We start from the raw sequence: 57,093 nt of genomic DNA, 5'->3' as shown, positions 1-57,093 counted from the left end.
GCGTCCCTCAACGCGGCCGGCGCGGCTGCCGCGCGCGGCGGAGCCCGTCCGACCTCGATCGTATGCGCCCGACGCACACAGGTGTCAACCGCACGGAGAAACCTCTCAACGTCGCTCCATCACGCGGGACATGGTTGACGAGAAGCGAGATGTACTGCTCAATTAGTCGCATGATTGCCGAGCAGCGCCTGGTCACCCGTGATCACATCGACTTCGGTCGGGTGTGGTCCGCGGCGTGTTGCGCCTGACGCGGCAGTAGGCCCTCCGACCGGCCCTTTCCCTCCCTCGGTGACCCCGTTGCGGGCCGGATTCCGTCTTCGCGGCACCGTCGTGCGCCTGCCCCGAGCATGCGCCGAGTCCGTTGTGACAAGGGTCCGCGAGATCTGATCCGCGCCGCCGTCCCATCCCGCCCGAGGCCCGTGCCCCGGCGTCATCACACCCCGCTCACCATCCGGTTCCCAGCCCCCTGAAGCGCTGTCGCACCCCGGCCGTGCCGAGGGCTGCTCCGCCGCGCCCGAGCGCTGCCCCGCAGCGCGGCGGCCAGAGGATTTGAGAGAAGGCGATCTCCCGTGCCCGTGGAGTTCCTTGGCATCGCCGCCGACGGCGACGGCTCCGAAACGGCCCCGCGCCCCGACACCTCCGTGCGAGTGCGCCGCAGAACGGGGCGGCGCGTCGCCGCCGCCCTCGCGCTGCTGCCCGTACTCGCGCTGACCGCCTGCGGCTCCGGCGACGCCCCCGGGGCCGAGCCGGCGGGCGGCCGGTCGGCCGACGACCCGGTCGCCGACGTGCGCGAGGTGGCGTCCGTCGCGGCCCTGCTGCCCGCCGAGGTCCGCGAGGCGGGCACGCTGCGGATCGGCAGCTCCGTCGGAGCCCCGCCCGGCGCCTACTACCCGAACGGCTCGGACAAGCCGCCCGAGGGCCAGGACATCGACATCGCGGACGCGGCGGCCAAGGTCCTCGGCGTGCGGCTGGAGCGGCAGGACGCCTCCTTCGAGACGATCCTGCCCGCCCTCGGCAGCGGCAAGTACGACCTGGGCACCGGAAACTTCGGCGTCACCACCGAACGCCTGAAGACGATCGACTTCGTCACCTACATCAACGACGGCCAGGGCTTCGCGGTGAAGAAGGGCGGCACCGCGCTCACGAAGAAGGTCACCGACCTCACCCGGCTCTGCGGACTGACCATCGGCACCGGGGCCGGCACCACCTTCGAGGCGACCCTCACCGCACGGAAGGGCGTGTGCGCCAAGGCGGGGAAGAAGCCGTACGACGTGAAGGTCTACTCCGAGAACGGGGCCACCCTCACCGCGCTCCAGCAGGGCCGGATCGACGTGATCATGTCGACCATCAACGGCCTGCGCCACCAGGCGGCGCAGCCCGCCTCGCAGACCACCTTCCTCGGCGAGTACCACCGACTCGACGTCGGCTTCGCCTTCAAGAAGGGCTCCCCCCTCACCGAGGCGTTCCAGGCCGCCGTCAACGAGCTGATCCGCACCGGCGCCTACGCCCGGATCCTCAAGAAGTGGGGCACCTCCGCCTCCGCGACCGACACCTCGCGCATCAACCCGCCCGAGCACACGTGACGAGTGAGCGCAGCGCCCTCAAGGTCGTCCCCGCCCGCCACTACGCCCGCTGGGCGGCTGCCGTCGCCGTGGCCGTGCTGGTCGCCCAGTTCGCGCACGGGCTGGCCACCAACCCGGTCTGGGAATGGGGCGTCTTCAGCGAGTACGTCCTGTCCCAGACGATCGTGGACGCGGTGTGGGTGACCCTCCAGCTCACCTCCTACGCCACCGTCCTGGGCTTCGCCCTGGGCACCGTACTGGCCTTCATGCGGCTGTCGAGCAGCCCGCTGCTCCAGACCGTCGCCTGGACCTACATCTGGATCTTCCGGTCCATTCCGATGATCGTCCAGCTGGTGTTCTGGTTCAACCTCAGCGCCCTGTACGAGAGGCTGGGCGTCGGCATCCCGTTCGGCCCGGTGTTCTGGTCCGTCGACAGCAACAGCCTGATCGGCACCATGGGAGCCGCCATCATCGGGCTGACGCTGCACCAGGCCGCCTACGCCGCCGAGATCGTCCGGGGCGGCGTCGTCGCCGTCGACCACGGACAGCTGGAGGCCGCCGCGGCGCTGGGCATCCCCCGGCTCCGGCAGATCCGCCGGATCGTGCTGCCGCAGGCCATGCGCGCCATCCTGCCCACGGCCGGCAGCGAGATCATCAGCCTCCTCAAGGGCACCTCGGTGGTCTATGTGATGGCCATCGGCGAGCTGTTCTACCAAGTACAGGTGATCTACGGCCGCAACGGCCGGGTGATCCCGCTGCTGCTGGTCGCCACCGCCTGGTACGTGGTCCTCACCTCCCTGCTGTCGATCGCCCAGTACTACGTCGAGCGGTACTTCGCCCGCGGGGCCGACCGCACCCCGCCGCCCACCCCGATCCAGCGCGCCCGCCGCTTCGTACGCACCCTGCGCACCGCGGCCTCCCGGCGCGACCAGCCCGTCATCCCCCGGAAGAGCATGGGAGACAGCCGATGAGCGACCCGACGCCGGCCGCCGCCGAGGTGATGGTGGACGTCCACGGCGTGCACAAGAGCTTCGGCGCGCTTCAGGTGCTGCGCGGTGTCGATCTGCGGGTCCGCACCGGCGAGGTCACCGTGATCCTCGGCCCGTCCGGCTCCGGGAAATCCACCCTGCTGCGCACCATCAACCATCTGGAGAAGGTCAACCGGGGCTGGATCAGCATCGACGGCGAACTCATCGGCTACCGCCGCTCCGGCGACAAGCTGCACGAGCTGAAGGAGAAGGACGTACTGAAGCAGCGCACCCACATCGGGTTCGTCTTCCAGAACTTCAACCTCTTCCCGCATCTGACCGTGCTGGAGAACCTCGTCGAGGCCCCCGTCTCCGCGCTGCGCCGCCGCCGCAGGGAAGCGGAGGAGACCGCCCGCCGGCTGCTGGAGCGGGTCGGGCTCGCCGACAAGACCGACGTCTATCCGCGCCAGCTCTCCGGGGGCCAGCAGCAGCGCGTGGCCATCGCCCGCGCACTCGCCCTCGAACCGAAGGTGCTGCTGTTCGACGAGCCCACCTCGGCGCTCGACCCGGAACTGGTCGGCGAAGTCCTCGACGTCATCAAGGACTTGGCCCACACCGGAACCACCATGATCGTCGTGACCCATGAGATCGGCTTCGCCCGCGAGGTCGCCGACACCGTGGTGTTCATGGACGGCGGTCTCGTCGTCGAACAGGGCCCGCCCGCGGCCGTACTGGACGATCCGCAGCACGAGCGCACCCGCGCCTTCCTCTCCAAGGCCCTCTGACCCGCACCCTCCCCTCTCCACAGGCAAGGAGCGCGACCATGTCCGCCTCGACCGTCCGCCACACCACCGCAGCCGTGCTGGCACTGACCGCAGCCCTCGTCCTCGCCGCGTGCGGCAACCCCTCCGAGGGCGGCACGACCGGGGCGGCTGCCTCCACCAAGGGCACCGGCACCAGAATCAACACGAGCCCCGACCAGAACCGTGTCACCACCGACAAGGTCGACTCCATCGCCGCCAAGCTCCCCGAGCGGATCCGCAAGAGAGGCACCCTGGAGATCGTCGGCTCCTCCGGCTCCGACGCGCCCCTGACCTTCCACGCCAGCGACAACAAGACCGTCATCGGCGTCGAGCCCGACATCGCCCATCTGGTCGCCGATGTGCTCGGCCTCGAACCGCGCATGAACTCGGTCTCCTGGGAGAACATCTTCGTCGGCCTCGACAGCGCCAAGTACGACGTCGGCTTCAGCAACATCACCGACACCGAGGAGCGCAAGGAGAAGTACGACTTCGCCACCTACCGCAAGGACAACCTGGGCTTCGCGGCGAAGAAGGGCAGCGGACTGAAGATCGCCGGGCCCAAGGACGTGGCCGGCCGGACCATCGCCGTGAGCAGCGGAACCAATCAGGAGAAGCTGCTGGTCGAGTGGAGCGCGGAGGCCGTGAAGGCCGGTCTGAAGCCGGTGGACATCAAGTACTACCAGAGCGAGAGCGACACCTACCTCGCCCTCCAGTCCGGCCGGATCGACCTCTTCCTCGGCCCCCACCCGACCGCCGCCCACCAGGCGGCCACCACGGGCAGGAGCGAGGTCGTCGGCACCTACTCCGGGGCGGGCGCCACCCTCCAGGGCCTCATCGCGGCCACCACCAAGAAGGACAGCGGCCTGGTCGAGCCGCTCGCCGACGCGCTCAACGAGGTCATCCGCAACGGCGCGTACGCCAAGGTGCTCAAGCGCTGGGGCCTGTCCGACGAGGCCGTCTCCCGGTCCGAGATCAACCCGCCCGGACTGCCCAAGGGCGGCCAGTAGCACCCATTCGGGGACACGGGAGACCGCTCCGCCGGCGGTCTCGACCCGTGACCCCCGCCCCACCCCCCCATGCTCCCTAAGGATCCCCATGGCCACCGTCCTGTCCGTCTCCGGAAGTCCCTCCGCCGCCTCCCGCACCGCCCGTCTGCTGCGCCATCTGGACCGCCGGCTCACCGCCCAGGGCCACGAGGTGATCCCCCTGGACGTCCGCACCATCCCCGCCGATGCGCTGTTCGGCGCCGACTTCCGCCACCCGGCGATCGTCGGGGCGGCCGAACTGTTCGACCGCGCCGAGGGAGTCGTCATCGGCACGCCCATCTACAAGGCCGCCTACTCGGGGGTGCTCAAGTCCCTGCTGGACCTGTTGCCGCAGCACGCCCTGGCGGGCAAGACGGTCCTGCCGCTGGCGACCGGCGGGAGTCCGGCGCACATCCTGGCGATCGACTACGCCCTGCGCCCGGTCCTCAGCTCCATGGGCGCGGGGCACATCGTCCAGGGCTGGTTCACGCTCGACAAGGACATCGCGGTGGGCGACGACGGCACCGTCACCGTCGCCCGCGGCGCGGCCGAGGCCCTCGAACAGGTCGTCGACCGGTTCTCCGCCGCCCTCGACAGCCGTACGGCCCGTCTCGCGGCCGCCGGATGAGCGCCGCAGCCGCAGCCGCAGCCGCAGCCGCAGCCGACGCAGACGCCGACGCCGACGACCGCGCACGAGCGGGCGAAGACGACCGAAAGGCGTGAGTCTCCATGAGCCTCACCTTCCACTGGTTCCTGCCCACCAACGGCGACAGCCGCCACGTCGTCGGGGGCGGCCACGGCACCCCGGTCACCGCCACCGGCGGTGACCGGCCGCCGAGCGTCGGATACCTCGCACAGATCGCCCGCGCCGCCGAGGACCTCGGCTTCACCGGCGTACTGACCCCCACCGGCGCCTGGTGCGAGGACGCCTGGCTGACCACCGCCATGGTCAGCCAGCACACCGAGCGGCTGAAGTTCCTTGTCGCCTTCAGACCCGGCTTCCTCTCGCCCACCCTGGCCGCCCAGATGGCGTCCACCTTCCAGCGGCAGACCGGCGGCCGGCTCCTGCTCAACGTCGTCACGGGCGGGGAGAGCCCCGAACAGCGCACCCACGGCGACTTCCTCGACAAGGACGGCCGCTACGCCCGCACGGGCGAGTTCCTCCACATCGTCCGCGCGCTGTGGGACGGCGGGACCGTGGATCTGGCGGGCGAGCACCTGAGGGTCGAGGGCGCGCGGCTCACCCGGCTGCCCGACCCCGTCCCGGAGATCTACTTCGGCGGCTCCTCGCCCGCCGCGGCGGTGGTCGCCGCCCGCCACGCGGACGTCTATCTCACCTGGGGCGAGCCGCCCGCCGCCGTGGCCGGGAAGATCGCCCGCATCCGGGCGCTCACGGAGAAGGAGGGACGGAGCATCCGCTTCGGCATCCGCCTCCATGTCATCACCCGCGACACCTCAGCACAGGCCTGGGCCGAGGCCCGGCGGCTGCTCGACGGCTTCGACCCCGCGACCGTCGCCGCCGTACAGGCCGGGCTGGCCCGCAGCGAGTCCGAGGGCCAGCAGCGCATGCTCGCCCTGCACGGCGGCGGCCGGGAAGGGCTGGAGATCCACCCGAATCTGTGGGCCGGCATCGGCCTGGTGCGCGGCGGGGCCGGCACGGCACTGGTCGGCAGCCACACCGAGGTCGCCGAACGGATCACCGAGTACCACCGGCTCGGCATCGACGAGTTCGTGCTCTCCGGCTACCCCCACCTGGAGGAGGCCTACTGGTTCGGCGAGAACGTCCTGCCGCGCCTCACCGCCAAGGCCTCATAGCGGGTTCCCCGGCCCGCCGCCGGGCCCTCCCCGCACTCCGTGCGCACCAGGCCCCGGCGATCACATACGACCGACCAGGAAGGCACCCATCCCGTGTCCGCACTTCCCCCTCTTCACCTCGCCGTGGCGCTGGACGGCGCGGGCTGGCACCCGGCCGCGTGGCGCGAGCCGACCGCCCGGCCGGGCGAACTGTTCACCGCAGGCCACTGGGCCGGCCTCGTGGCCGAGGCCGAACGCGGCCTGCTCGACTTCGTCACCATCGAGGACTCCCTCGGACCGCAGTCCTCGCACCCCACGGACCCCGACGACCGCACCGACCAGGTGCGCGGCCGGCTGGACGCGGTGCTCGTCGCCGCCCGTGTCGCACCGCTGACCCGCAACATCGGGCTGGTGCCGACCGTGGTCGCCACCCACACCGAGCCCTTCCACCTCTCCAAGGCGATCGCCACCCTGGATTACGTCAGCACCGGCCGCGCGGGACTGCGGATCCAGGTGACGCCGAGGCCCAACGAGGCCGCGCACTTCGGCCGCCGTACGATCCCCTCCCTCGGCGCGGAGGACGTCGGCGACGCCGAGGAGTGGGACACCCCCGCCGCGCGGGAGCTGGTGGACCGCCTCTTCGGAGAGGCCCGCGACTATGTCGAGGTGGTGCGCCGGCTGTGGGACAGCTGGGAGGACGACGCGGAGATCCGCGACGCCGCCACCGAGCGCTTCATCGACCGCGGCAAACTGCACTACATCGACTTCGAGGGCCCCCACTTCAGCGTCAAGGGCCCTTCCATCACCCCCCGCCCGCCGCAGGGACAGCCCGTCGTCACCGCGCTCGCGCACCAGAGCGTCCCGTACCGACTGGTCGGCGGCTCGGCCGACATCGGCTACATCACCCCGTACGACAACGACCAGGCCCGCGCCGCGGTCGCCGAGATCCGCGCCGCCCAGGACGCGGCGGGACGGGCACGGGAGCCGCTGCACATCTTCGGCGACCTGGTGGTCTTCCTGGACGGCGACCGCGCGGCAGCCGAGGACCGCAAGGCACGGCTGGACGGCCTCGCGGGCGAGGTCTGGAGCAGCGACGCCCAGGTGTTCACGGGGACGCCCGCGGAACTCGCGGATCTGCTGCTGGAGCGGCGCGAGGCCGGTCTGAGCGGCTTCCGGCTGCGCCCCGGGGTGATCGGCCACGACCTGGAGGGGATCACCCGGGGGCTCGTGCCCGAACTGCGCCGCCGGGACGCCTTCCGGCACGCCTACGAGGCGGACACCCTGCGCGGGCTGCTCGGACTCGCCCGCCCCGCCAACCGCTACACCGCTGTCTGAAGCGGGAGGAGTCGACAGAACATGAGCGAGAACCCGACCACGGGCGCGTCGGCCACGGGCAGGCCCCTGAAGCAGATCCATCTCGCGGCCCACTTCCCCGGCGTCAACAACACCACCGTGTGGAGCGACCCGAGGGCCGGCAGCCACATCGACTTCAGCTCCTTCGCGCACTTCGCGCGGACCGCCGAACGCGCCAAGTTCGACTTCCTGTTCCTCGCCGAGGGACTGCGCCTGCGCGAACAGGGCGGACAGATCTACGACCTGGACGTGGTGGGGCGGCCCGACACCTTCACCGTCCTCGCCGCGCTCGCCGCCGTCACGGAACGGCTCGGTCTGACCGGCACCATCAACTCCACCTTCAACGAGCCCTACGAGGTGGCCCGCCAGTTCGCCAGCCTGGACCATCTCTCGGGCGGACGCGCCGCCTGGAACGTCGTCACCTCCTGGGACGCCTTCACCGGCGAGAACTTCCGGCGCGGCGGCTTCCTCCCGCAGGAGCAGCGGTACTCCAGGGCGCAGGAGTTCCTGACCACCGCCACCGAGCTGTTCGACTCCTGGCGCGGCGACGAGATCGTCGCCGATCAGCGGTCCGGCGTCTTCCTCGGGGACGCGCGGGCCGGGGAGTTCGCCCACCGGGGGGAGCACTTCGACATCGCGGGCCGCTTCAACGTGCCGCGCGGTCCGCAGGGCCGACCGGTGATCTTCCAGGCCGGGGACTCCGAGGCCGGCCGCGAGTTCGCCGCGTCGAGCGCCGACGCCATCTTCAGCAGGCACGACACCCTGGAGGCGGGCCGGGAGTTCTACGCCGACGTCAAGGGGCGCCTGGCCCGCCACGGCCGCGACCACGACCAGCTGCTCATCATGCCGGCGGCGACCTTCGCGCTCGGCGACACCGACGCCGAGGCGCGGGAGATCGCGCACGAGGTACGGCGCAGCCAGGTCAGCGGCCGGACCGCGATCAAGTACCTCGAACACGTCTGGAACCGGGATCTGTCCGGCTACGACCCGGACGGCCCGCTCCCGGACATCGACCCGGACCCCGGCGAGAACACCATCGCCCGGGGCCGGGCCAGCGTACGGATGTTCCGCGACCCGGTCGCCGTCGCCCGGCAGTGGCGCGAGCGCGCCGCCGCGGAGAAGCTGTCGATCCGCGAGCTGGTCATCGAGACCACCGGCCGGCAGAGCTTCATCGGCTCCCCGGCCACCGTCGCCGAGGCGATCGACACCCTCGTCCAGGCGGACGCCGCCGACGGCTTCATCCTGGTCCCGCACCTCACCCCCGGCGGCCTGGACGAGTTCGCCGACACCGTCGTCCCCCTGCTCCAGGAACGCGGGGTGTTCCGCCACGAATACACCGGCACCACACTCCGCGACCATCTCGGCCTGGCCCACCCCGACGCCCGCCCCGACGCCCGCGCCGAGCCGGAACCCCCGCGGGCGGCGTCATGAGATTCCTGGCCATCACCCTCATCGTGCACGCCCCCGATCCGGTGACCGGCGTCCAGAAGACGACCCGCGAGCGCTTCCGTGAAGTCGTGGACAACGCGCTGCTCGCCGAGGAGCTGGGATTCGACGGCTTCGGCGTCGGCGAACGCCACGAGCGGCCCTTCATCTCCTCCTCGCCCCCCGTCGTCCTCAGCCACCTCGCCGCGCTCACCTCCCGGATCCGGCTGTTCACCGCCGTCACCACCCTCAGCCTGCTCGATCCGGTGCGCGCGTACGAGGACTACGCGACCCTCGACCATCTGTCCGACGGCCGGCTCGACCTGATCATCGGCAAGGGCAACGGAACCGCTCAGCGCGAGCTGTTCCAGGTCACACCCGAGGACCAGTGGGACCGCAACTCCGAGGGCTACGAACTCCTCCGCCGTATCTGGCGGCAGGACAGGGTCAGCGCCTCCCCGCGCTTCCGCCCCGGGCTCACGGACGCCGAGGTCTGGCCGAGACCCTTTCAGCAGCCCGTCCGCGTCTGGCACGGCAGCGCGACGAGCCCGGACTCCGCCGACCTCGCCGCCCGCCACGGAGACCCGCTCTTCTCGGCCAATGTCACCCATCCGATAGAGCCGTACGCCGAACTGGTCCGCCACTACCGGGAGCGGTGGGAGCAGTACGGCCACGACCCGGCGCTGGCCGTCGTCGGCGCGGGAACGGCCGGCTACTTCGCCGCCCGCACCTCGCAGGAGGCGGTCGCCGCGTACCGGCCGGTCTTCGAGGGCCAGCTCGCCCTCCAGAGACGCCTGGGCATCGAACCGGTCTTCGCCACGCTGGAGGACTTCGTGGAGCGCAGCTCGGCGCTGATCGGCAGCCCCCAGCAGATCGTCGACAAGGTCCACCGCTACCACGAGCGGCTCGGACACAGCGTGCTCCATCTGCACGCCGACGCGTCCGGTCTCGGCGAGGCCCAGCACCGTGCCTCGCTCGAACTCTTCCAGTCCGACATCGCCCCGCCGCTGCGGCGGGGCATCCCCGACCCGCCCTTCGACTGGGCCCCGGTCCTCCCGGGACCCGGACCCGGGCCCGGGGACGCGCTGTAGCTAGCCGTCGACGCCCGGCGCGTCGACGAAGACGCCGCCGATCTCGGCCAGCCGCTGGACCGCGTACGCCGGGTCGATCAACGACTCGGGGGTGTGGATGCCCGGCGGGACGGCCTCGCCGCGCAGGCCGAGCAGCCGTTCGACGCCGAGCGCCATGCCGAGCGCCGTCAGGGGGCGCTGCCCCGCCGGGTGGACGAGGTAACGGCCGGTGCTGAACGGCGCGCCCGCCGAATCCGTTCCGTCGAGGTCGATCCGGACCTCGACGGGAGCGGGTTCGCCGCCGCGCCGGCCCGTGGACGCGCCGAGGGCGAAGTCGAAGCGGACGTTCGGCGCGCCCGTAGCGAGGGCGAGGCTCGTCACATCGAGGACGGCGATGCTCTGCCCGGGGTGGAGGGTGCCGTCGAGAGCGGGGACATCCGCTCGGGCCTCGGGGCCGTTCACCCAGGTGAAGACGGAGTCGCGGCGCACCAGTCCCGCCGTGGTGGCGGTGGACCAGCGCTCCAGGTCCGCCGCTCCCGCAGGCCCGCCGGTGTCCCGCTCGTCCAGCACGGCACCGATCCGGACGGTGTCGACCCGCCCGAACTCCCGGGCCGAGTCCAGTGCCGCGAGGGTGACACTGCCGGCGCACCAGTGGCTGGCCAGCAGGATCGGCGAGGCGCTCGCCCGCTGGGCCCCCGCGACGACCTCCGGCGCTATCTCCACCAGGCCGCTGGAGACGCTGAGATACGGCAGCCCCCGCCGCTGCGCGTAGCGCAGCCCGTGCAGGCGCTCGTCCCACAGCGCGGCGACCACCGCCGAGTGGTCGCTCCCGGCCGGCAGGCCGAGATCATCGCGCCGCAGATCGACGGTGACGGCTGTCGCGGTGCCCAGTTCGCCGGCCACCCGCCGGGCGCGGCCGAGGTCACGGCCCGCGATCGTCAGCGGCAGCGTCGGGTGCCATCGGCGCAGAAGGGCGGCGGTTCCCGCGCCGGCCTGGCCCGAACCGCCCAGGATCAGTACTGATTTCGGCTCTCCCACGGTGGGTTCCTCTCGCTTCCATCAAGTTACATTTTGTAGCCTACGTTTTGTAGCATAGCGTGGGGGTGCGACGCGAGGGAGGACCATGGCCACCACATCGACCCGGCTGTCCAAGCCGGCACGGCGGGAGCAACTGCTCGACACCGCCGTGGCGATCGTGCGCGCGCAGGGCGCGGACGGACTCACACTGGTCACCCTCGCGGAGGCCGCCGGGGTGAGCAGACCGATCGTGTACGACCACTTCGGCACCCGTCCCGGCCTGCTGCTCGCGCTCCACCGGCGGCTCGACGAACGCCACCGGGCCGCCGTCACCCGGGCGCTGGAGGCCACCGCGACCACCGCCCGCGAGGTCGCCCACGCCATCAGCACCGCTTACTTCGCCTGCGCCACCGACATGCCGGAACTCGCCTCCGTCTCCGCCGCGCTGAAGGGCGATCCGGAGATGGAGGCGGTCCAGCACGAGATCCTCGACAGCTACGCGACCGTGATGACCACGGCCCTCGCCCCGTACTCCGGCCTCCCGGCCGAAGCCCTCCGGCTGCGCTGCGCCGGGATCCTGGGCGCGGCCGGGGCGATCGCCGGCGAACTGAACCGGGGCCGTGTCACCGCCGCCGCCGCCATCACCGCGCTGACCGACGTGATCGTGGGCGCCCTCGCCACCGGGACCGACCGCTAGACCGGCCCGGCCCGGCCCGGCCAGGCCAGGCGGCCGTCAGGGGCGGCGGTGCACCGAGACGGCGTACTCCCCGCCGGTGTAGGGGGCGCGGGACCAGGTCGCGTATCTGGCTTCGAGGACGAGCCCCGCCGCACGGCAGTGGGCGTCGTAGTCGCGCAGGGTGTACCCCCGGTCGAGGGAGAACCCCGCGACAAGACGGCCCTCGGGCCGGACATGGCGCGCGACCCCGGCGACCAGGGCCTGTTCCGTTCCCGGCGGGGTGAACAGGGGGACATTGCCCGCCATCACCACGACGTCGAAGGAGACCCCCAGATCCAGGCCGGCCAGATCCCGCCGGTGCCAGGTGATCCCCGGCGCCAGCCGCCGGGCGGTGGCGAGCATCGACTCGTCGATGTCCACGCCGGTCACGGCGATCTCGTGCCGGGCCAGCTCGACGGCGACCCGGCCGGTGCCGCAGCCCGCGTCGAGGACGGTCCGGGGAGCGAAGGCGCGCACGAACGCGGCCTCGCCGTGGACGTCGCCGCCCTCGGAGGCGATGCGGTCGAACCGGGCCTGGTACTCGTCGCCGTTCCACGTCATGGGGTCACCCTCGCACAGGTGCCGCCCGGCCCTGGATCGCCCCGGGCGGCGGCCGGGCCGCAGGGGTTTGGCGGACCGGACGAAGGGATCGCCGATTCCCATGTCGGAACCTGCCCGGTCCCGCGCCATCGGTCACACTGCGTGTTGTGACGGATGCGCGAAGGGGGCGAACCGTGAACGCGGAGGGCCCCCCGCCCGGCCCGGCGGCGGAGTCGGCCGCGCTGGGCGCGGAGCAGCTGCGTGTGCTGCGGAGAGTGGGCCGGGAGTGGGGCAGGGGGATGGCGGCTCCCGAGGTGTGGCGCCGGGCCCTGCCGGTGGATCCGGATCTCGGGAGGTTCCCGCCCGTGGCGCGGCTGCGGTCCGCGGGCGCGGGCCGGATGGTGCGCGTCTCCGCCCTGGGGCCGCGCGCGGCAGGGGAGGGGGACGGTACGGAGGAGGTGCCGACGGGCGCGGGGGTACGGATCCGGCGTGTTCTGCTGGGGGTGCCGCTCAAGAGCTCCGCGGTCGTGACCGAGCGGATGCGCAAGCTGCTGGCGCTGCCCGTGCTCTCCGCCGACGCGGTCTCCTCGGTCGCCTACGGCCCGGAGGCGATGCTCGCGGTCCTGGTCCTGGCCGGTACGGCGGGGCTCGCGTACTCGCTCCCGGTCGCCGGGGCGATCGTGTTCCTCATGTTCGCGGTCGGGCTGTCGTACCGTCAGACGATCCGGGCCTATCCGCACGGCGGCGGCTCGTACATCGTCGCGAGCGACAATCTGGGCCGGACGCCCGGACTGGTGGCCGCCGCCGGGCTGATGACCGACTACATCCTCACCGTGGCCGTGTCGATCGCCTCGGGGATCGCGGCGATCACCTCGGCACTCCCCTCGCCGGCCCCCGCGACGGTGCCCCTGGGCGTCGGGGCGATCCTGCTTCTCCTGGCGGGGAATCTGCGCGGAGTCCGCCAGGCGGGAACGCTGTTCGCCGCCCCGACCTACGCTTTCGTCGCCGCCATGTTCGCGCTGATCGGCTTCGGTCTGGCGGACGCCGCCGACCGGGGATTCGAACCGGGGCCGGCCGCGGTGCCGGCGGTCACCGAGACCGTCGGGCTGCTGCTCATCATGCGGGCGTTCTCCTCCGGTGCCACGGCGATGACCGGAATCGAGGCGATCTCCAACGCGGTACCGGCGTTCAAACCCGTCGAATGGCGCAACGCCCGCACCACCCTGACATGGATGGTGGGGCTGCTCATCGCGATGTTCGCGGGAATCGTCGTACTCATCCACCTCGCCCAAGTGGTGCCCAGCGCGCAGGAGACCGCACTCTCCCAGCTCGCCCGTCTGAGCTTCGGCACGGGGTGGGGGTACGTCTTCGTCCAGGCGGCCACCGCCGCGGTACTGCTGCTGGCCGCGAACACCGCGTACAACGACTTCCCCCGGGTCCTGTCCCTGCTGGCGCGCGACGGCTACGCCCCACGGGTCTTTCTGCGCCTGGGCGACCGCCTCGCCCACAGCAACGGGATCCTCCTGCTCTCACTGGCCGCCGCGCTGGTCTTCGTGGCGTTCGACGGTCTGACCGGGGCGCTGATCCCGCTGTACGCCGTCGGAGTCTTCCTCGCCTTCACGCTCTCGCAGGCGGGGATGGTCGTCCACTGGTGGCGGCTGCGCGACCGCCACTGGCGCAAGAGCCTGTTCTTCAACGCCACCGGCGGTCTGCTGTCAGCCGTGGTCTTCATCACCGCGGGCATCAGCAAGTTCACCTCCGGGGCATGGGTGGCCATCGTCGCCGTCGCCCTGTTCCTCGTGGTCACCACCCGGATCCGCCGCCATTACGAGGCCGCCCGCGAAGCCCTGCGGCTCCACCCGCATCTGATCGAACTGCCCGCGCACAGCCCGGAGGGGCCGTCGCCGTCGCCGGAGCGGCGGCTGCCCCGAGTCGTCGGAGGGCGTACGGCGACAGCGGCCGGGAACGGGGAGGACGAGGAGCTTCCGGAAGAGATCCAGCACCTCTCGGTCGTCGCCCTCGCGAGCCTCGACCTCGCCGCCATGCGCACTCTCGCCTACGCGGCCTCGCTCCAGCAGCCGGTCCTCGCCCTGCACATCAGCCTCACCGAGGAGGAGGCCCGGCGCTTTCGCGACTACTGGACCCTCTGGGGCGACCATCTGCCCCTGGAGATCGTCGTCTCCCCCTACCGGGCCGTCGTCGCCCCGCTCGTCCACTGCATCGAGGGACTCCACCGGCAGCACCCCGGCCTCACCCTGACCGTGATCCTCCCGGAGATCGTCACCAGCCGGAGAAGTCATCAATTCCTCCACAGCCGCACCGCTTCCCGCCTGCGCCGCGCTCTGCGCCCCCTCCCCAAGATCGTCATCACCACCGTGCCCTTCCATCTGCAGCCCGGCCGCCCACTCCCGTCGGTTACCTCTGAGTGAGAGGTATTATGGGAGATATGTCAGATATGGGGCTGGTGCGAGAGTGGGGCGACCTGCTGACCGGCGTCAACCGACTGGTGCGCCGCGGTCTGCGCGGCGCTCAGACCGGCCCGCCGATCCCGGTGGCCCAGGCCGAGCTGCTGCGGCTGGTGCAGCTGAACCCCGGCATCCGGGTGTCGGCCGCGGCCGAGGAGCTGCGCCTCGCGGGGAACTCCGTGTCGACCCTGGTCCGGCAGTTGACCGGGCTGGGGCTCATGGCCCGGGAACCGGACCCCCGGGACGCCCGTGCGGCTCTGCTGCGCATCACGCCCGCGGCGGCCGAACGGCTGCGGGAGTGGGACGACCGCCGGGCCGCCCTCTACCGGGAACAGTGGCGGCGGCTCTCCGCCGAGGACCGAACCGCCCTGGCGGCTTCCGTGCCGGCGTTGCGCAGACTCGCCGCGCAGCTCCAGGAGCACACGCGCACGTATGCAGGGAAGTGACCCGGCCATGACCGACAGCGTCGTCGAATGCACCGGACTCGTCTACCGCTTCGGCACCACACGCGCGGTGGACGGAGTGGACTTCTCGGTCGCCGGAGGCGAGGTGTTCGGTCTGCTCGGCCCCAATGGCGCCGGCAAGACCACCACGATCAGGGCGATCACCACACTGCTCCCCGTCCGGGCCGGCATGATCCGGGTCTTCGGGCACGACGCGGCCAAGGAGAAGATCGCTGTACGGAGACTGCTCGGCTATGTCCCCCAGCAGCTCTCCGCCGACGCCGCCCTCACCGGGCGCGAGAACGTCACCCTCTTCGCCCGGGTGTACGACGTACCGCGCGGGGAACGCGCGCGCCGGGTCGACCGGGCGCTCGACGCCGTCGGTCTCGCCGAAGCGGCGGGCCGGATGGCGGGCACCTACTCCGGAGGGATGGTCCGCCGGCTGGAACTCGCCCAGGCCCTGGTCAGCTCGCCCCGGCTGCTGATCCTGGACGAACCGACCATCGGTCTCGACCCGATCGCCCGCACCACCGTCTGGGAGCGTCTCGGCGAGGTGCGGTCCGCCACGGGGATGACCGTTCTCGTCACCACCCACTCCATGGACGAGGCCGACCGCTACTGCGACCGGCTCGCCCTCATGCACCGGGGGAGGATCCGCGCGCTCGGCACCCCGGCGGGCCTCACGTCACAGCTCGACCGCCGGACTCCGGGGGCCCGCCCGGCCACGCTGGAGGACGTCTTCCGCCACTACGCGGGCAGCGGCCTCGACGACGACCGCACGGGAGGCGAATTCCACGATGTGCGCAGCACCCGCCGTACGGCGTCCCGCCTCGGCTGAACCGGCCCCTCTGCCCGTCGAGCCCTTCAGGGCGCACAGCGGCTGGGCCGTACTGCCCTCCCGGGTGGCCGCGCTGTGCACGGTGGAACTCCAGAAGCTCCGCCACGACCGGACCGAGCTGTACACCAGGGCGATCCAGCCCGCGCTCTGGCTGCTCATCTTCGGCGAGACCTTCACCAGGATCGGCGCGATCCCCACCGGAAACGTGCCCTACCTCGACTTCCTCGCCCCGGGGATCATCGCCCAGTCCGCCATGTTCATCGCCATCTTCTACGGCATCCAGATCATCTGGGAGCGGGACGCGGGGGTGCTCAGCAAACTCCTCGTCACCCCCACTCCCCGGGCCGCGCTGGTCACCGGCAAGGCGTTCGCCGCCGGGGTGAAGGCGCTGATCCAGGCCGTGGTCGTGATCCTGATCGCCGCCGCACTGGGCGTCGCGCTCACCTGGAACCCCCTGCGGCTCGCGGGGGTGGCGCTGGCGGTGGTGCTGGGGTCGGCGTTCTTCGCCTGCCTCTCGATGAGCATCGCCGGCGTCGTGCTCACCCGGGACCGGCTGATGGGCATCGGCCAGGCGATCACCATCCCCCTGTTCTTCGCCTCCAACGCCCTCTACCCGGTCGCGCTGATGCCCGGCTGGCTCCAGGCGATCAGCCGGGCCAACCCCCTGAGTTACGAGGTCGACGCCCTCCGGGGCCTGCTCATCGGCACCCCGGCGCATCTGCCGCTCGACTTCGGCGTGCTCGGTCTCGCGGCGCTGGCGGGCATCGTCTGCGCCTCCGCGCTGATGGGCCGCCTCGCCCGCTGAGCACCCGGGCCGAGGCTCCCGTTCAGGACGGCGGCCGGGGTTCGCCGGCCGCCTTCTCGGCGGAGCGCACCCGGGCGGCGAACTCCTTCGCGGGCATGCGTTCCAGTGTGCCGCCGTGGCGCTCGGCGAGGTCGTCGCCGGGCTCGGGGGAGGACTCGTGCAGCTCCACGATGAGCAAGGAGGCACCTTCGTCGACACGGCTGCTCAGCACGATCAGACCGGCCCCGCCCTCCAGCGCCTGCCGGTTCTCCGCCGCGCCGCCGAGGGCGGCACCCGCCGCCGTGCCCAGGAACACGCCCATCGGCCCGCCCAACAGCCCGAGCAGCCCGCCCACGAGCCCGCCGCCCGCCGTCGCTCTCCCGGCGCCCCGGACATGACTCTCCGGCACATCGAGCAGCCCTTCGGCCGACCGCTCCACGAGCGCCGCCTGCCGCAGCCCCGGAAGCCCGAGCGCCTCCTCGTAGGCGGACCGGCCCGCGTCCCGGTCGGTGAACGAGATCAGCAGCATCTGGTGGCTGTCCGCCATGGCGCGTTTCCCTCTGTGACATACCGGGGTGCTCTCCCCGGCCCTCCCAGTGGAACCCCTGTCCGGGCTCCCCGCCACAGGGAACGGAGCGCCCGGCCGGAGCCGTCGTGGCGCGAGTGCGCACGGCCGCACTCCTTTCCGCCGCTGGGTGTACACGGAAGCCGTTGGGCCCTGTTCCCCTGCTTGGTAACGTCGTTGGCATGGAGTTACGGACTCTTGAATACTTCGTCGCGGTCGCGGAAGAGGGATCCTTCACCAAGGCCGCCGCTCGCTGTCACGTCGTCCAGCCCGCCATCAGCCAGCAGATCCAGGGCCTGGAGAAGGAGCTGGGCGAGCCCCTGTTCGAACGTCTGCACCGGCGGGTCGTCCTCACGCGCGGCGGTATCGCCCTGCTGCCGCACGCCCGTGCCTGTCTGGCCGCCGCGGCGGCGGCCGTGGTGGAGTTCGAGGACCGGTCCGGTCTCCTCGGCGGGTCTCTCACACTCGGCACGGTCGGCGGTCTCGAAGGCACCTGCATCCCCCATCTGCTGGGGGAGTACTACCGCCGCCACCCCGGTGTGGCCGTGGACCTCGTCGGAGCGTCGAGCCCGTCGCTGCTGGCGGGGGTGCGTGACGGAAGCCTGGACGCGGCGGTCATGTCGGCCCCCAGGGAGGACCTGTCCAAGGTCATCGGGACCCGTGTCCTCCTGCGGGACTGGATCGTCGCGGCCGTGCCCGCCGGGAGCCGATCGGCGGACCGGCCGATGACGCTCGACGAGGTGTCCGAGACCCCCATCATCACGTACGGCACCGACAGCGGTGTCCGGGGATTCATCAGCGACGCCTTCGCCGCGGAAGGGCTGCGGTTCGACGTCGCCTACGCGACGAACAATGTGGCGCTCCAGCTCGCGCTGGTCGCGGAGAACGTCGGAATCGCCCTGGCCCCGTACTCCAGCCCGGTGCTGTTGGCCAGTGAGAAGGTCACCGTGATTCCGCTGGCTCCTCCCATATCGTTCCACAAGGTCTTCGTCTGGCGGTTGGAGCGGAATCTGAACGCGCCGCTGAAGGCTTTCCTCGACATGTGGACGGAACTGGCAGCGTGACGGTGCCCGGGCCCGGACCCGCACGGTCCGGACCCGGGCACCGGCACGTCATCGCGCGCGCTGCGGGGACCAGTACCGCCGGACGAGGGGCTTGTCCGGCTTGCCCACGACGGTGCGCGGTACGGATTCCACCTCGCGCACCGCGCCGTGGAGGCCCAGTTCGCGCAGGAGGGCCTCGACCTGGGCGACCGCCGCGCCGGACGCGGAGTCGGGCGCGGCCCGCACGACGACGAGGACGTCCGGTGCGTAGACCTCCGGGTCGGCGGTCAGACTGACGGAGTCGGCTGCCGCCGGGCACCGCTCGGTGATCAGGGCGTCGAGGACGGGGGCGGGGAGGGGGCCGTTCGCGGACTTGATGGCGTCGGTCGTCCGGCCCAGGATGCGGTACGAGCCGTCCGGGGCGCGCTGGGCGATGTCGCCGGTCCAGAACTCCCCGGCCCGGAAGGTGGCGGCGTTGGCCTCGTCGTCGTGGAGATAGCCCTCGCTGGTGCAGTCGGAGGACAGCACCAGGACGCCCAGATCGGGTCCGGAGTCCTCGCCGAGGGGCGCGAGACGGGCCCGTACACCTCTGACCGGGACCATGCCCGCCTCGCTCTGCACGGTGTCGGCCATGTTCCCGAGGCCGAGACCGAACTCGGTCGAGCCGTAGACCTGTCTGATCCGGATGCCCAGGGTCTCCGCTGCGGACCTCATCAGCGCGGGGCTGACATAAGCGCCCCCGCACAGCGGCCGGCGCAGGGCGGGCAGCTCGGTCGGCGCCGAGGCGCCCGCCCTGACCAGGTCCTCGTAGTGGTTGGGGAGCGCGCTCATCATGGTGACGCCGAGCCGCGAGAGCTGTTCGAGCAGCTCGGCGGGGGGCGTCCGGGGATCGGCCAGGATCAGCCGGGCGCCGGCCAGCAGGGCGGCGAAGACATGCAGATCGGTGGCGTGGGCCACGTCCAGGGTGTGACGGCAGAAGACGACGTCGGACTCCCTCATGCCGATGTCGGCCACCCAGCGCAGACGTTCGCGCACGAACGGCCCCTGCTTCCAGGAGACCAGCTTGGGCAGCTTGGTCGAACCGGAGGTCCACAGCCGGCGGAAGACACGGTCCGCGTGGCCCGTCGCCAGCGGCGGTTCGGCAGGAGTCCCGGTGACCGGGAGGGCGGCGAGATCGACGCGCGGCGGGGCCTGCTCCCCGGCCCCGGGGTGCCGGGAGCCGACCCAGAGCACCGGTTCGGTGAGGGTGAGCACACGGGCGACGGCGGCATGGTCGAAATCCGCCAGTACGGGCACGTAATCGGCGCGCAGGGCGGCCACCGCGAGGATGAACGCGACATAGTCGGGGGTGTTGGGCAGCCCGTGGCAGACCACGGTGTCCCCGGGGCGCACCCCCAGGGCCCGCAGCCCCGCGCCCATGCGCTCGGTGCGGTCGATCAGCTGTGCGTAGGTGAGGCCTCGGCCGTCGACGGTTTCCAACGCCGGTGCTTCGGGTCGGCCGGCGGCGATGCCTCGGACGGTCTCGAACAGCATGGGGCGTTCCCTTCCCTCTCTGGTGACCCGGGGTTCGGTGGGTCAGGGCAGCAGCAGATCTCTGGTCGTGGTGGTCATGAGGGTGGCCGCGGCGTCCGCTCCGACGCGCCGCTCCAGCTCTCGCAGCCAGGGGGCGACGGCCTTGGCCGGCCGCGGATGGCCGGTGTGTCCCATGTCCCCGCCGAAGACCAGCAGCGGGAGCGGATATCCGGCGGTCAGCCCGAGGCTGGAGTCCTCGGGAGGGCAGAGCCGGTCGGGAACGATGCCCAGTTCGCAGTGGGCGTCGAGGGCGCGGAGCGCGTCGGCCGTCTCCTCCCGCCAGCGCAGGAAGGCCAGCCTGGGGTGGTTGACCAGCAGCCGCCGTACCCCGCGCCGCCGGGCCTCGGTGAAGATCACCAGCGTCTCGGCGGCACTGAGATGGCCGCTGGCCAGCACCAGGTCATGGGCTGCCACGGCGTCGAGGACGTCGTGCCACTCCGGGCGCAGCCGCCCGCCGTCGGCCACGTCGACGGGGCGCAGCCCGACCTTCCGGAGGTCGGTGAGTTCCGGAGCGGAGGCCACCGCGGCCCGGTGGGTACGGGAGGAGAGGGTGGGCAGCCACACGATCCGGCCGCCGAGCCCCGCGGTGACCTCGACCGCGTCGGGGCTGGCCCCGCCGACACAGCTGTTGAGCACCACCCCGCCGTACACACCCTCCCCGGCCGCCGCGGCCCTTTCGGCCGTGCTGCCCTCGTGGGCCTTGAGGACCACGGTGGTGAATCCCTCGGCCCGCATCGCCGCGACCGTCTCGCGGTCGTCGCCGTGCCGGGGCAGCAGACTGGGGGAGGAGTGCACATGCAGGTCGGTCATTCCGCGCGCCCAGTCGGGCAGCGCCGGTGAGTCGCTCATCCGGTGCCTTCGGTTCTTCCGGCTCTTTCGGTTTTGACGGCTCCGGTCCGGGACGGGCTCCCGGTGCCGGGGCTCCCAGCCTGTCCGACGGGCAGCCACGGCGCGCGCGCCCGTTCGTAGGCGCTGATGCTCGGGCCGAGGCTCAGGGCGAGGTCGAGGAGTTCGAGACCGTTGACCAGCCGGTGATGGGCCGAATCGTCGAGCCGGAACGGCGCGCCGGTCACACCGGCGGCCGGGCAGCCGAGCGTCCGGCCGACGACGTCGATCGTGATCTCGGCGTACGGATCCCGGGTGGTGGCGCGGAGGAGGGAGTCGGCGACGTCCGCGCTCACCTGCGCGGGGACGAGACCGGCGTTGGGCAGATTGTTGCGGAAGATGTCGCCGAACCCGGGGGCGACGACGGCGGTGAACCCGAAGTCGCGCAGCGCCCACGCCGCGTGTTCGCGGGAGGAGCCGCAGCCGAAGTTGGGCCCGGCGACCAGGATGGTGGCCCCTCGGCGCTCGGGCCGGTTGGTGATGAAGGAGGGGTCCTGTCGCCACTGCGAGAAGAGCCCCTCCCCGTAGCCGGTACGGGTGGTCTTCTTGAGCCAGGCGGCCGGGATGATCTGGTCCGTGTCGACATCGGCCCTGGCCAGGGGCAGGCCCCGGCCGGTCAGCGCGGTGAGCGGTTTCATCGAACACTCCTGACGGGGCGGCGGCGGCCGCTCAGACGAGGTCGTCGGCGGCGGCCAGACGCCCGGCCAGGGCGGTGGCCGCCGCGGTCTCGGGCGAGACGAGGTGGGTACGCGCGCCGGGGCCCTGGCGGCCCTCGAAGTTGCGGTTCGAGGTGGAGGCGCAGCGCAGACCGGGCGCGACGGTGTCCCCGTTGATGCCGACGCACATGGAGCACCCCGGCGAGCGCCACTCGAAGCCGGCGGCCGTGAAGACCCGGTCGAGTCCCTCCGCCTCCGCCTGCCGTTTGACCAGCGCGGAGCCCGGCACGACCAGCGCCCGTACCGAGGGGGCGATCCGGCGGCCCCGGAGGACCTCCGCCGCCGCGCGGAGATCCTCCATGCGGCTGTTGGTGCAGGAACCGATGAACACGATGTCGATGGGGATGTCGCGCATGGCCGTGCCCGGTGTCAGCCCCATGTACTCCAGCGCGCGCTCGGCGGCGTTCCGCTCGGCCGGGTCCGCCATGCCCGAGGGGTCGGGCACCGCCGCGTCGACCGAGGTGGTCTGCCCGGGGTTGGTGCCCCAGCTCACCTGCGGGGCGATCGCCGACACATCGACGGTGACCTCCCGGTCGAAGTCGGCGTCCTCGTCGCTCCGCAGCGTCCGCCAGTGGTCCAGGGCCCGCTCCCACAGACGTCCCCGGGGCGAGCGCTCCCGCCCTTCGAGATAGCGGAAGGTGGTGTCGTCCGGCGCGATCAGCCCGCTCCGCGCACCGGCCTCGACCGCCATGTTGCAGACGGTCATCCGGCCCTCCATCGAGAGCGCCCGGATCGCCGCGCCCCGGAACTCGACGAGCGTCCCGACCCCGGCCCGGGTGCCCGCGCGGGCGATGACCGCGAGCACCAGGTCCTTCGCCGTGACTCCCGGGCGGACGGCCCCCTCGACCGTGACCGCCATCGTGCGCGGTCTCGCCGTACGCAGCGTCTGGGTGGCCAGTACATGCTCGACCTCGCTCGTGCCGATGCCGAACGCGATCGCCCCGAACGCCCCGTGCGTCGCCGTGTGGCTGTCGCCGCACACGATGGTCATACCGGGCTGGGTCAGACCCATCTGCGGGCCGATGACATGGACGATCCCCTGCCCCGGGGAGCCGAGGGGATGGAGCTCGATGCCGGCCTCGCGGCAGTTCCCGGCCTGGAGCAGCAACTGCCGGGCCCCGCCCGCGTCGACGGCCGGCGCGCCGCCGCCGTCGATCAGGGTCGGTACCTGGTGGTCGGCGGTGGCCACACAGAGATCGGGACGCCGGACCACGCGTCCGGCGCTCCTCAGCGCCTCGAACGCCTGGGGCGAGCTGACCTCGTGGAGCAGATGCAGATCGATGTAGATCAGATCGGCCTCGCCCGGCTCGACGAGGTGTCGCTCCCAGATTCTGTCGACCAATGTGGTGCGGTTCATGACCGTTCCTCACTCTCCGAGGGGTACGCCCGCGCTCCTGCCGCCGGGGCGGCTCAGGGGGCGACCCAGCCCGCGTAGGTCGCGAAGCGCCAGTCCTTGGCCAGGCAGTCGACCTCCGCGAAACCGGCGTCCCGGAGCCACTCCAGCTGGGTGGCGAGATCGATCGGAATGTCGAACTTCATCCGCTCCCGGCCCGCCTCCCACTCCGCCTCGGGCGTGCCGGAGCGGACCACATGGGCCTCGTGCATCCGGTCGTACATCGCCTCCAGCCACGGCCGCGCGCCCAGCAACTGCTCGACATGGACGAACACCCCGCCCGGGTTGAGGCTCTCCCGGATCCGTCCGAACAGCCGCCGCTTCCCCTCGTGGGGCAGATGATGAATGGCGAGACCGGAGACGATCGCGTCGAACCGCCCCGGCGGCAGCGGGTCCTCCAGATCTCCGACCAGCACCTTGACCCGCTGCTCCGACGCGAACCGCCCGCGCGCCTGGGAGAGCATCAGCTCGGACCGGTCCATCAGCGTCAGCTCGGCGTCGGGGAGCCTCTCCAGCAGCCGGGCGCTGAGCAGCCCGGTGCCCGCCCCCAGATCGAGGATGCGCGGTCGCTCGTCGACCGTCATCACCACGGTCTGGACCGCGCTGTCGTACAGGAGGTCGAAGGACGGGATCAGCTGACGGCGCAGTGAGTCGAAGGTGCTCGGGTCCCACAGGTCGTTTCCCCGAACAGTGAAGTTCTGCGACACGGTGTCTTCCGTTTCTTCGGAGGGTCAGGCGAGATGGGCGCGGTTCAGGGCGGCGAAGGCCGCCCGGAGGGCCGCGGTCTCCGGGTCCGGGGCCATGCCGACGCCCCAGTGCCGGCTGCGGACGGGCTGCTCCCGGTCCTTGAGGGCGATCCAGGCCTCCAGATGGACCACAGCCCGCCCGTCGGGGCGGCCGGGCGTCCGGTCCTGGACGTGGTTCACCACCCGCAGCTGCGCGCCGAGGGCGGACAGCGCGTCGGTGAAGGCGTCGAGCGGGGTGGCTCCCGGGGCCACCAGTTCCGTCTTGTCACCGTGGAGAGTGACGGTGAAGAGATGCGTACCGCCCCGGCCGCCGGCCGGCCCGTGGTGGCGGAGGAGAGCGAGCGGCCCGTCCGGGGCGATGTACGCGTCGTGGAACATCTCCCACAGCCGGCCGGGGGAGACCTCTCCGCCCGCCCGCTCGGTGAACGCCTGCACCAGTCGCGAGAACTCCGTCCGCAGCCCCGGCGGCAGATCCACGGAGTGCTCCGACTTCAGCACATGGGCCGTGCCGCCCTTCCCCGACTGGGAGTTGACCCGGACCACCGCCCGGTAGTCCCGTCCCACGTCCTTGGGGTCGATCGGCAGATACGGCACCTGCCAGGGAGTCTCCGCCGCCGTCCCGTCCCGGGGCGGCACGGCGGCGGCGGCCTGGGCCGCCAGCCCCTTGCTGATGGCGTCCTGGTGGCCTCCCGAGAAGGCCGTGAACACCAGCTCACCTGCGTAGGGATGACGCTCGTGCACCGGCAGCCCGGTGCACTGCTCCATCGTGCGGCGGATGCCGTCGATGTCGGAGAAGTCGAGCTGGGGGTCGACACCCCGGCTGAAAAGATTCATGCCCAGGGTCACCAGGCACACATTGCCGGTGCGCTCCCCGTTCCCGAAGAGACACCCCTCGACACGGTCCGCCCCGGCCAGCTGCCCGAGTTCGGCCGCCGCCACCGCCGTACCCCGGTCGTTGTGGGGATGCAGGGAGAGGATCACCGAGTCCCGCCGCTCCAGATGACGGCTCATCCACTCGACCGAGTCCGCGTACACATTCGGCGTGGCCATCTCCACCGTGGCCGGCAGGCACACCGTGGCCGGGCGCTCGGGAGTGGGCTGCCAGATGTCCATCACCTCGTTGCACACCTCCGCGGCGAACCCCAGCTCGGTGCCGGTGTACGACTCCGGCGAGTACTGGAGGCGGAGATCGGCCGAGGACCGCTCGGCGTGCGCCGCGACCCGGCGCGCCGCCGAGGTCGCCAGGGCCTTGACGCCCGCACGGTCCTGCCGGAACACCACCCGCCGTTGCAGCGAGGAGGTGGGGTTGTAGATGTGGACCGTCGCCTTCGGCGCGCCGGCGACGGCCGCGAAGGTGAGGTCGATCAGCTCCGGACGGCAGGGGGACAGCACCTGGATGCGTACGTCCTCGGGCACCGCACCCTCGTCGATGATCGACCGGATGAACGCGAGATCGGTCCGGCTGGCCGCGGGGAACCCGACCTCGATCTCCTTGAAGCCCATGCGCACCAGCAGCTCGAAGACACGTCTCTTGCGGGCGGGCGACATGGGATCGGCGAGTGCCTGGTTCCCGTCGCGCAGATCCACGGCGCACCACAGGGGAGCGCTGGTGGCGACGGCTTCGGGCCAGGTCCGGTCGGGCAGTGAGATCGGCTCGACCTCGTCGAAGTAGGGCCGGTACCGGTGAGCGGGCATCCCGCTGGCGCGCTGGGTGTTCCAGCCGGCCGGCGGCCGGGCCAGGGCGGTGACCGGGGAAGGAGGAGGAAGGGGAAGAGAGACGACCTGCCGAGGTTTCATGGAAGCTCCTTGTCGTGCTGACGGGCGCTCCGGCTGAGCTGTCGGGAGAAAACGGCATGGCGAATTTCCCGACAGCGAAAGGGAATGAGGGGCTGGGGCTTGTCCGCGTTGCTGCCCCGGTCGACCGAGACCGCCCTTGTAGGGCTTGCCGACAAGTCTCCCGCCCCGGCGGCCGTCGGACCAATACAGAGAGCTGCTGGCACCGATCACGGAGACTGATGTGTGGGACCGGCCCGGCGGCGGCCCCGAGGACACGGCCCGCGAGGGCGGGTGCGGTCAGTCGGTGACGAGGTCGTCCGGGGCGGAGCGGGCGAGTTCGGCGAGTGTGGCGAGGGCGCGGGAGAGCACATCGGCCCGGGGCGAGGCCAGCCCGATCCGGATCGCGTTGGGGGCGCGGTGGCGGCCGACGGTGAAGGCGGCGGCCGGGGCGACGCCGATGCCGTGGCGGGCGGCGGCGGCGACGAAGGTGTCGGCGCGCCAGGGGCGGGGCAGCTCCCACCAGCAGTGGAAGGAGCGCGGGTCGCCGTGTATGGCGAACTCGCCCAGCAGCTCGGCGGCGATGCCCTGGCGGACGGTGGCCTCCCGCTGCTTGGCGCGTACCAGCGTGCGTACGACACCGTCGCGCTGCCACCGTGTGGCGGCCTCCAGGGCGAAGCGCATCGGCGCGCAGCCGCCCGAGCGCAGTGACGCGGCGACGGGTCCGGCGACGGCGGCGGGGGTCACCGCGAACCCGAGCGTCAGCCCGGGGGCGATGCGCTTGGACAGGCTGTCGACCAGGACGGTCCGCTCGGGGGCGAACGCCGCGAGCGGCGGGATCTCGTCGCGGAGGAAGGCCCAGACGGTGTCCTCGACGGCGTGGATCCCCAGCCGCCGCAGCACCTCGGCCAGCGCCCGCACACGCTCTTCCGGCATGGTGAGCGACAGCGGATTGTGCAGGGTCGGCTGGACGTAGACGGCGCGCAGCGGGCCGCTTCGATGAGCCTCCTCGACGGCTTCGGGGACCAGCCCCGACCCGTCCACGGCCAGGGGTACGAGGACGACCCCGAGCCGGGCGGCGATGGCCTTGACCGCGGGGTACGTCAGCTCCTCGACGCCCAGCCGGGTGCCGGGCGGCACGAGTGCGGCGACGGCCGCCGCGATGGCCTGCCGTCCGTTCCCGGCGAGCAGCACCCGGGCCGGGTCCGGCCGCCAGCCGCCGCGCGCGAGCAGATCGGCCGAGGCCTCGCGGGCGGCGGCGACGCCGGCCGGGCCGATCGGCGTCAGCGCGGACTCCAGGGTGTCGGGGTGCAGCAGTTCGCCCAGTCCGGCGGTCAGCAGCCCGGTCTGTTCGGGCACCACGGGGTAGTTGAGCTCCAGGTCGATCCGGCTGTCCGCCGGTTCGGTGAGGACGGCGGCGGTGGGGCGGGAGGCGGCGCGTACGAAGGTGCCGCGGCCGACTTCGCCGACCGTGAGCCCGCGCCGGGCCAGCTCCTGGTAGACGCGGGTCGCGGTGGAGTTGGCGATGGAGTGCCGCCGGGCGAACTCCCGCTGCGGGGGCAGCCGGTCGCCCGGCGCCAGCCGTCCCGTACGGATCTCCTCGGCCACCGCGTCGGCGACGCTCCGGTAGTCCCTCATCGCGCTCCTCCCATTCCCGTCCCGGAATCTAAGCATGATATTGCACCGAGGGCAATAGCCGATATTGATCTGAGGCAATGAACTGATTTACACTCCGAACCGCTCCGGACTCGGCTCTCTTCGGCCGTGACCGGCACGCCCGGCCGTTGAGGAAAGGACCGGTTGGATGGCTATGACCACATCAGTGCGATGGGCTCGGGGCATTCTTTCAATGCCTCGGTGCAATTGCTGCGACGGCCGCTCTGTGCGGGACATGTATCTGCTCTTCCGGCTGCGGCCGAACACCACGCCGGGAACCACCGGGCCGCTTCCCGGAGGCCTCCGTGGTTGAGCCGAGCGCCGTCCTCGGCGTGGTGACCGTGGCCCTGGGGATGGTGCTCACCCCCGGACCGAACATGATCTACCTCGTCTCCCGCTCCATCACCCAGGGCCGGCGGGCCGGCGTCATCTCGCTCGGCGGGGTCGCCGTCGGGTTCATGGTCTATCTGCTGACCACGAACCTGGGCCTGTCGGTGCTCTTCGTCGCCGTGCCCGAGCTGTACACCGTCCTCAAGCTGGCCGGTGCCGCCTATCTCGCGTATCTGGCCTGGAACGCGCTGAAACCCGGGGCAGCGTCCGTCTTCGCCCCCCAGGACATTCCGCACGACTCCCCGCGCAGACTCTTCACGATGGGGCTGATGACCAATCTGCTCAATCCGAAGATCGCCGTCATGTACATCTCGCTCATACCGCAGTTCGTCGATCTGGAGGCCGGGAGCGTACTCCTCCAGGGCTTTCTGCTCGGCGGGAGTCAGATCGTGGTGGCCGTCTCCGTCAATCTCTCCATCGTTCTCGCGGCCGGCTCCATCTCCGTCTTCCTCGCCCGCCGCCCCGGCTGGCTCAAGGCGCAGCGCTGTCTGATGGGCGCGGTACTGGGGGCCCTGGCCGTCTCGCTGGCCTTCGACACCTCGGTCCCCGCCCCGGTGGGCTGACCGCCCCGGAGCGGTCCCTCAGGAGTTCCCGGGCGCGGTGAGCAGCGCGACCACGGCCGGTACCGACACGGCCAGCAGCGTCAGCGGCAGCCAGGCCACCGGCCACATGTCGCTGTCCTCCGGCATGTGGGTGAGGAAGGAGACGAGCATCAGGGCCGACACCGGGGTCCCGACGGCGAGCCCGGTCCAGAGTGCCGTCACCCCCAGACGGCTCAACAGACAGGAGAGCGCGAGCATCACCAGGGCCAGCGAGAGAAAGCCGAGCACGCTGACCGGCGTGGTCCCGTCGATCCCGCCGGGCTCCGCGGCGCGGTTGCGCAGGTCCCAGGGGATGCACAGCGCGTACGCACCGGCGCTCGCCGCCGAGGCGGCCAGTCCGGTGAGGGTGCGGCGGCCGGCGGCCGGACGGGCGAGGGAGGGGTTCCTGGGCATGGGCGTGTGTCCTGTTCCGGTCGTGGACGAGCCCGCCCCTCCCGGCGGCCCGCGAACGGGTCTCCGGAAGGGGCGGGCGGAGGCCGACATCCTCTCAGGAACCCGGAAACCCCCAGAGCGTCCCAGCTCCCGGGGCGGTGGGGGTCAGCCGGTGAAGGTGAAGTAGGTCCACGCCCCGTGCGTGGTCGTGTTGAGCGAATCGCCGGACTCGTCCTTGAGGTACGAGGAGCGCACCCGCATCCGGTCACCGGCCTTGTGGGGGCCCTCCAGCGTCACCTTGGAGACCCCGGCGGTGTCCAGCAGGAAGTCCTCGGCGCTCAGGTCCAGCCACTTGCCCTTGCGGTTCAGCTCCAGCGAGAGCCGCTGGGCACGGTCCTTGTGCGCCGTCATCGCCGTGGTGAACAGCGGGTCCTTGGAGCGCTTGAAGTAGTGGTACGTGACTCCGTCCAGCTTCCCCGTCCGGTCGTGGCCGCTCGTGGCGGTGGCCACCTTGACCTGGGTGCCCACGCCGGTCCCGGCCGTCCTCGGCGCGCTGCGCGAGTCCCCGTCGTACACCGCGGTGACGACGGTGTCCCGGGTCAGCCGGGTCGTGGCCGACAGCTCTCCGTCGGCGTTCACCCTGCCCGAGACGAGCAGCTTGCGGGGCCGGTCGGGGCCGGCGGGGTCCGCGTACAGCTTCAGCGTGCGGTTCTTGTGCGTGCGCCCCAGCCGGGCGGTGAACTCCACCGTGCTTCCGTACGCGTAGACCTTCTTGCTCTGGGTCACCGACAGGCCCGGGGTCCAGCGCGACACCTCCACGGTGTCCGACGCCGACGCCGCGTGGTGCGCCGGGCCGCCCGCGTAGCTCACGCGGTAGGTCACCGGGCCGCCCGACTTCGGGGTGTCCCGGAAGGAGAACGAACCGTTCGCGCCCACCTTGGCGTTGCCGACGGGGACGCCCTTGGGGGACTCGGCGTCGGTACGGGTCACGGAGACCTCGGCGCCCGCCGGGAGCGGCACGCCCGCGGTGAGGGTGCCGGTGACGGTGAGTTCGGTGGCACGGCTCGCCTTCGCGGGGGCGTCGACGGTCAGCTCCGGGAACGACAGGGCCAGATCGGCCAGCACCCGCAGGTTGTGCTGTCCGGTGCTGTTGTCCCGGCTCACCGCGAAGAGCCGGCCGCCGCCCGGCTCCCAGGCCAGCGCGCCGGTGCCCAGGGTGTCCGGCGGCGAGCCCGCTTCCCGGCCGGGAAGGTCGTACCGCCGGACCGGCTCGGCCCGGCCGGCCCGGAAGACATGGATGTCCGGGCCCTCCGGCGACTCGGTGCCCGCCGCCACGATGCCGTCGGCCCGGACGGCGACCGCGTTGGCGGGGCCCGAGGTCGAGTGGGCCCCCGTCCGCACCAGGTCCGAGGCGCGCCGGATCTGATGGCCGCCGGTCCGCTGGGCGGTGATCAGCTCGGAGCCGTCGGGGGTGAAGGCCATCTCGGTGAGCGCGCCCGGAGCGGGCTGGGCCGCGACACTCCGCACGCCCCCGTCGGACACGTCGAACACCTTGAGCGCCTCGCCGGACGACGAGTTCGGCGACGTCCCCGCGACGGCCAGCTTCCCCGTCCCGGGAGAGGCGGCGAGTTCCGGATCGGTGTAGCTGGTTCTGGGATCGAGGTCGTAGGCGGTGCCGGCCTGGGGCCCGGACAGCTTCAGATAGCCGAAGTTGCCCCCGCCGTGACGGTGCTTGTAGCCGAACCAGATCTTGCCGTCCGCGTAGGCGAGGCTCCCGGGAGTGCGGTCGTACAGATAGTGCATGTCCTTTCGGGCACCCGTCCCGGCCTCGATGGAGACGATGGAGTTCTCCCCGGCCGCGGAGGCGAAGACGAGCCGGGAGTCGTCGGAGATGGCGAGATCCTGGACATCCCGCACTCCGCGGACCGTGTTCACCACGGTGCCGGAGAAGTCGGTGACGGTGACGGTGCCGTCGCCGGGAGAGGCGATGAAGATCCGTTTGTGCACGTCGCTCACGAGGACGTCGCTCACGGACGAGATCGGCAGAACGGCGAGCGGATCGGCCGAGGCGGAGGCCGAGGCCGTGCCCGCCGTGCCCGCGACGAGCGCGGCCGAGCTGAAGAGAACGGCGAGAGCCGTCGCGGTGGAGATGGTGCGCCTGCGCACGGTGATGTACCCCCCGGTTGGAATCGCGTGGGACGGACCAGGAGGGCCGCGTGCCGCCCGCGACGGCGCGTTCGAGCGCCGCGCGGGCCATCCCCGGGCCATGCCCCTGACACATCACACAGTAATATTCCACTGGCACAAGGCAGTTGTGCAGGCCCGTGATGGGGGCCCCGGGGGAGTGCCGACACCATCGGCGGGCGTCTCGCTGGACAGCCACCGGGGTACGTAGCGCGCGAAGTGGCGGATGTGGCTGTCCTCGTCCTCCGTGAGCGGAGCGAGCAGCCGCAGCCGGGCACGCGGGTCGTGCTCCATCGCCAGAGCCAGCGCGGCCCGTCTGATGTGCCGGGCGTGCCCCGGAGCGAGGAGGCCCGCGAGATAGTGCTCGCAGAGCGCCTCGGCCCGCCGGATGAAGTGCCCGGCCGCCTGGCGCACGACCGCCGGGTACGGATCACTCAGAAAGCCGCCCACGGCGGAGGCCTCTCCGAGCCGGAGCAGCCCGCCCAGGGCCAGGGTCCTGACCCTGCCCTCGTGCTCCCGCCCGGTGAGCCGCCGCAGCAGCTCGGCGTCCTCGGAGACCGCATGGCGGATCAGCCCCGCCAGCGCGGCCGGCGGCACCGGGCCGTGGCCGGAACAGAGCCCCCGCAGCAGGGCGAGCGGATCCCGGCCCGCCGCCGACAGCTCGCGGTACGCCGTCCGCTGGACCACCGGCGCGGGGTCCATGAGGTGCGCCCGGACCTCCGACCCCCGCCCGGTGTCGCGCAGCGCGCCGACCGCGGCGGCGCGCACCCCCGGGAAAGGAGCGGCCAGCAGGGCGTCCAGCAGCTCGGGCCGTCCCTCGCGGGCGGCCAGGACGACCGCGTCGGCGCAGCTCTCGCGGACCGGCCGGTCCCGGCTCGTGGAGGCGATCTCGGTGACCTCGGTGATCTCGTCGAGGGAGAGCAGGCCGTCCCGGAGCGCGGTCCGCAGCACGAGGGAGCGGATCGCCCGCTCGGGGTGGTCCACGATCAGCGAGACCGTCTGGGCCGGGGACGGCAGCCGGTGCCGGAGCGCGTGATCCAGCGCCGTCCGGCGGATCGTGGGGTGCGAGTCGTTCATCGCGATACCGAGCACCCGCTCCGGGGGCAGCAGCCGGGCCGCGAGCGCGTGACCGACGGCGGCCCGGCGCAGACCGTCGGCCGTGTCCTCGCACGCCCGCACCGCGACCTCGTCGCCCGCGCCCGCGCCGAGGTCGGCGCGGAGCCGCTCCCACGCCCAGCCGCCGTGCCGGCGCGTGGTCAGCAGCAGGGCGAGGGGAAGCAGTTCCCGCAGGACGGCCGCCGGGAGAGCGCTCAGCTCCCCGTCCAGCAGGGTGCGTGCCGCGCCGCGTACGGCGGCGTTGTTGTCCGCGGTCCGGATGAGCAGCAGGGGGAGTACTTCGAGCCGTCCGGCGGCCTGTTCGACGGCTCGCTCCCGCACCAGGGCGTCGCGGTGGGCCAGCCCGACGGCCAGTTCATGAGAGGCGGGCGGAGAGTGCGGCCAGGACACCTCGCCGTCGCTCCGCCGGGACGGAGCGGTGCTCCAGTCCCAGGTCTCCGTACCGTCGAACCAACGCGTACGCACCCGTTCCCTCAGCGAACCGTACCGGTCCCGGCCGGGCTCCTCGGGTGTGTACAGCGCGATCGTCCCGTCGAGCTGCTCCCACATCGTCACGTCCGTCATGTCGAGCGGCTCCGCCGAGGGCCTCCGGTGCAGAGGGCACTGGTGCGGTTCGGGGAGGGGCGAGACGGGAGGCGAGTGGGGCGGCAGCCATTTCATGACGGCACTGTAGGACAGGGCAACGGCCCCCACCTGCGAATATTCTCCCCGCGCCCGGCCCGTGGGCGGTCCGTCCGAAGATCGCGGGACCCGGGTCGCGAGGGGGCGGCTGTGCGAAAATGACCGTTCGGGGACACGGGTTCGGGAGACTGTCATCTTTGGTGCGGCTGGGGCTTCGACGCCCCGGGGGGAGGGGAGCGCGGAATGAGTCGTCGCTCCAGTGGACTGGCCGGGGCGTGGGCGGAGGCCCAGCGGCGGCAGCAGCGCGAACGGGAGGCCGGATTCCGGGAAGCGGAACGGGCGCGGCTGGACCGGGAACGGCAACAGCGGGCGTACCAGCGGGACATGGCGCGGCGGGATCGCGAGCAGCGGGCCGCGTACAAGCAGCGCCGCGAGGCGGACGCCCGGGCGCGCACGGACGAACTGGCGGCGAGGGTCGCGGCGCTGACCGGGCTGCTGGCCGCCGGCTGCCGGGGACCGGCCTTCCGCCCCGCGCTGCTGACCCGCCCGACGGACATCGAGCCCTTCGCCCCCGGCGGGCTGGCCCGCCCCGTGCCGATGCCCGACCCGGGCGCCTACCGGGCCCAGGCCGGCTGGGGCCGGCGGGCGCGCGAGGCCGAGCAGGAGGCGCGGGAGCACTACCAGCGCGATCTGTTCGCGGCACGGGCCGCAGAGGCCCAGCGGCTGCGCCAGCTGGGCGACTACCAGCGGCAGTACGACGCGTGGGCGGCGGCCCGGCTGGCCGAGATCCGGCGGCACAACGACGGGATCGCCGAGATGACGGAGGTGCTGCGGACCGGCGACCCGGAGACGGTCGTCGAGTACTTCTCCGCCGCGCTGTACGCCTCGGCCGCCTGGCCCGAGGGGCTCCCGCGCCATGTGGAGGCGGCCTTCGACGCCCCGGCCCGGCAGCTGGTGCTCAACTGGGAGCTGCCCGGGTTCGACGTCATACCCGAGGCCAGGTCGGTGCGGTACGTGGCCTCCTCCGACGAGGAGAAGGAGAGCCCGAGACCGATCACCCAGCGCCGGGCGCTCTACCGGGACACCGTGGCGCAGTGTGTGCTGTTGGTCCTGAGGGAACTCTTCGCGGCGGACGGATTCGGCCTGCTGGACTCGGTGACGGTGAACGGATTCGTCGACGACGTCGATCCGGCGACCGGCCGCCGCACCCATGTCGTCCTCTGCGCCGTGACGGTCGCCCGCGCCGACTTCGCCCGGCTGAATCTGGCGCAGGTGGGCGCGGTGGAGTGCCTGGAGGGGATGAGCGGCCGGCTCTCCGCCAAGCCCGATCTGCGGGCGGCCGTACGGCCGGGGCGGCTCCCGGAGGACGTCGGCGTCGGGGTCGTCTCGCACGGCGGGGAGGACGAACCGGATCTGCTGGAGATGGATCCGATCGCGTTCGAGGGGCTGGTCGCCCAGCTCTTCCGCGCCCGGGGCATGGAGGCGGTGACCACCCGGCGCTCCAACGACGGCGGGGTCGACGTGGAGGCCTTCGACCCCGACCCGATCAGCGGCGGCCGGATCATCGTGCAGGTCAAGCGGTACCGCAACACCGTTCCCCCGAGCGCGGTACGCGATCTGTACGGCACGGTCCAGGGCTCGGGCGCGAACAAGGGCGTCCTGGTCACCACCTCCGGCTTCGGACCGGGCTCGTACACCTTCGCCAACGGCAAGCCGATGACGCTGATCTCCGGCCCCGAGCTGGTGGAGCTGCTGGGCCGGCACGGCCTCCCCGGCCGCCTCGGACCGGCGGGCGCGCCCGCGCCGGCCTCGGCCGCCTCGGCGCGCGCCGCCTCCGGGGCCTCCGCTCCCGCTCCGGACGGCGGGGCGGCCGACGACGCCAATGTGCTGGGGATGTTCTGGTCGGGCGCGGTGGCGCTGGACGTGTGCGCGCTGGTCTGCCGGGGCGGCCGGGTCCTCGGCGACGACCACTTCGTCTTCTTCAACAACCCCCGGACCCCGGACGGATCGGTCTCCGCCGTGCCCGGCTCGGCGACGGGCGACCGGGCGGCGATCCGGGTCCGCTTCGACGCCCTGCCCACGGCCGCCGACCGGCTGGTGATCGCGGCGGCCGTGGACCCCCTGGTCAACCCGGACGCCGATCTGTCCGGCTTCACCCGGGCCGGAATCGTGCTGCGCGACGCCTCGGGGGCCGAGCTGGACCGGCTCGCCGTCTCGGACGGCCAGCCCGGGGAGACCGCCCTGGTCCTCGGATCCTTCCGCCGCCGGGCGGGCGGCGACTGGGACTTCGTGATGGGCGGCAAGGGGTATCCGGGCGGCCTGGAGGCCCTGGTCGTCGAGTACGGCATCGAGGTCGCCTGACCCGTCCGCACCCGTCCGCCGCCCCGCCAGCTACATGTTGATCATGTGGCCGGCCAGGCCGTGGATCGCCTCCTTGACGGCCTCGCCGAGCGTCGGGTGCGCATGGACGTTACGGGCCAGCTCGGTGACGGTCAGATCCCACTGCTGGGCGAGCGTCAGCTCCGGCAGCAGCTCCGTGACCTCGGGGCCGATCAGATGCGCGCCCAGCAGCTCCCCGTGGCGCGCGTCGCTGATCACCTTGGCGAAGCCGGCGGTGTCCCCCAGGCCGTGCGCCTTGCCGTTGGCCATGAACGGGAACTTCGCGACCCGGACGTCGAAGCCCCGGGCCCGCGCCTGTGCCTCCGTCCAGCCGAAGCTGGCGATCTGCGGCTGGCTGTAGGTCGCCCGGGGGATCATCACATAATCCAGCTCCTGCGTCTCCGCGCCCGCGATGGTCTCGGCCGCGACGATCGCCATGGCCTCCGCCGCGTGGGCGAGCATCAGCTTGGCCGTGACATCGCCGATGGCGAAGATGTGCGGCACCGAGGTACGGCAGCGGGCGTCGACCTCGACCGCGCCCCGCTCGGTCAGCCGCACCCCGGTGTTCTCCAGGCCGAAGCCGTCGACCCGCGGCCGGAAGCCCATGGCCTGGAGCACCCGGTCCGCCTCGAGCACCCGCTGCTGATCCCCGGTGGAGACGGTCACCCGGACCGTGTCGCCGGACTCGTCGATGCCGACCACCCGCGTCGAGGTGAGCACCTCGATTCCCAGCCGCCGGTACCGCTTGGCGAGTTCGGCCGAGACCTCCTCGTCCTCCAGCGGAGCCATCCGGTCCTGGAATTCGACCATGGTGACCTTGACGCCGTAATTGTGCAGCACATAGGCGAATTCGATACCGATGGCACCGGCCCCCGCGATGACGATGCTCTCCGGCAGCCGCTCGGCGAGGATCTGCTGCTCGTACGTCACCACCCGGTCGCTCAAGGACGTCCCGGGCAGCAGTCGGGGGCTCGCACCGGTCGCGAGGACACAGTGACCGAAGGTCAGATCCCGTACGGTGCCGTCGCCGCCGGTGACCCGCAGGGCATTCGGGCCCGTGAATGATCCGCGCCCCTCGAACTGCGTGATCGCGTTCTTCTTCATCAAGTAGTGGACGCCCTTGACCCGGCCCTCCGCCACGCGCCGGCTGCGCCGGAACGCGGATCCGTAGTCGAAGGAGAGAGTGCCGTCGACCGTGATCCCGAAGGTCTCGGCCTCGTGCGTCAGCGTGTGGGCGAGTTCCGCGTTCCGCAGCAGCGCCTTCGAGGGAATGCATCCGACATTGAGGCAGACGCCGCCCCAGTAACGCTCCTCGACGATGGCGACGCTGAGCCCGAGCTGGGCACTGCGAATGGCCGCGACATACCCCCCGGGGCCGGCGCCGAGAACCACTACATCGAAGTGCGTTAACAAAATCGCTCCTTGGAGACGTGGACAGCTGCGACAGGGGCGCGGCGCGAGAACCGGCACCGTCGGGTACGCCCTTGATCAACGGCGACCGACGACTGAATCGTCACCGCGCGACAGCCCCGGCGCAACGTGATGACGGCCACAGGGGCGCCCCCGCCCGGGTGTTGCGCGACCGGGGGAACCGTCTCGTACGGCGTCACGTCGAAGCGCGGAAGATCCGGGAAGACCCGGTCCGTGTGACGTCTACCGAGAGGCCGAAACAATGAACGGTGCTGTCCGCATGGGGCGGAACAGGTATGTGAGAGCGCTCCTGGTGACGGCCCTCGCCGTCGCCGCCGCAGGGTGCACCAAGGAGTCGTCCTCGCCCGACGGGGGCGGGGCGGCGGCGGCCTCCTGCGCGTATGTGATGCGCTTCGCCGACCGCACGTACCAGCACCAGGACAAGGTGAAATTCGAGGTCGGCGAGAAGGTGGGCACGGCCCACTCGATCCCCTGCAACGACACCGGTCAGGACAGTCCGCAGGATCCTGTGACCAAGTCGGTCGCGTACGCCGTCGAAGGACTCGACCCCGATGTCGCCGTCGCGATCGGGGACTCCCCGCAGGACGCGGACTTCTTCTCCCTCGGCATGGGCAGGGAAATGCCCGCCGAGGTGGAGAAGTTCATCGCCCGCCGCTGAGGTCCGCCGCCCGGCCGGTCCGCGCACCGGCCGGGCCGCGCGGCGGGCGGACTCCTCCGGCGTACGGACGCAGGACCATGAGCGAGTCCTCCAGGGACGCCACCATGGCGAAGGGGAAGCGGTCGAGCTCCAGGCAGAGCGCGACATCATCCGGATGGGATCCCTGACGCACCCCTTCCGCCAGCTCGGCGGCGGCGCGCGACCCGGCGGCGCGGCCGAGGTACCCGGCGGCGTCCGTCCCGGCCCCGGCGGCCCTGCGGGCGATGTACTGGGCGCAGGCCAGATCCTCGTCGGCCCGCCCGTCCTCGCCGGTGACCACGAAGGTGACGCCGTCGCTCGCGCGCGTCCGCAGGAGCCGGGCCGTCGCCTCCGCCACCACGAAGGCGGCGCACAGCACCAGTGACGCGTCCTTGACCGCGAGAGCGCCGACCGTCCCCGCCGTGGTCTTCTGTACGACGGTCCGCCCGGCGAGGTCGGCGGAGCGCAGCAGGGCCGGCGAGTTGACCAGGTCGAACCCGGGCGCGGGCGGCCCGTCCTTGAGAGCCACCCGGTCCGGGTGGCCGGCCTTGAGGGCCAGCGCCTCGTCCAGCGACCCGGCGAGAACGATTTTCTCCGCCCCCCGGGCGAAGGCCCAGGCGGCCACGGTGAAAGCACGCATGACGTCGACCACGACGGCCACGGACGGGGTTTCGGCCACTTCGGCGGTGCCGATGAAACGGGTATCCATCCGGAGATGATCGCTTCCGCCCGCCCCGAAGCGGCCGGGGAGTGCCCCACCTCACATCGCCGGTCCCGGATCGGCAGCCCCGAACCGCCGGTACGGGAGATGACGGCCGGCCGCCCCTCCCGGCAGCATGGTGACCCCGCCGCCGACCGGGGCGGCGGGAAACGACCGCTGGAGGCACCCATGGCCGTGAACCGTACGGGGACGGGCCGGGCCGAGGGCCACCGCGCGCTGGTGCTCCGCCCTTCGCCCGCCGCTCCCCGGGCCGCCGTTCTGCTGCTGCACGGAGGCCGCGCGGACGCCCTGGAGGCTCCCCCCGCGCTGGATCCGCCCGCCGTACGGATGAGGCCCTTCGCCTCGGGCATCGTCCGCGCGGCCCCGCCCGGCCTGCTGGCGGTCGGCCGGGTGCGCTACCGCCACCGGGGGTGGAACGGCCCCCGCGAGGACGCGGTGCACGACGCGCGGGAGGCCCTCCGGGCGCTGCTCCACGAGACCGGGGCCGGGCCCGTGCCGGTGGTCCTGGTGGGCCACTCCATGGGCGGGCGGGCCGCCCTGAGGCTGGCGGCGGATCCCGGGGTGCGCGGCGTCGTGGCCCTCGCGCCCTGGTGCCCCCCGGGCGAGACCGTCGCCCGGCTGCGCGACCGCCGGGTGATCGCCCTCCACGACCCGGCCGACCGGGTCACCGCCGCCGACGACACCTGGGCGTATCTGGCCCGCGCGGCCGAGGAGGGCGCCCACACCCTGGGAATCCGGATGCCCAGAGGCGGCCACACGATGCTGCGCGACGCCCGGTCCTGGCACCGGATCACCGTCTCCCTCACCCTCGGTCTGCTCGGCCTGGCTCCGCTCCCGGTCCCCCTCACGGCCCCCGGCGGCCCCCCGGCCGCACCGCTGCCGGCCCGCCGGGTCCTCGACCGGATCGACGGCGTCGCCCGCTGACTTCTCACCGGCGGGACGTGCCCGCCGTCTCCTTGATGAAGAAGCCGGCGAACGCGCCCAGCACCAGCAGGATCGGCATCATCAGCAGCGCGTGACCGTAGTCGGCGAGCTGGGGACCGTCCGGCAGGATCTTGCCGGGGACGGCCTGCAGAACGCCGCCGACGATGAAGCAGACGCCGTTGACGATGGCGGCCGAGCTGCCCACCAGCGCCCCGGGGACGGACTCCCCGGCCACCGTGAAGCCCAGCATGTGCGCCCCGGCGAAGAGACCGACGGCGAACATGGTGACCACCGAGACGCTGTTGGTCTCCTTCGGCAGATAGATCAGCAGACTGATGGCGACGGCCTGGAGAAGCACCCCCACGACGGCCGGGATCCGGCGGTTGTTCCAGTGGTCGGAGAGGAGATTGAACAGCGGCGCGCCGATCGCGAGCCCCAGCCACGAGACGGCGGTCAGCACGGCGGCGAGGGAGCTCTCGGCCCCCCGGGCCTCCATCACCCGGGGCCCCCACAGCACGCCCATGGCGAGCATCGACCCGAAGGACACCCCGGCCAGCAGGGCGGAGAGGACCACATTGCGGTTGCGGAAGCACGCGCCGAGATCACGGAAGACGCTGGGGAGCAGCGGCGGCTTCACGGTGTCCGCGGCCCGCGCCGACAGCTCGGGACCCGGGGTGGGGTTCCGTACCAGCAGGGCGAACAGCACGATCAGCACGACCCCCGCCGCGCCGAAGCCGTTCAGCAGCTGCTGCCAGGTGACGAGTTCCAGCTGCCAGGAGATCGCGGGCTGGCCGAAGGCGGAGCCGAGCGAGGCCAGCGACTGCACCAGGCCGAACATCAGGCCGTAACGGGCGGCGGGGAACCACTGGCCGCCGATGTATCCGGCCCCGACGAAACCGAACGAGGAGCCGACGGCGAGCACGATCTGGGCGGCCACCAGGGTGCCCATGCTGTCCGTCTGCGCGTACAGGAACGCGCCCGCGGTGACGAACGCGACGGCGACCGTCAGCAGCGGGCGGGAGCCGAACCGGTCCAGCAGCGCGCCGGAGAAGAACTGGCAGAGCGCGAACGCCCAGGTGTAGATCGACCCGGCCAGACCGATCTGGGCGACCGTGAGGGACGCCGTGTCCTGGATCTCGGGGGAGACGACCGCGTAACCGGTCTGGATGGCGAACAGCCAGACGACGAAGATCGTGCACAGTGCCCAGACGATCCAGGCCTCGACCCCGCCGATCGTCCGGTGCGGCCCGTGCAGGAAACGGGCCCCGGGATGCTTCTTGTACTCGGTCCCGCCGCCGCTCGCGGCAGCCGTGGTGTTCGCCATGAAGGTCTCTCCTGTCGGCTCGGGCCCGGGCTGACGCTCAGGCCGAGGCGGACGGCGTGTCCCGGTCGTGGGCCAGGACACCGGCCACATAGGTGGCCCGTACCGTCCGGTCGTCCCCCATCACCGCCAGCGTGAACAGCAGCTCCTCGATGCCCTCGGCACGGGAGGTCCGCTGTGCGAGCAGCGGGGTGGCCCGGGGGTCCAGTACGACGAAATCGGCCTCGTGCCCCGATTCGAGGGAGCCCACCCGGTCGCCGGCGCCCATGGCCCGCGCGCCGCCGAGGGTGGCGAGGAAGAAGGCCTTGACGGAGTCGAGGGGGTAGTTCGACAGCTCGGCGACCTTGTACGCCTCGTTCATGGTGGCCAGCAGCGAGAAGCTGGTGCCCGCGCCGATGTCGGTGCCGAGACCCACCGTCATCGGATGCCGGGAGTCCTTGGCGTCGTGGACGTGGAACAGACCGCTGCCGAGGAAGAGATTGGACGTCGGACAGTGCGAGACCGCCGCGCCCGTCTCCGCGCACCGGTCCCGCTCGTGGCGGGTCAGATGCACACCGTGCGCCAGGACCGCCCGGGGGCCCAGCAGCCCGTAGTGGTCGTAGACGTCGAGATAGCCCCGGCGCTCGGGGAAGAGCGCGCGGACCCAGGAGATCTCGCCGGTGTTCTCCGACACATGGGTGTGCATCAGCGCCCCGGGGTGCTCGCGCCACAGCGCGCCGGCGGCCTCGAGCTGTTCGGGGGTGCTGGTGGGGGCGAATCGCGGAGTGATGGCGTACAGATTGCGGCCCGTGCCGTGCCACCGCTCCAGCAGCGCCTTGGAGTCCTCGTAGCCCGACCGGGGGGTGTCCAGCAGCGCGTCGGGGGCGTTGCGGTCCATCAGCACCTTGCCGGCGGCGATCCGCATGTTCCGCCGGGACGCCTCCTCGAACAGCGCGTCGACCGACTGCGGATACACCGCGCAGAAGGCGAGCGCGGTCGTCGTCCCGTTGCGGAGCAGCTCGTCGCAGAACGCGGAGGCGACCCGCCGCGCGTAGCCGGCGTCGGAGAAGCGCTGCTCCTCGACGAAGGTGTAGTGGTTCAGCCAGTCGATCAGCTGGGAGCCGAAGGCGGCGATGATCCCGGTCTGGACGTAGTGCGTGTGGGTGTCGATGAACCCGGCGCTGATCACATGGTCGGGGTAGTGCGTGGGGGTGAGGCCCGCGGGGAGCCGGTGGGCCAGCTCCCGGTGGCCGCCCGAGGCGGTGATGATCCCGTCCTCGCAGATCAGCAGCCCGTCGCTCTCGTGGACGAAGACGTCCTCGCGGGGGGAGAGGAACGGATCGCCGCGGAACCAGATCATCGGGCCGCGCACCGCGGTCACCCTTGATGCCATCGACGCCTCCGGAACCGGCTCAGCAGGTGCTGCCAGTCGACCCCGCCGTCATCGGTCCGGCATCCGGACGCGCCCGAACGAGTGATGGCGTCCGCCGTCGCGCCCACGGGCGTACGGCGGGCGGATCCGGGGCCCGGGCGGCCTCCGAGGCCTCGGCTCCCTGGCGGGAACCGGGCGCCCGGAGGCCCCTGAGAAGGGTCAGACGGTCCCGGAGGCCGTGATGACGACGCGCTTCTTCGGGTTTCCGCTCTGCGAGCCGGCGGCCTCGATCGTCTGGACCAGCTCCAGGCCCTCGACGACCTCGCCGAAGACGACGTGCTTGCCGTCGAGCCACGACGTCACCACGGTGGTGATGAAGAACTGCGAGCCATTGGTGTTCTTGCCGGCGTTGGCCATCGACAGCAGACCCGGCTTGGTGTGCTTGAGCTGGAAGTTCTCATCGGCGAACTTCTCGCCGTAGATGCTCTTGCCGCCGGTGCCGTCACCGCGGGTGAAGTCGCCGCCCTGGAGCATGAAGCCGGGGATGATCCGGTGGAAGGCGGACCCGGCGTAGCCGAAGCCGTGCTGGCCGGTGGCCAGCTCGCGGAAGTTCTGGGCGGTCTTGGGTACCACGTCGTCGAAGAGTCGGAACACGATCCGCCCGGCGGGCTCGTCGTTGATGCTGATGTCGAAGTAAACATTGTTCGTCATGGGACTCATTCTGACAGCCCCTGTCCCTCGTACGATCTTCGCGCCCCCGCGTGCCGCCGAGACCGCCCGTTTGAGCCGGAGCACGGGGCCTGAATCAGCCACTCCGGCCACTCCGGCCCGCTCCGGCCGCCCTGCCCGCCCTGCCCGTCCGGGTCGGCCCGGTCAGCCCCGGCCGAGCGGATGGGCGCGGCCGTCGAGGCCGTCCCGCTCCGCCGGGGTGATCCCGAGCGCGCCCAGCACCGTGGGGAGGATGTCGACGGCCCGCAGCGCCGCACCGGGGGTGGCCCCGGGCCGGTCGGCGGTCCAGAAGGCGAGCGGTACGCGCTGGGCGGCGCGCTGCGCGCCCCCGTGGTCACCGGCCGCGCCGTAGCTGGTGTCGTCCTTGAGGAGGCCGATCACATCGGGCCCGTACGGCGCGGCCATGGTGTTCACCAGCTCCTGGCCGTGCTCCTGCCACCAGGACCGCTCGCCCCGGCTCATCCGCCCGGGCGCGCTGCCCGCGAGCCGGTAGCGGTCGCCGTCGAGGGTGTACGTCGCGATCACGTCCGGAAGCGCCGCCATCGCCGTCGCCGCCCGGCGCAGCGCGGGGCGCGAGGTGTCCTTCAGCCAGGTGCGCACCGCGCTGTCCTGGTACGAGCCGGCCACGTTCCCCGTGTCCACCAGGGGGGCCAGGGCCGGAGCGGCGTCGAGGTAGTCGCCCTGTGCGGACCGTCCGTAGAACCAGTTGTGGTCGCCCCGGCCGGCCCGGTCCACTCCGTGGAACCGGGTGGCGGGCATGCCGCCGTGGTCCGTGGTCAGGACGACGAGCGTCTGCCTGTCCTGGCCGAGGGCGCGCAGCCGGTCCATCACCCGGCCGATCTGGTGGTCGACGTTCTTGGCGAGATGCCGCAGATGGGCCATCTCCGCGTCCGAGCCCGGCGGGTGCACGGCGTCGTCGGTGATGCCGCCCCACATGTGGCCGGCCTTGTCGACGCCGGGGAAGGTCAGCAGCATGCCCGACCAGTCCTCCCGCTCCATCATCGCCATGCCCGCGTCGGCCACCCAGGTGTCGCCGCCGAGGTGGGCGCGGTCACGGCCGGGGACGTAGTGGTTCCCGTCCAGCGGGTACATCCACGCGGGGGCGGTGGTTCCGGTGCCGTAGTCGAGCGCCTGGTCGGAGTCGACGTGGAAACGGCCGCAGACGGGAGCGGTGAGATAGGCCGGGACGGCCTTGCCCGCCGGGCCGCGCCAGGTCTTCGCCCCGCTCTTCCCGCAGGCGAAGTCGCGCCCGGAGAAGGTGACCTGGATGTCGGTGCCGGAGCCGCCGGAGACATGGGTGGCGTAGGTCTTCGCGCCCACAGTGATCACTTTGGTGCCGGGGAACGCGCGGTGCAGATAGTCGCCGAGCTTGGGCGCGCCGGTGGTGTCCATCAGGGTGTCGAGCTGGGTGCGGGCCAGCCCGCTGGTGATGTGGAGGGTGTCCTTCCCTCCGCCCAGCAGATCGCCCGTGTCGCGGTAGACCTCGTCCGCCCAGCCCATGTCGCGAGGCAACTGGCCGGAGGTGATGACCTGGTGGCTGACGACGGTCTCGGAGGCCATGTGCCCGAGGTAGGCGTCGCGGAAGTCCGTGCCCTCGCGCATCAGCGCACGCGCGTTGACCATGCCGAACTTCTCGACGTACTCGGGCCGGAACTGGTCGACCACCAGGATCAGCACGCGGTGGGGACGGGGTTCGGAACTCCGGGCCGGTGGCCGGGTGTCGCCGGGGCCGGCCGCGGCGGCACCCGCGGACAGGAGGAGGACGGCCATCAGGACCGCCGCCTTCCGGACCGCTCGGGAGCCGATCCGGAAGGTGTCTTTGCGTAGTCGCTCTGTCACGTCAGGTGAGCGTACGGGGTGTTCGCCGTTCCGGGGGAGGGTGTGCCGGAATGGGGGAACGGGTGCGGACGGCGATTGACGCGGTGGCGCGGCCGGTTCGGGGGCGGCTCTCCGCTTTCGGCCATGGAGCGTCACTTTGGCCAATGTCATTGCCGTGGGTGCGCGAAGGTGATCGGCCGGATACCTTTCTCTTTCGGTCGGCGTACATCTGTTTTCTCTGTCGGACGCCACTTCCGTTTCTCTGTTCACAGCACACCCGGAAATGGTGCGAGGACACGCACGGTCATCATTCCGCCCGATGAGCGCATCGGTACGCAGGAGGACTTCGTTCCATGAGCGAGCAGACCGTCATGACCCACGGAAACGACGTGCGCGATCGTTTCCGGGAACGGGGATATCTCGTCCTTCCCGGATTCCTTCCCCCGGAGCTGACCGCCCGGCTCGTCCCGGAGGTCGATCACTGGGTGGACAGCGGTCTGCGTCGGCGGTCCATCGAGGCATGCCTGAACCCCGATCCGCACGGAGCGCCGCCCGTGGTCGAGATCGAGCTGCCCGCCCACGGCGAACTCGCGGCGCACCCACCGCTGCTGCGGCTGCTCTCCCGGCTGCTCGGCCCCTCCTTCGTCTTCCACCATCTGCACAGCGACCGGCGCGCCCCGGGGGCCCCGGGCAAGGGCTGGCACCACGACTACGAGCAGTCTCCGCAGCGGGACCGCCGCCGTGCGATGGTGCACGCCCTGCACTACATCGGGGGACTGGCCCCCGGCATGGGCGGGCTCGCGGTGCTTCCCGGATCCCACCGCGAGGTCGCGGGCAAGACCGACCTCGCCCATCTGGGCACCGCCCGGCTCCCCGGCGAGGAGGTCGTCGACGAACTGCCGCCCGGCTCCACCGTGCTGCTGCACTCCGCGCTCTTCCACGCCCGCCGGCCCGCCCCCGGGGCCGGGCCGGGGGAGCGTCCGGCGGACGGCGGACCCCGCTACATGATCGACGGCTCCTACTGCCAGACCGGCGGGAAGTGGCCCCCGGTGAAGCCGTACTGGCGGCATCTGCTGGCCACCGGGCGGGAACGGGGGCTGGGCGGCGGCGAGTGGCCCGAACTCTTCCGTGACGCCCACTTCACCGAGTACGAACGCCGTCCGCTCTGAGGAGCGGTGGGCGCGCGGTGGCCGGTGGCGGACGCGCGGTGCGCCGGGTCCGGGCGGGCGTCGTCCCGCGGCGGGCGGCCCGGAGCCGTCAGCCCCGGCCCACCAGGGGCATGGCGCTCGGCATGACCGTGACCGACTGGACGTTCACTCCCCGGGGAAGGCCGGCCATGGCGAGCACCATGTCGACCACATGCCGGACGTCCATGGTCGGCTCCACCCGCAGTGACCCGTCCGCCTGCCGCGCGGGCGGCTGCTCCCGCCCCTCGGGCGTCACATTGCCGACGTCGATCTGTCCGACGGAGATGTCGTGGCGGCGGCCGTCCAGCGAGAGCGCCCTGGTCAGCCCGGCCACAGCGTGCTTCGCCGCGGTGAAGGCGACCGAATCCGGCCGGGGCACATGGGCGGAGGGAGCGCCGTTGTTGATGATCCGTCCGCCGCGGGGGGACTGCGCCTTCATGATCCGGAACGCGGCCCGGGAACAGAGGAAGGTCCCGGTGGCGATGGAGTCCATCACCTTGTGCCAGTCCGATGCGGACACCTCCTCCACGGGGGTGGACGGCATGGTGTCGGCCGCGTTGTTGAAGAGCAGATCGAGCCGTCCGAACCGGCCCACCACCTCGGCGAAGAGCGCCTCCACCGCATCGGGATCGGTGATGTCGCAGATCAGCGGGGTGGCGACGGCGGAGCCCGGCCCCTGTCCGGCGAGTTCCGCAGTCTCCTTGAGCGGCCCCTCGCGGCGGCCGGTCAGCACCACCGTCCAGCCCTCGGCGACGAGCCCGACGGCGCAGGCCCGGCCGATGCCCCGGCCGGCTCCCGTCACCAGGGCCACTCCGGCCGACTCCGCGCCGATCTCCGTGATTCCGGTCATGGGTGAATTCCTTTCGCCGTAAGGTGCGAGCTGCCGAGAATTCCGCCCGGGTGATCTTTTGCCGGCGGCATGCCCCGAGTCTCGGGACGACCGAGAAGTACGTCAAGACAGCGAGTTCACGCCATCGGAATGCTTCCGCACGGCCGCAGCCGGGTGGAATTCGGAAAAACTCACGACCGGCCGTCAAGGCCTTTGAGGCGGGAGTGACATATGGATACTCAGGTTTTCTCGGGCGACTCGCTCGAACGGCCCGCGCCGGCGCTCGGCGGAACGGCCGCGAGCCGTGAACTCTTCGCGCGGGCCAAAGGCTCCCTCGCGGGTGGCATCAGCTCCTCCTCCCGGCTCACCTCCACCGGGCCGCATCCGTACCCGCTCTATATGAGCAGCGGCTCAGGGGCCCGGATCAGGGATGTGGACGGAAACGAGTACATCGACTACCTCATCTCCTACGGCAGCGCGATCCTCGGCCACGCGCACCCCTCGCTCACCTCCGGGCTGACCGAGGTGCTCGCCCGGGGGACGATGTTCGGGACCTGCAATGTCCCCGAGGTCGAACTCGCCGAGCTGATCACGGACATGGTGCCCTGCGCCGAGCTGGTCCGGTTCGCCAACTCCGGCTCCGAAGCGGTCCAGGGCGCGGTACGGGCCGCACGCGGCCACACCGGACGTACGAAGATCCTCAAGTTCGAGGGCCACTACCACGGCTGGTCCGACACCCTCGCCGTCTCCAACCGTCCGGACGAGGCGGAGACGGGCCCCTACGGCGCTCCGCGCGCCGTGCCCCACTCGCCCGGCATCCCCGCCGGGGTGGTGGACGACGTCGTGGTCTGCCCCTGGAACGACCCCGAGGCGCTGCACACCGTGCTCGACGCCCACCGGGGCGAGTTCGCGGCCGTGATCTGCGAGCCCATCGTGGCCAACAACGCCTGTGTGATGCCGCTCCCCGGCTATCTGGAACGGCTGCGCGATGCGGCCACGGCCCACGGCGCGGTGCTGATCTTCGACGAGGTGTGCACCGGCTTCCGCACCGGGCCCGGCGGCGCGCAGTCCCTCTTCGGGGTGCGGCCGGACATCGCCGTCTACTCCAAGGCGCTCGGCGGCGGGCTGCCGATCGCCGCGTTCGCCGGGGTCCGCGAGGTCATGGAGCCCCTGGCGGCCGGCCGGGTCAAACACGGCGGCACCTACAACGCCTCACCGCTCTGCGCCACCTCCGCCCTCATCACGCTCACCGCGCTCGCCGACCCGGCCGTCACCCGGCGGATCGAGGAGACCGGCCTGCGCGTCGCCGAGGCGATCCGGCGCGCGGCCCACGACCGCCGGATCCCCTGCGCGGTCCAGGGCGTCGGCGCGATGTTCCAGGCGGTGTTCACCCCCGACGGAGCCCCGATCCACCGCTACCGCGACGCGTTCCGGCTCCACCGGCGGCGCTACGACACCCTCCGCCACGAACTCCTGCGCCGCGGGGTGCACTGCAACGCGTACGGCCTCGCCTGCTGGTTCGTCCCGGCCGTGGTCACCGAGGACGAACTGGCCCGGACCTGTGAGGCGATCGACGGGGCCTTCGCCGCGATGGGCTGAGCCGGCCACTTTCCACTTGCCAAGGTGGAAGTGTTTGTGAATCCGGCAAAGGAAAGTGACGTGCAGGAGTGCGAGCCGAAGCACGAGGGGGACACCTGACCGACGTCACCGACGCCGGCGAGGCGTTGCACCGGGCCGGCTTCGTCCGCGATCTCGTGGAGGTCACCGACTCGGCCCTGTCCAAGCAGATCGCCGCCCTGGAGGACGGCGGCCTGGCCGCCGTGGACAAGGGCCGCGTCGGCCGCCGGCCCGGACCTGGCTCTCCCTCACCGAGGACGGCCGCGCGGCCCACGCCCGGCATCTCACCGCCCTCCGGGCCATCGCCCTCGGCCCCGGCTGACCCGCTGACCGGATCGGTCCGCCGCGAGCCCGGATCGGGCCTGCGCCCCGGCGGCCGTGCCCGCCAGACTGGACCCATGGGAAACGCACTGATCGTCATCGATGTCCAGGAGTCCTTCCGCGCCCGCCCGGAGTGGAAGGACATCGCCGATCCGAAGATCGCGGAGCCGGTGAACCGGCTGGTGCGCCTGGCCCGCGCCCACGGCGAGACCGTGGTCTGGGTGCTCCACTCCGAAGCCGGCACCGGTGGCGTGTTCGACCCGGCCGAGGGTCACGTAAGGCTCCTGGAGGAAGTGGAGACACCGCTGCCCGGCGAGCCGGTCCTGTACAAGACCTCCCACAACGCCTTCACCACCACCCGGCTGCAACAACTGCTGACCAGGGAGGGCGTGACCGGTCTGCGCCTCTGCGGCCTCCGCACCGAACAGTGCGTGGAGACCACCGCCCGGATCGGCAGCGACCTCGGATACCGCGTCGACTTCGTCACCGACGCCACCACCACCGAGGCCATCGGCGGGCTGAGCGCCGAAGCGATCGTCGAGCGCACCGAGGCGGTCCTCCGCGACCGGTTCGCCAGGATCGTCACGGTGGCGGAGCTGGAGGCCGAGCTGGGAGCCTCCCCGGCGTGAGCCGCATCGTCTTCGTCCTCCTCCCCGGGGTCCATCTGCTCGACCTGGCCGGACCCGCCCAGGTCTTCACCACGGCCGCCGATCTCGGCCTGCCCTACACCCTTGAGCACATCGCCGAGCAGGAGCTGGTGACGAGCGCCCAGGGGCTGCCCCTGGTCGCGGGCGTCCACTGGCCGGAGCCGGACCCCGGGGATCTGATCATGGTGCCGGGCTGGCGCGCGCCCACCCTGCGCGCCGGCCCCGAACCGGGCCCCGGGACACTGGAACGGCTGCGCGCGCACCACGCCGCCGGCGGCACCGTCGCCAGTGTCTGCGCCGGCGCGGCCGCGCTGGGCCTGGCGGGGCTGCTGGACGGCCGCCGGTGCACCACCCACCACGACCTCCAGGACGAGCTGGCGGCCCGGTTCCCCCGCGCGACGGTCGTACGGGACGTCCTGTTCACCACCGACGACCGGGTGGTGACCTCGGCGGGCATAGCCAGCGGCATCGACCTGGCGCTGCATCTGCTCTCCGTACGGCACGGCCCCGCGCTCGCCGCCCAGGTCGCCCGGAACATGGTCGTCTACGTCCGCCGCAACGGCCACGAGCCCCAGGCCGGAGCCATGCTCCGGCACCGCTCACACCTCGACGACACCGTCCACCGCGTCCAGAGCCTCATCGACGCACGCTTCACCGAAACGCTGCCGCTCGGTGTCCTGGCCGCGTCCGCCGGCGTCAGCGAGCGCACCCTGACCAGGCTGTTCGGCCGCGCCACGGGAGGCCTCACCCCGCTCCGCTATCAGCAGGCGCTGCGCCTGGAGCGCGCCGAGCATCTGATCAGCCACGGCGCGACCAGGGAGAGCGCCGCCCGCGAAGTCGGCTTCGACGACGCCCGGATGCTCCGCAGGCTCCGCGCCCGGACCTCCTGACCCGCCCTTTCCCGGCGGACCCCGGCGAAACGGGTATCTTTGCCCGATGATTGCCGGCGCAGCCGCTCAGGCCATTGTCGACGACATCGTCGCGCGCCTCGGCGTGAACGTGAACATCATGGACGAACACGGAGTCATCACCGCCAGCAGCGATCGCGGCCGGGTGGGCAGTCTCCACGAGGGCGCGCTGCGCGTGCTGGACACCGGCATGCCCTTCTCCGTCACCGGAGAGGAGGCCCGCGCCCTGAACGGCACCCGGGCGGGGGTCAACCTCCCGCTGCGGCTGGGCGACGAGGTCGTCGGCGTGGTCGGCGTCAGCGGCGAGCCCCGGGAGGTCGGCGAGATCGCCCGGGCCATCTCGCGCATGGCCGAGCTGATGGCCCTGCAACAGGCCTTCCTCGGCGAGGCCGGCTGGCGGCACCGGGTCCGTCAGCAGATCGTCCAGGACCTCATCGCCGGACGGCTGACCTGGGAGAGCTGGCGACAGCGCCAGCAGCTCGCGGGCTGCCGCGTCGAGCCCCCGTACGCCCTCTTCGTCCTGCACGACCGCCCCGCGGGCAACGGCCGGGACCCGCACGATCTGTACCGCCTGCTGGAGGCGGACGAGAGCGCCGTGCTCGCCGCCGAGGACACCGAGGGCGCGGTGTGGGCCCTGGCCGGCGGCTCCGCCGCCGTCTCGCTGCGCCACCGGCTCTCGACCCTCTGCGGCTCACGCCGGGACAGCGGATACCTCGACGCCGGACGCGCCGGCGACTTCACCGCCCTGCTGGAGCGCGCCGCGCAGGCCCGCTTCGCACTGCGCCGAAGACTCCGGGGCGAGGTCCATCTCTCCGACCTCGAACTCCCCGTACTCCTCGCCCGGATCGAACCGGAGACCAGGGCCGCCACGGCCGAACGGATCCTCGGACCCCTCTCCCCGGAGCTGCGGAACACCCTCCGGGCCTACTTCGACCACGACCGCGGCATCACCGACGCGGCCCGGGCGCTCAACGTCCACCGCAACACCCTCACCTACCGGCTGGGCAGGGTCCAGGACCTCACCTCGCGCGACCCGCGGGCCTTCCAGGACGCGGTGGTCCTCCAGGTCGCCCTCCACCTCTGCGAACTCGACTGACCCCGCACCGCCCCGGCTTTGTGCACCGTGCACAAAGCCGGGGCGCGACACCCCGACAAGTTCGTCGTCCGGGCCAATGCGGACGCCACGGCCCAGTACCTAGAGTGCCGACACGGCTCATCACCCCTCTTCGGATGCGCCGACTCCATCTCGAAGGGCCTGGTTCCGTGCGTGTCGTCATCGCTCCCGATTCCTTCAAGGGCAGTCTCCCCGCCACCGCCGTCTGCGCGGCGATCGAGGAAGGCGTACGCCGCGCCCTGCCCGACGCCGACGTCGTCCGCGTTCCGATGGCCGACGGCGGCGAGGGCACCCTCGACTGCATTCGCGGCGCGACCGGCGGCGAGGAGATCGGGCTGACCGTCGCCGGCCCCCTGCGGTGGCCGGTCCGCGCCCGCTATCTGCTCTCCGCCGACAGCCGCTCCGCCGTGATCGAACTCGCCTCGGCCTCGGGCCTGCCGCTGCTGGCCGGCGGCACCGACGCGCTGCGCGCCGACACCACCGGTACGGGGGAGCTGATCGCCGACGCCGTCCGGCGCGGCGCGCGCGACGTGCTCGTCTGCATCGGCGGCAGCGCCAGCACCGACGGCGGCAGCGGCCTGATGCGCGCGCTCGGCGTACGGTTCGAGGCCGCCGACGGGACCGAACTGCCCCCGGGCGGCGTGCACCTCGCCGACCTCGAACGGATCGACACGAGCGGGGTGGACGCGGCGGTCGGCGAGACCCGCTTCAAGATCGCCTGCGATGTCACCAACCCGCTGGTCGGGCCGGAGGGCGCGGCAGCGGTGTTCGGCCCGCAGAAGGGTGCCACCCCCGAAGAGGTCGTGCGGCTCGACCACGCCCTGAACCGGTTCGGCGATGTGCTCGCCCGCGACTTCGGCGTACGCGTCCACGATCTGCCGGGAGCCGGAGCCGCGGGCGGCACCTGCGGCGGCATGGTCGCGATCCTGGGAGCCGAACCGGTCCGGGGATGCGAACTGGTCGCCGAGACCGTCGGCCTCCCGGCCGCGCTGGACGGCGCCGACCTGGTGATCACCGGCGAGGGCAGGCTCGACCGGCAGAGCGCGGCGGGCAAGGTCGTCTCCCAGGTCGCCCGGCTCGCCAAGGAGCGCGGCGTCCCGGCCCTGGCACTCGCCGGGGAGATCGTCCACCCGATCGGCGAGCTGCACGCCATCGGCCTCACCGCGGCCCTCGGCATCGCCGACGGCCCCCGCACCCTCCTCGACATGACCGAATCGGCGGCCCCCCTCCTCGCCGCCGCGGCCGAGCAGGCCGTACGGCTGCGCCTGGCCTGACCCTTCACCTCCCCGTACCCCCGTCCCCCGTAGGTCCCCTTCACGTCCCCTTCGCGGCCCTCGTATGTCCCCGCATGCCGCCGCACGCCCCCGCACGAGCCCCTGTCCGCCCCAGGACCGGCTTCCTCGTATCCCTGTTCTCCCAGCAAGGAGTCCCATGAGCAGCGCCGGACCCGCCCTGCTCGCCGCGTTGGCGGCGAGCATCGGCTTGATCATCCTTCTGTGCGGCCGATTCAGAATGCATCCCTTTCTGGCCATCGTCCTCGCCACCTACGGATTCGGCCTCGTCGCGATGGGCATCGGCGCCGCGACCGGCTCCGAGAAGCCCTTCGTCGACAAGCTCGGCACCACCATCGCCGAGGGCTTCGGCTCCATCCTCGCCAGCATCGGCCTGGTGATCCTGTTCGGCACGATCATCGGCAAGGTGCTGGAGCGCACCGGGGCCGCCGTGACGCTCGCCGAGGCCGTGCTGAAGGTCGTGGGCAAGCGGCACCCCGCCATAGCCATGTCGCTGATCGGCTGGGTCGTCTCCATCCCCGTCTTCTGCGACTCCGGCTATGTGGTGCTCTCCCCGCTCCAGCGCTCCATTGCGCGGAAGACCGGCAAGAACCCGGTCGTGCTCGGGACGGCGCTGGCCACCGGCCTGTACGCCTCGCACACCTTCGTCCCGCCGACGCCCGGCCCGATCGCCGCCGCCGGCAATGTGGGCATCGGGTCCGACGGCCTCATCTGGGTCATCCTCTTCTCCATCCCGATCTCCCTCGTCGCCGCGCTCGCCGGTCTCGTCTGGGCCCTGCGCCGCACCGGCCATCTGGAGAGCAAGCTGCCCGACGCGCACCAGACGTTCGAGGAGTACAAGGAGCAGTTCGAGCGCCTCCCCAGCCTGAGCCGCGCCCTGACGCCCATCGTCCTGCCCATCGTGCTCATGGCCGTCGGCTCCGTCGCGGCCTTCCCCTCCGGCGACACCACCCTGGTCGACGGAGCGCTGGGCAGTCTGCTCATGGACCTCGGGGCCCCGGTCAACGCCCTGCTGATCGGTGTGATCCTGGCGCTCGCGCTGCTGCCTCCCAAGCGCGACGCCAAGGCGCTCACCACCTGGGTCGCCGAGGGGATCGTCGACGCGGCCCCGATCCTGGTGATCACGGGTGCGGGCGGCGCGTTCGGCTCGGTGATCAAGGCCACGCCGATCGCCGACTACATCTCCTCGCTCGTCGGGGACGGCTCCGCGCTGGGCAGCATCTCCGCACTGCTGGTCCTCTTCGGTCTCGCCGCCCTGCTCAAGACGGCACAGGGCAGCAGCACCGCCTCGCTGATCATCACCTCCACACTGGCGCAGCCGCTGCTGCCGGCCCTCGGACTGGACGGCCATCTCGGCTCGATCCCGATCGGACAGGTGCTCGCGGTGATGGCGATCGGCGCCGGTGCGATGGTCGTCAGCCATGTCAACGACTCGTACTTCTGGGTCGTCTCCCAGTTCTCCGGCATGAGCGTCCAGACCGCCTACCGGGCCCAGACGGCGGCCACCCTCGTACAAGGGCTCACCGCCCTGGGCGCGGTGCTCGTGCTCGGCGTGTTCCTGCTGTAGACACCTCCACCGCCCGGCGGCGGGGAACTGCTTCCCCGCCGCCGGGAGTTCGCCGGCGGCCCCGGAGAAGCCCGCCCGCCGGCCGCCGGAACCGGTCGGAAAGAATGAAGACTTTCGTGCGGTACGGCCGGCCGTCCCCGTGACGGCCGGCGGGAGAAATGCCAGAGAGATTCTGTCGGCGCGAAAGCGCCGGAGGAGGAGCACAAAGTGCGCAGTCTGCTGCCGTTCTTGAGCACCAAGCCGCACGCGGGCGGACGATCCGCCCTCACCTGTCGCTACCGCTGTGGCGACGCCTGCTTCCTGGAGGTGCCGAACACCAGCGACAACGAGTACGCGGGCGACATCATCGCCGGAGCCGTCTCCCGCCGGTCGGTGGTGCGGGCCACCGCCCTGGTGACCGTCGCGACCGCCGCCGGCACCGCCCTGACCGTTGCCCCGGGCACCGGGGCCCAGGCGCACGCCGCCCCGGTCGCGGGCCGGGGCCACGGCCGCCCCGACGGAGCGAGGGGCCTGCGGTTCACCCCCGTACCCCCCAATGTGAACGACACCGTCACCGTCCCCGCCGGACACGCCCAGAACGTGGTGATCCGCTGGGGCGACCCCATCCTGCGCGGCGCGCCCGCCTTCGACGCGGAGAACCAGACCGCCAAGGCGCAGGAGGGGCAGTTCGGCTACAACAACGACTTCCTCTCCCTCCTGCCCCTGCCGGGGGAGCGGGGCCGGCAGGTCATGATCGCCAACCACGAGTACACCAGCGAGCAGCTGATGTTCCGCGGCTACGACCCCGAGAACCCCACCCGGGAGCAGGTGGAGATCGGCTGGGCCGGGCACGGGCTCTCCGTCGTGGTGGTCCAGGAGGAGCGCGGCACCGGCAGGCTCACCCCCGTCGTACGCCACCGTCTCAACCGCCGCATCACCGCGACGACCGAGTTCGAGGTCACGGGCCCGGCGGCCGGCAGCCCGCTGCTCACCACCTCGGCGGACCCCACCGGCACCAGGGTGCTGGGCACCTTCAACAACTGCGCGGGCGGCACCACCCCCTGGGGCACCACCCTCCACGGCGAGGAGAACATCAACCAGTACTTCGCCAACGGCACCCGCGCCACCGACCGCCGCTACGGCCTCCCCACCGGGGTCACCGAGCGCAAGTGGGAGCGCTTCGACCGGCGCTTCGACGTGGCGCTGGAGCCCAATGAGCCGCACCGCCACGGCTGGGTGGTCGAGCTGGACCCGTACGACCCCGACTCCACCCCGCGCAAGCACACCGCGCTCGGCCGCCTCAAGCACGAGGGCGCGGAGCCCCGGCTCACCGCCGACGGCCGCCCGGCGGTCTACACGGGCGACGACGAACGCTTTGAATACCTCTACAAGTTCGTCTCCTCCAAGCGGATGCGGCAGGGGCGCTCGCGCGCGGCGCGCCAGCACAATCTCACCCTGCTGGACGAGGGCACGCTGTACGTCGCCAAGCTCACCGGCGACAGCCCGGAGGCCATCGACGGCTCGGGCAGACTCCCGGACGACGGCGAGTTCGACGGCTCCGGCGTCTGGATCCCGCTGGCCACCGGCGATGTCTCCCATGTGCCGGGGATGACCGCCGAAGAGGTGTACGTCTTCACCCGCCTCGCCGCCGACAAGGTCGGCGCGACCAAGATGGACCGCCCCGAGGACGTCGAGCCCTCGCCGCGCACCGGCCGCGTCTATGTCGCGCTCACCAACAACACCGACCGCGGCAAGCCCGGCAAGCCCGGCGCGGACGAGGCCAATCCGCGCAACCTCAACAAGCACGGCCAGATCCTGGAGCTGATGGAGGACCGTAACGACCCGTCGAGCACGACCTTCGCCTGGCGGCTCTTCCTGGTCGCGGGCGACCCGGCGGACCCGTCCACCTACTTCGCGGGCTTCCCCAAGGAGAGAGTGAGCCCCATCTCCTGCCCGGACAATGTGACCTTCGACCCGCACGGCAATCTCTGGATCTCCACCGACGGCAACAAGCTCGGCTCCAACGACGGGCTCTTCGGGGTCGCCACCCGGGGCGAGCGGCGCGGTGAGCTGAAGCAGTTCCTGAGCGTGCCCGTGGGGGCCGAGACCTGCGGTCCCATCGTCCAGGACCGCCGGGTGGTGGTCGCGGTCCAGCACCCCGGCGAGGTCGACGGAGCCTCCGTCGAACTGCCCGGCAGCACCTGGCCGGACGGGCCGGGCAAGCTGGTGCGGCCCGCCGTGGTCGCGGTCTGGCGCGAGGACGGCCGCGACATCGGCGTCTGACCCGCCCGGTCCGGTGCGCGGACACCCGGCGGCCGGGATCGCTCCCCGAGCGGATCCCGGCCGCCGGGCCGTCACCGGCCCATCACCGCCTTTCGCGCTCCAGCAGGACTCCGGCCAGGGCGACCTGGGCGGGCTCCAGCGCCGCCTTCCCGTCCTCGACGTCCCACAGCGCGTTCTGCAGTACGCGGCCGAGCGTCCAGCCGATCGCCCGCCGCCGGTCCAGCCCGAGCACCTCGGTGAGCAGGTCGAAGCGGCGGAGCACCGTGCGGGTCACCCCGCCGGGCACCACCGCCTCCTCCCACCGGCTGTCCAGCGCGGGCCACAGATCGAACCCGGGGTCACCGGCCAGCGGTTCGGGGTCGATGGCCAGCCACGGCTCCCGCCGGCCCGCGAGGACATTGCCGTAATGCAGATCCCAGTGGAGCAGCCGGTCGCCGGACTCGCCGACCAGCTCGGCCACGGCCGACGCGCAGGTGCGCACCAGCCGCCGCTCCGCCGGGTCGCGCAGCGCCGCCACCGCGCGCGGCGTCTCGTCGAGCATGGCCGCGGCGATGTCGGACAGCCGCCGCAGCCCGGGCGGAGCCTCCACGGCGACCAGCCGCGCCAGCAGCTCCGCGAGAATCCCCATGGCGGCGGAGTCGTCGGCCACCGCCGACAGCGGGCGGCTCGCGTCCAGCCGCTCCAGCAGCATGGCCCCGGAGCCGGGATCGTGCTCCAGCAGACGCACCGCCCCGTCGCCGTTCCACGCCCGCAGGCCGCTCGCGGCCCCCGCGTTCTCCTCCTCGGCCTTCTGGAGCCTCAGCGCCGCGCCCGTGCCGTCCGCGCGGGTCACCGGCAGTACCAGGGAGGCCATCCCGTGCCCCGGGAGGCCGTCCGGTCGCAGGTTCCAGCGGTCCAGGAACTCCGCAGCCAGCGCGGGCAGCGCGGCGATCCAGCTCCGGCCGGAGGGGTTGTTCCGGAGGTATGACGCGACGAACGCGTCGGGTACATCGGGTACATCGGGTACGTCGGGTACGTCGACAGGGGTCGACGGATTCATGTCGGGTCTCCTTCGTGGGTTCCGGTTTCTCTGGGACACGAAGGAGCGGCGGGGGCGCCCGGGCCTCGGGCATGCGTCAAAGCATGGGATCACCTTAGGCGAACACGCCCCGCCGGGCCCGGGATTATTATTCCGCGGCGGAGTCTCCGTCCGTCCTCCGGTGTCACTCGTGCCGGTGTCTCCGGGCGTGTGCGCCGGGTCGCGGGCACCGGTGCGCGGGACGATGACCGGATGCGCCAGCGGTCCGTACTCCTCGTCCTGTCCGTCTCCGCCCTCCTCGGCCTGTCCGCGTGCGTCTCCGTGCCGGCCGAGCCCACGGGCAGACCGGGCGCGCCCGGCCCGGCCCAGGACGGCGGCCGGTCGGCCCTCCCCGCCGGCGGCCGGCACCCCGCCGAGCCCACCGGCCGCGAACAGCTCACCTCCCCCAGCCACAAGCCCGCGCCCCGCCCCGCGAAGCGCCCCGACGACAGCGCCCACCACCCCTCCCGCCCCGACCGCCCCCTCCACACCGCCCCCACCCCCCG

General features: G+C 72.2%; 48 protein-coding genes and 1 pseudogene. 28 read left to right on the top strand and 21 right to left on the bottom strand.

Features of this window, described 5'->3' with window-relative positions:
• Positions 1-647 precede the first annotated feature (647 nt).
• The 9 genes from ABD371_RS16060 to ABD371_RS16020 all read left to right on the top strand — a co-directional run bounded on the left by ABD371_RS16060 (position 648) and on the right by ABD371_RS16020 (position 10,021).
• Positions 648-1,583 carry an ABC transporter substrate-binding protein gene (locus ABD371_RS16060; RefSeq protein WP_344477828.1) on the top strand — a complete coding sequence of 312 codons (936 nt, stop codon included), beginning with the start codon at positions 648-650 and terminating at the stop codon, positions 1,581-1,583.
• A complete protein-coding gene (locus ABD371_RS16055; RefSeq protein WP_344477335.1) occupies positions 1,580-2,533 on the top strand; it encodes an amino acid ABC transporter permease in 954 nt (317 codons plus the stop codon). Before ABD371_RS16060 ends, ABD371_RS16055 begins: the two co-directional genes overlap by 4 nt.
• A complete protein-coding gene (locus tag ABD371_RS16050) occupies positions 2,530-3,315 on the top strand; it encodes an amino acid ABC transporter ATP-binding protein (protein WP_344477332.1) in 786 nt (261 codons plus the stop codon). Before ABD371_RS16055 ends, ABD371_RS16050 begins: the two co-directional genes overlap by 4 nt.
• A gap of 38 nt (positions 3,316-3,353) precedes the next feature.
• On the top strand, positions 3,354-4,340 hold the full coding sequence (locus ABD371_RS16045; RefSeq protein WP_344477330.1) for an ABC transporter substrate-binding protein: 987 nt from the start codon (positions 3,354-3,356) through the stop codon (positions 4,338-4,340).
• 88 nt (positions 4,341-4,428) lie between these two features.
• Positions 4,429-4,986, top strand: coding sequence for an NADPH-dependent FMN reductase (ssuE, locus tag ABD371_RS16040; RefSeq protein ID WP_344477328.1), 558 nt, complete (start codon positions 4,429-4,431; stop codon positions 4,984-4,986).
• 101 nt (positions 4,987-5,087) lie between these two features.
• Positions 5,088-6,173 (top strand): LLM class flavin-dependent oxidoreductase, encoded by a 1,086-nt coding sequence (locus tag ABD371_RS16035; RefSeq protein ID WP_344477325.1) that lies wholly within the window; start codon positions 5,088-5,090, stop codon positions 6,171-6,173.
• A gap of 93 nt (positions 6,174-6,266) precedes the next feature.
• A complete protein-coding gene (locus ABD371_RS16030; RefSeq protein ID WP_344477323.1) occupies positions 6,267-7,487 on the top strand; it encodes an LLM class flavin-dependent oxidoreductase in 1,221 nt (406 codons plus the stop codon).
• A 21-nt stretch (positions 7,488-7,508) separates the two neighbouring features.
• Positions 7,509-8,936 (top strand): NtaA/DmoA family FMN-dependent monooxygenase, encoded by a 1,428-nt coding sequence (locus tag ABD371_RS16025; RefSeq protein ID WP_344477321.1) that lies wholly within the window; start codon positions 7,509-7,511, stop codon positions 8,934-8,936.
• Positions 8,933-10,021 carry an LLM class flavin-dependent oxidoreductase gene (locus tag ABD371_RS16020; RefSeq protein ID WP_344477319.1) on the top strand — a complete coding sequence of 363 codons (1,089 nt, stop codon included), beginning with the start codon at positions 8,933-8,935 and terminating at the stop codon, positions 10,019-10,021. Before ABD371_RS16025 ends, ABD371_RS16020 begins: the two co-directional genes overlap by 4 nt.
• Here the strand turns inward: ABD371_RS16020 and ABD371_RS16015 are convergent, their stop codons facing one another.
• The gene (locus ABD371_RS16015) at positions 10,022-11,038 is read right to left on the bottom strand and encodes a saccharopine dehydrogenase family protein (protein WP_344477317.1); all 1,017 of its coding nucleotides are present in this window, start codon (positions 11,036-11,038) and stop codon (positions 10,022-10,024) included.
• 85 nt (positions 11,039-11,123) lie between these two features.
• On the opposite strand from ABD371_RS16015, the gene ABD371_RS16010 reads away from it, so the two are divergent.
• Complete coding sequence (locus ABD371_RS16010; protein ID WP_344477315.1) at positions 11,124-11,714, top strand: TetR/AcrR family transcriptional regulator; 591 nt, start codon at positions 11,124-11,126, stop codon at positions 11,712-11,714.
• A 36-nt stretch (positions 11,715-11,750) separates the two neighbouring features.
• Here ABD371_RS16010 and ABD371_RS16005 read toward each other — a convergent pair whose 3' ends face one another.
• Complete coding sequence (locus ABD371_RS16005; protein ID WP_344477313.1) at positions 11,751-12,293, bottom strand: class I SAM-dependent DNA methyltransferase; 543 nt, start codon at positions 12,291-12,293, stop codon at positions 11,751-11,753.
• Between the two features lie 518 nt (positions 12,294-12,811).
• Here ABD371_RS16005 and ABD371_RS16000 point away from each other — a divergent pair.
• The 4 genes from ABD371_RS16000 to ABD371_RS15985 are packed head-to-tail and all read left to right on the top strand — an operon-like array spanning position 12,812 to position 16,823.
• Positions 12,812-14,701 carry an APC family permease gene (locus ABD371_RS16000; RefSeq protein ID WP_344477826.1) on the top strand — a complete coding sequence of 630 codons (1,890 nt, stop codon included), beginning with the start codon at positions 12,812-12,814 and terminating at the stop codon, positions 14,699-14,701.
• A gap of 17 nt (positions 14,702-14,718) precedes the next feature.
• Positions 14,719-15,183 carry a MarR family winged helix-turn-helix transcriptional regulator gene (locus tag ABD371_RS15995; protein ID WP_344477311.1) on the top strand — a complete coding sequence of 155 codons (465 nt, stop codon included), beginning with the start codon at positions 14,719-14,721 and terminating at the stop codon, positions 15,181-15,183.
• Between the two features lie 7 nt (positions 15,184-15,190).
• Positions 15,191-16,018: an ABC transporter ATP-binding protein gene (locus tag ABD371_RS15990; RefSeq protein WP_344477309.1), complete on the top strand. Its 828-nt coding sequence runs from the start codon at positions 15,191-15,193 to the stop codon at positions 16,016-16,018.
• Positions 15,978-16,823: an ABC transporter permease gene (locus tag ABD371_RS15985; RefSeq protein ID WP_344477307.1), complete on the top strand. Its 846-nt coding sequence runs from the start codon at positions 15,978-15,980 to the stop codon at positions 16,821-16,823. The genes ABD371_RS15990 and ABD371_RS15985 overlap by 41 nt, the downstream gene beginning before the upstream one ends.
• A gap of 22 nt (positions 16,824-16,845) precedes the next feature.
• Here the strand turns inward: ABD371_RS15985 and ABD371_RS15980 are convergent, their stop codons facing one another.
• Entirely contained in the window at positions 16,846-17,349 is a 504-nt protein-coding gene (locus tag ABD371_RS15980; RefSeq protein WP_344477305.1) for a histidine kinase, read from the bottom strand.
• Between the two features lie 200 nt (positions 17,350-17,549).
• Between ABD371_RS15980 and ABD371_RS15975 the strand changes: the two genes are divergently transcribed.
• Positions 17,550-18,431, top strand: a complete 882-nt coding sequence (locus tag ABD371_RS15975; RefSeq protein WP_344477303.1) for a LysR family transcriptional regulator — start codon at positions 17,550-17,552, stop codon at positions 18,429-18,431.
• A 48-nt stretch (positions 18,432-18,479) separates the two neighbouring features.
• Here the strand turns inward: ABD371_RS15975 and ABD371_RS15970 are convergent, their stop codons facing one another.
• The 7 genes from ABD371_RS15970 to ABD371_RS15940 form a co-directional block, all read right to left on the bottom strand.
• The gene (locus ABD371_RS15970) at positions 18,480-19,943 is read right to left on the bottom strand and encodes a class I adenylate-forming enzyme family protein (RefSeq protein WP_344477300.1); all 1,464 of its coding nucleotides are present in this window, start codon (positions 19,941-19,943) and stop codon (positions 18,480-18,482) included.
• Positions 19,944-19,985: 42 nt separating this feature from the next.
• Positions 19,986-20,831, bottom strand: a complete 846-nt coding sequence (locus tag ABD371_RS15965; RefSeq protein WP_344477298.1) for a DUF6282 family protein — start codon at positions 20,829-20,831, stop codon at positions 19,986-19,988.
• Complete coding sequence (leuD, locus tag ABD371_RS15960) at positions 20,828-21,505, bottom strand: 3-isopropylmalate dehydratase small subunit (protein WP_344477295.1); 678 nt, start codon at positions 21,503-21,505, stop codon at positions 20,828-20,830. The genes ABD371_RS15965 and leuD overlap by 4 nt, the downstream gene beginning before the upstream one ends.
• A 31-nt stretch (positions 21,506-21,536) precedes the next feature.
• Complete coding sequence (leuC, locus tag ABD371_RS15955; RefSeq protein WP_344477293.1) at positions 21,537-22,940, bottom strand: 3-isopropylmalate dehydratase large subunit; 1,404 nt, start codon at positions 22,938-22,940, stop codon at positions 21,537-21,539.
• Between the two features lie 53 nt (positions 22,941-22,993).
• Complete coding sequence (locus tag ABD371_RS15950; protein ID WP_344477291.1) at positions 22,994-23,683, bottom strand: class I SAM-dependent methyltransferase; 690 nt, start codon at positions 23,681-23,683, stop codon at positions 22,994-22,996.
• Between the two features lie 24 nt (positions 23,684-23,707).
• Positions 23,708-25,519: a 2-isopropylmalate synthase gene (gene leuA / locus ABD371_RS15945; RefSeq protein WP_344477289.1), complete on the bottom strand. Its 1,812-nt coding sequence runs from the start codon at positions 25,517-25,519 to the stop codon at positions 23,708-23,710.
• Positions 25,520-25,795: 276 nt separating this feature from the next.
• Positions 25,796-27,133 carry an aminotransferase-like domain-containing protein gene (locus ABD371_RS15940; RefSeq protein WP_344477287.1) on the bottom strand — a complete coding sequence of 446 codons (1,338 nt, stop codon included), beginning with the start codon at positions 27,131-27,133 and terminating at the stop codon, positions 25,796-25,798.
• Positions 27,134-27,456: 323 nt separating this feature from the next.
• On the opposite strand from ABD371_RS15940, the gene ABD371_RS15935 reads away from it, so the two are divergent.
• Positions 27,457-28,104 (top strand): LysE family translocator, encoded by a 648-nt coding sequence (locus ABD371_RS15935; RefSeq protein ID WP_344477285.1) that lies wholly within the window; start codon positions 27,457-27,459, stop codon positions 28,102-28,104.
• Positions 28,105-28,122: 18 nt separating this feature from the next.
• On the opposite strand, the gene ABD371_RS15930 is transcribed toward ABD371_RS15935, so the two are convergent.
• The 3 genes from ABD371_RS15930 to ABD371_RS15920 all read right to left on the bottom strand — a co-directional run bounded on the left by ABD371_RS15930 (position 28,123) and on the right by ABD371_RS15920 (position 32,379).
• Positions 28,123-28,536 carry a hypothetical protein gene (locus ABD371_RS15930; protein ID WP_344477283.1) on the bottom strand — a complete coding sequence of 138 codons (414 nt, stop codon included), beginning with the start codon at positions 28,534-28,536 and terminating at the stop codon, positions 28,123-28,125.
• Between the two features lie 144 nt (positions 28,537-28,680).
• Entirely contained in the window at positions 28,681-30,681 is a 2,001-nt protein-coding gene (locus tag ABD371_RS15925) for an Ig-like domain repeat protein (RefSeq protein WP_344477281.1), read from the bottom strand.
• Positions 30,682-30,795: 114 nt separating this feature from the next.
• A complete protein-coding gene (locus tag ABD371_RS15920) occupies positions 30,796-32,379 on the bottom strand; it encodes a hypothetical protein (protein ID WP_344477279.1) in 1,584 nt (527 codons plus the stop codon).
• 300 nt (positions 32,380-32,679) lie between these two features.
• Here ABD371_RS15920 and ABD371_RS15915 point away from each other — a divergent pair, with 300 nt between their 5' ends.
• Positions 32,680-34,797 carry a restriction endonuclease gene (locus ABD371_RS15915; protein ID WP_344477277.1) on the top strand — a complete coding sequence of 706 codons (2,118 nt, stop codon included), beginning with the start codon at positions 32,680-32,682 and terminating at the stop codon, positions 34,795-34,797.
• Positions 34,798-34,827: 30 nt separating this feature from the next.
• On the opposite strand, the gene lpdA is transcribed toward ABD371_RS15915, so the two are convergent.
• Positions 34,828-36,228 (bottom strand): dihydrolipoyl dehydrogenase, encoded by a 1,401-nt coding sequence (gene lpdA / locus ABD371_RS15910; RefSeq protein WP_344477275.1) that lies wholly within the window; start codon positions 36,226-36,228, stop codon positions 34,828-34,830.
• A gap of 277 nt (positions 36,229-36,505) precedes the next feature.
• On the opposite strand from lpdA, the gene ABD371_RS15905 reads away from it, so the two are divergent.
• Positions 36,506-36,904, top strand: coding sequence for a DUF6281 family protein (locus tag ABD371_RS15905; RefSeq protein WP_344477273.1), 399 nt, complete (start codon positions 36,506-36,508; stop codon positions 36,902-36,904).
• Here ABD371_RS15905 and ABD371_RS15900 read toward each other — a convergent pair.
• Entirely contained in the window at positions 36,888-37,631 is a 744-nt protein-coding gene (locus ABD371_RS15900; protein ID WP_344477271.1) for a 2-phosphosulfolactate phosphatase, read from the bottom strand. The genes ABD371_RS15905 and ABD371_RS15900 overlap by 17 nt on opposite strands.
• Positions 37,632-37,637: 6 nt before the next feature.
• Between ABD371_RS15900 and ABD371_RS15895 the strand changes: the two genes are divergently transcribed.
• Positions 37,638-38,567, top strand: coding sequence for an alpha/beta hydrolase (locus ABD371_RS15895; protein WP_344477269.1), 930 nt, complete (start codon positions 37,638-37,640; stop codon positions 38,565-38,567).
• A gap of 4 nt (positions 38,568-38,571) precedes the next feature.
• Here ABD371_RS15895 and ABD371_RS15890 read toward each other — a convergent pair whose 3' ends face one another.
• The 4 genes from ABD371_RS15890 to ABD371_RS15875 form a co-directional block, all read right to left on the bottom strand.
• Positions 38,572-39,891 (bottom strand): MFS transporter, encoded by a 1,320-nt coding sequence (locus tag ABD371_RS15890; RefSeq protein ID WP_344477268.1) that lies wholly within the window; start codon positions 39,889-39,891, stop codon positions 38,572-38,574.
• Between the two features lie 37 nt (positions 39,892-39,928).
• Positions 39,929-41,260, bottom strand: a complete 1,332-nt coding sequence (gene guaD, locus ABD371_RS15885; RefSeq protein ID WP_344477266.1) for a guanine deaminase — start codon at positions 41,258-41,260, stop codon at positions 39,929-39,931.
• 198 nt (positions 41,261-41,458) lie between these two features.
• Positions 41,459-41,950 (bottom strand): peptidylprolyl isomerase, encoded by a 492-nt coding sequence (locus tag ABD371_RS15880; protein ID WP_344477265.1) that lies wholly within the window; start codon positions 41,948-41,950, stop codon positions 41,459-41,461.
• A gap of 162 nt (positions 41,951-42,112) precedes the next feature.
• A complete protein-coding gene (locus ABD371_RS15875) occupies positions 42,113-43,807 on the bottom strand; it encodes an alkaline phosphatase family protein (protein WP_344477263.1) in 1,695 nt (564 codons plus the stop codon).
• Positions 43,808-44,139: 332 nt separating this feature from the next.
• Between ABD371_RS15875 and ABD371_RS15870 the strand changes: the two genes are divergently transcribed.
• Positions 44,140-44,955, top strand: a complete 816-nt coding sequence (locus ABD371_RS15870; RefSeq protein WP_344477261.1) for a phytanoyl-CoA dioxygenase family protein — start codon at positions 44,140-44,142, stop codon at positions 44,953-44,955.
• Positions 44,956-45,043: 88 nt separating this feature from the next.
• Here ABD371_RS15870 and ABD371_RS15865 read toward each other — a convergent pair whose 3' ends face one another.
• Positions 45,044-45,823: an SDR family oxidoreductase gene (locus ABD371_RS15865; protein WP_344477260.1), complete on the bottom strand. Its 780-nt coding sequence runs from the start codon at positions 45,821-45,823 to the stop codon at positions 45,044-45,046.
• Between the two features lie 210 nt (positions 45,824-46,033).
• Between ABD371_RS15865 and ABD371_RS15860 the strand changes: the two genes are divergently transcribed.
• The 7 genes from ABD371_RS15860 (at position 46,034) to ABD371_RS15830 (ending at position 55,530) form a co-directional block, all read left to right on the top strand.
• Positions 46,034-47,401: an aspartate aminotransferase family protein gene (locus ABD371_RS15860; protein WP_344477259.1), complete on the top strand. Its 1,368-nt coding sequence runs from the start codon at positions 46,034-46,036 to the stop codon at positions 47,399-47,401.
• Positions 47,402-47,817: 416 nt separating this feature from the next.
• A complete protein-coding gene (locus ABD371_RS15855; RefSeq protein ID WP_344477824.1) occupies positions 47,818-48,369 on the top strand; it encodes a cysteine hydrolase family protein in 552 nt (183 codons plus the stop codon).
• The gene (locus ABD371_RS15850; RefSeq protein ID WP_344477258.1) at positions 48,366-49,277 is read left to right on the top strand and encodes a GlxA family transcriptional regulator; all 912 of its coding nucleotides are present in this window, start codon (positions 48,366-48,368) and stop codon (positions 49,275-49,277) included. Before ABD371_RS15855 ends, ABD371_RS15850 begins: the two co-directional genes overlap by 4 nt.
• Before the next feature lie 46 nt (positions 49,278-49,323).
• Complete coding sequence (locus ABD371_RS15845; protein WP_344477255.1) at positions 49,324-50,391, top strand: CdaR family transcriptional regulator; 1,068 nt, start codon at positions 49,324-49,326, stop codon at positions 50,389-50,391.
• A 167-nt stretch (positions 50,392-50,558) separates the two neighbouring features.
• Positions 50,559-51,683, top strand: coding sequence for a glycerate kinase (locus ABD371_RS15840; protein WP_344477252.1), 1,125 nt, complete (start codon positions 50,559-50,561; stop codon positions 51,681-51,683).
• A gap of 157 nt (positions 51,684-51,840) precedes the next feature.
• Positions 51,841-53,268 carry a GntP family permease gene (locus ABD371_RS15835; RefSeq protein WP_344477250.1) on the top strand — a complete coding sequence of 476 codons (1,428 nt, stop codon included), beginning with the start codon at positions 51,841-51,843 and terminating at the stop codon, positions 53,266-53,268.
• A gap of 207 nt (positions 53,269-53,475) precedes the next feature.
• On the top strand, positions 53,476-55,530 hold the full coding sequence (locus ABD371_RS15830) for a PhoX family protein (protein ID WP_344477248.1): 2,055 nt from the start codon (positions 53,476-53,478) through the stop codon (positions 55,528-55,530).
• 82 nt (positions 55,531-55,612) lie between these two features.
• Here ABD371_RS15830 and ABD371_RS15825 read toward each other — a convergent pair whose 3' ends face one another.
• Entirely contained in the window at positions 55,613-56,569 is a 957-nt protein-coding gene (locus tag ABD371_RS15825) for an aminoglycoside phosphotransferase family protein (protein WP_344477246.1), read from the bottom strand.
• 231 nt (positions 56,570-56,800) lie between these two features.
• On the opposite strand from ABD371_RS15825, the pseudogene ABD371_RS15820 reads away from it, so the two are divergent.
• Positions 56,801-57,093, top strand: a pseudogene (locus ABD371_RS15820) (hypothetical protein); the annotation flags it as partial.

This window comes from Streptomyces amakusaensis (genome assembly GCF_039532665.1).
GTDB lineage: Bacteria > Actinomycetota > Actinomycetes > Streptomycetales > Streptomycetaceae > Streptomyces > Streptomyces amakusaensis.
This window is presented reverse-complemented; position numbering and strand designations above follow the sequence as displayed.

Excerpts from the sequence above, each read along its gene's own strand:
- ABD371_RS16050 (WP_344477332.1), top strand. The coding sequence starts at position 2,530 with ATGAGCGACCCGACGCCGGCCGCCGCCGAGGTGATGGTGGACGTCCAC.
- ABD371_RS16045 (WP_344477330.1), top strand. The coding sequence starts at position 3,354 with ATGTCCGCCTCGACCGTCCGCCACACCACCGCAGCCGTGCTGGCACTG.
- ssuE (WP_344477328.1), top strand. The coding sequence starts at position 4,429 with ATGGCCACCGTCCTGTCCGTCTCCGGAAGTCCCTCCGCCGCCTCCCGC.
- ABD371_RS16035 (WP_344477325.1), top strand. The coding sequence starts at position 5,088 with ATGAGCCTCACCTTCCACTGGTTCCTGCCCACCAACGGCGACAGCCGC.
- ABD371_RS16025 (WP_344477321.1), top strand. The coding sequence starts at position 7,509 with ATGAGCGAGAACCCGACCACGGGCGCGTCGGCCACGGGCAGGCCCCTG.
- ABD371_RS16020 (WP_344477319.1), top strand. The coding sequence starts at position 8,933 with ATGAGATTCCTGGCCATCACCCTCATCGTGCACGCCCCCGATCCGGTG.
- ABD371_RS16010 (WP_344477315.1), top strand. The coding sequence starts at position 11,124 with ATGGCCACCACATCGACCCGGCTGTCCAAGCCGGCACGGCGGGAGCAA.
- ABD371_RS16005 (WP_344477313.1), bottom strand. The coding sequence starts at position 12,293 with ATGACGTGGAACGGCGACGAGTACCAGGCCCGGTTCGACCGCATCGCC.
- ABD371_RS16000 (WP_344477826.1), top strand. The coding sequence starts at position 12,812 with ATGCGCAAGCTGCTGGCGCTGCCCGTGCTCTCCGCCGACGCGGTCTCC.
- ABD371_RS15995 (WP_344477311.1), top strand. The coding sequence starts at position 14,719 with ATGTCAGATATGGGGCTGGTGCGAGAGTGGGGCGACCTGCTGACCGGC.
- ABD371_RS15990 (WP_344477309.1), top strand. The coding sequence starts at position 15,191 with ATGACCGACAGCGTCGTCGAATGCACCGGACTCGTCTACCGCTTCGGC.
- ABD371_RS15985 (WP_344477307.1), top strand. The coding sequence starts at position 15,978 with ATGTGCGCAGCACCCGCCGTACGGCGTCCCGCCTCGGCTGAACCGGCC.
- ABD371_RS15980 (WP_344477305.1), bottom strand. The coding sequence starts at position 17,349 with ATGGCGGACAGCCACCAGATGCTGCTGATCTCGTTCACCGACCGGGAC.
- ABD371_RS15975 (WP_344477303.1), top strand. The coding sequence starts at position 17,550 with ATGGAGTTACGGACTCTTGAATACTTCGTCGCGGTCGCGGAAGAGGGA.
- ABD371_RS15970 (WP_344477300.1), bottom strand. The coding sequence starts at position 19,943 with ATGCTGTTCGAGACCGTCCGAGGCATCGCCGCCGGCCGACCCGAAGCA.
- ABD371_RS15965 (WP_344477298.1), bottom strand. The coding sequence starts at position 20,831 with ATGAGCGACTCACCGGCGCTGCCCGACTGGGCGCGCGGAATGACCGAC.
- leuD (WP_344477295.1), bottom strand. The coding sequence starts at position 21,505 with ATGAAACCGCTCACCGCGCTGACCGGCCGGGGCCTGCCCCTGGCCAGG.
- leuC (WP_344477293.1), bottom strand. The coding sequence starts at position 22,940 with ATGAACCGCACCACATTGGTCGACAGAATCTGGGAGCGACACCTCGTC.
- leuA (WP_344477289.1), bottom strand. The coding sequence starts at position 25,519 with ATGAAACCTCGGCAGGTCGTCTCTCTTCCCCTTCCTCCTCCTTCCCCG.
- ABD371_RS15940 (WP_344477287.1), bottom strand. The coding sequence starts at position 27,133 with ATGAGGGACTACCGGAGCGTCGCCGACGCGGTGGCCGAGGAGATCCGT.
- ABD371_RS15930 (WP_344477283.1), bottom strand. The coding sequence starts at position 28,536 with ATGCCCAGGAACCCCTCCCTCGCCCGTCCGGCCGCCGGCCGCCGCACC.
- ABD371_RS15920 (WP_344477279.1), bottom strand. The coding sequence starts at position 32,379 with ATGACGGACGTGACGATGTGGGAGCAGCTCGACGGGACGATCGCGCTG.
- ABD371_RS15915 (WP_344477277.1), top strand. The coding sequence starts at position 32,680 with ATGAGTCGTCGCTCCAGTGGACTGGCCGGGGCGTGGGCGGAGGCCCAG.
- ABD371_RS15905 (WP_344477273.1), top strand. The coding sequence starts at position 36,506 with ATGGGGCGGAACAGGTATGTGAGAGCGCTCCTGGTGACGGCCCTCGCC.
- ABD371_RS15900 (WP_344477271.1), bottom strand. The coding sequence starts at position 37,631 with ATGGATACCCGTTTCATCGGCACCGCCGAAGTGGCCGAAACCCCGTCC.
- ABD371_RS15895 (WP_344477269.1), top strand. The coding sequence starts at position 37,638 with ATGATCGCTTCCGCCCGCCCCGAAGCGGCCGGGGAGTGCCCCACCTCA.
- ABD371_RS15890 (WP_344477268.1), bottom strand. The coding sequence starts at position 39,891 with ATGGCGAACACCACGGCTGCCGCGAGCGGCGGCGGGACCGAGTACAAG.
- guaD (WP_344477266.1), bottom strand. The coding sequence starts at position 41,260 with ATGGCATCAAGGGTGACCGCGGTGCGCGGCCCGATGATCTGGTTCCGC.
- ABD371_RS15880 (WP_344477265.1), bottom strand. The coding sequence starts at position 41,950 with ATGACGAACAATGTTTACTTCGACATCAGCATCAACGACGAGCCCGCC.
- ABD371_RS15870 (WP_344477261.1), top strand. The coding sequence starts at position 44,140 with ATGAGCGAGCAGACCGTCATGACCCACGGAAACGACGTGCGCGATCGT.
- ABD371_RS15865 (WP_344477260.1), bottom strand. The coding sequence starts at position 45,823 with ATGACCGGAATCACGGAGATCGGCGCGGAGTCGGCCGGAGTGGCCCTG.
- ABD371_RS15860 (WP_344477259.1), top strand. The coding sequence starts at position 46,034 with ATGGATACTCAGGTTTTCTCGGGCGACTCGCTCGAACGGCCCGCGCCG.
- ABD371_RS15855 (WP_344477824.1), top strand. The coding sequence starts at position 47,818 with ATGGGAAACGCACTGATCGTCATCGATGTCCAGGAGTCCTTCCGCGCC.
- ABD371_RS15845 (WP_344477255.1), top strand. The coding sequence starts at position 49,324 with ATGATTGCCGGCGCAGCCGCTCAGGCCATTGTCGACGACATCGTCGCG.
- ABD371_RS15835 (WP_344477250.1), top strand. The coding sequence starts at position 51,841 with ATGAGCAGCGCCGGACCCGCCCTGCTCGCCGCGTTGGCGGCGAGCATC.
- ABD371_RS15825 (WP_344477246.1), bottom strand. The coding sequence starts at position 56,569 with ATGAATCCGTCGACCCCTGTCGACGTACCCGACGTACCCGATGTACCC.